Annotated in this window: 53 protein-coding genes and 2 riboswitches; of the genes, 10 read left to right on the plus strand and 43 right to left on the minus strand. The window is 48.6% G+C overall.

Annotation, left to right across the window (positions count from 1 at the left end):
• Positions 1-105: 105 nt before the first annotated feature.
• Both ACTTK6_RS09985 and ACTTK6_RS09990 read right to left on the minus strand, forming a co-directional pair.
• Positions 106-993, minus strand: coding sequence for a diacylglycerol kinase (locus ACTTK6_RS09985; RefSeq protein WP_079474232.1), 888 nt, complete (start codon positions 991-993; stop codon positions 106-108).
• Between the two features lie 117 nt (positions 994-1110).
• Positions 1111-2046: a helix-turn-helix domain-containing protein gene (locus ACTTK6_RS09990; RefSeq protein ID WP_462833330.1), complete on the minus strand. Its 936-nt coding sequence runs from the start codon at positions 2044-2046 to the stop codon at positions 1111-1113.
• Between the two features lie 439 nt (positions 2047-2485).
• Between ACTTK6_RS09990 and ACTTK6_RS09995 the strand changes: the two genes are divergently transcribed.
• Together ACTTK6_RS09995 and ACTTK6_RS10000 are read left to right on the plus strand one after the other, a co-directional pair.
• Complete coding sequence (locus tag ACTTK6_RS09995) at positions 2486-2797, plus strand: hypothetical protein (RefSeq protein WP_079474230.1); 312 nt, start codon at positions 2486-2488, stop codon at positions 2795-2797.
• A 73-nt stretch (positions 2798-2870) separates the two neighbouring features.
• The gene (locus ACTTK6_RS10000) at positions 2871-3461 is read left to right on the plus strand and encodes a GNAT family N-acetyltransferase (RefSeq protein ID WP_462833331.1); all 591 of its coding nucleotides are present in this window, start codon (positions 2871-2873) and stop codon (positions 3459-3461) included.
• Positions 3462-3479: 18 nt separating this feature from the next.
• Here the strand turns inward: ACTTK6_RS10000 and gatB are convergent, their stop codons facing one another.
• The 27 genes from gatB to ACTTK6_RS10135 form a co-directional block, all read right to left on the minus strand.
• Entirely contained in the window at positions 3480-4916 is a 1437-nt protein-coding gene (gatB, locus tag ACTTK6_RS10005; RefSeq protein ID WP_079474228.1) for an Asp-tRNA(Asn)/Glu-tRNA(Gln) amidotransferase subunit GatB, read from the minus strand.
• 16 nt (positions 4917-4932) lie between these two features.
• Positions 4933-6390, minus strand: a complete 1458-nt coding sequence (gatA, locus tag ACTTK6_RS10010; RefSeq protein ID WP_462833332.1) for an Asp-tRNA(Asn)/Glu-tRNA(Gln) amidotransferase subunit GatA — start codon at positions 6388-6390, stop codon at positions 4933-4935.
• A gap of 17 nt (positions 6391-6407) precedes the next feature.
• Positions 6408-6698, minus strand: a complete 291-nt coding sequence (gatC, locus tag ACTTK6_RS10015) for an Asp-tRNA(Asn)/Glu-tRNA(Gln) amidotransferase subunit GatC (RefSeq protein WP_462833333.1) — start codon at positions 6696-6698, stop codon at positions 6408-6410.
• Positions 6699-6808: 110 nt separating this feature from the next.
• Positions 6809-8014 (minus strand): CamS family sex pheromone protein, encoded by a 1206-nt coding sequence (locus ACTTK6_RS10020; protein ID WP_143745376.1) that lies wholly within the window; start codon positions 8012-8014, stop codon positions 6809-6811.
• 138 nt (positions 8015-8152) lie between these two features.
• A complete protein-coding gene (gene ligA, locus ACTTK6_RS10025; protein ID WP_462833334.1) occupies positions 8153-10156 on the minus strand; it encodes an NAD-dependent DNA ligase LigA in 2004 nt (667 codons plus the stop codon).
• Between the two features lie 14 nt (positions 10157-10170).
• The gene (gene pcrA, locus ACTTK6_RS10030; RefSeq protein ID WP_462833335.1) at positions 10171-12393 is read right to left on the minus strand and encodes a DNA helicase PcrA; all 2223 of its coding nucleotides are present in this window, start codon (positions 12391-12393) and stop codon (positions 10171-10173) included.
• 72 nt (positions 12394-12465) lie between these two features.
• Complete coding sequence (gene pcrB, locus ACTTK6_RS10035; RefSeq protein WP_462833336.1) at positions 12466-13152, minus strand: heptaprenylglyceryl phosphate synthase; 687 nt, start codon at positions 13150-13152, stop codon at positions 12466-12468.
• A gap of 220 nt (positions 13153-13372) precedes the next feature.
• Positions 13373-13684, minus strand: a complete 312-nt coding sequence (locus ACTTK6_RS10040) for a YerC/YecD family TrpR-related protein (RefSeq protein ID WP_079474221.1) — start codon at positions 13682-13684, stop codon at positions 13373-13375.
• Between the two features lie 115 nt (positions 13685-13799).
• On the minus strand, positions 13800-15542 hold the full coding sequence (locus ACTTK6_RS10045; RefSeq protein WP_462833337.1) for an adenine deaminase C-terminal domain-containing protein: 1743 nt from the start codon (positions 15540-15542) through the stop codon (positions 13800-13802).
• Between the two features lie 370 nt (positions 15543-15912).
• A complete protein-coding gene (gene purD / locus ACTTK6_RS10050) occupies positions 15913-17160 on the minus strand; it encodes a phosphoribosylamine--glycine ligase (protein WP_462833338.1) in 1248 nt (415 codons plus the stop codon).
• A gap of 92 nt (positions 17161-17252) precedes the next feature.
• Positions 17253-18785 (minus strand): bifunctional phosphoribosylaminoimidazolecarboxamide formyltransferase/IMP cyclohydrolase, encoded by a 1533-nt coding sequence (purH, locus tag ACTTK6_RS10055; protein ID WP_094908539.1) that lies wholly within the window; start codon positions 18783-18785, stop codon positions 17253-17255.
• Entirely contained in the window at positions 18782-19393 is a 612-nt protein-coding gene (purN, locus tag ACTTK6_RS10060) for a phosphoribosylglycinamide formyltransferase (protein WP_462833393.1), read from the minus strand. The genes purH and purN overlap by 4 nt, the downstream gene beginning before the upstream one ends.
• The gene (gene purM / locus ACTTK6_RS10065; RefSeq protein ID WP_462833339.1) at positions 19390-20427 is read right to left on the minus strand and encodes a phosphoribosylformylglycinamidine cyclo-ligase; all 1038 of its coding nucleotides are present in this window, start codon (positions 20425-20427) and stop codon (positions 19390-19392) included. The genes purN and purM overlap by 4 nt, the downstream gene beginning before the upstream one ends.
• A 17-nt stretch (positions 20428-20444) precedes the next feature.
• Positions 20445-21866, minus strand: coding sequence for an amidophosphoribosyltransferase (purF, locus tag ACTTK6_RS10070; RefSeq protein WP_079474216.1), 1422 nt, complete (start codon positions 21864-21866; stop codon positions 20445-20447).
• Entirely contained in the window at positions 21842-24070 is a 2229-nt protein-coding gene (purL, locus tag ACTTK6_RS10075) for a phosphoribosylformylglycinamidine synthase subunit PurL (RefSeq protein ID WP_462833340.1), read from the minus strand. The genes purF and purL overlap by 25 nt, the downstream gene beginning before the upstream one ends.
• Complete coding sequence (gene purQ / locus ACTTK6_RS10080) at positions 24054-24737, minus strand: phosphoribosylformylglycinamidine synthase subunit PurQ (RefSeq protein WP_079474214.1); 684 nt, start codon at positions 24735-24737, stop codon at positions 24054-24056. Before purQ ends, purL begins: the two co-directional genes overlap by 17 nt.
• Positions 24737-24985 (minus strand): phosphoribosylformylglycinamidine synthase subunit PurS, encoded by a 249-nt coding sequence (purS, locus tag ACTTK6_RS10085; RefSeq protein WP_094908544.1) that lies wholly within the window; start codon positions 24983-24985, stop codon positions 24737-24739. The genes purQ and purS overlap by 1 nt, the downstream gene beginning before the upstream one ends.
• Positions 24978-25697 (minus strand): phosphoribosylaminoimidazolesuccinocarboxamide synthase, encoded by a 720-nt coding sequence (purC, locus tag ACTTK6_RS10090; protein ID WP_462833341.1) that lies wholly within the window; start codon positions 25695-25697, stop codon positions 24978-24980. The genes purS and purC overlap by 8 nt, the downstream gene beginning before the upstream one ends.
• Positions 25698-25726: 29 nt before the next feature.
• Positions 25727-27022 (minus strand): adenylosuccinate lyase, encoded by a 1296-nt coding sequence (gene purB, locus ACTTK6_RS10095; RefSeq protein WP_079474211.1) that lies wholly within the window; start codon positions 27020-27022, stop codon positions 25727-25729.
• A 31-nt stretch (positions 27023-27053) separates the two neighbouring features.
• Positions 27054-28193, minus strand: a complete 1140-nt coding sequence (gene purK, locus ACTTK6_RS10100; RefSeq protein WP_462833342.1) for a 5-(carboxyamino)imidazole ribonucleotide synthase — start codon at positions 28191-28193, stop codon at positions 27054-27056.
• A complete protein-coding gene (gene purE / locus ACTTK6_RS10105; RefSeq protein ID WP_462833343.1) occupies positions 28181-28675 on the minus strand; it encodes a 5-(carboxyamino)imidazole ribonucleotide mutase in 495 nt (164 codons plus the stop codon). The genes purK and purE overlap by 13 nt, the downstream gene beginning before the upstream one ends.
• A gap of 174 nt (positions 28676-28849) precedes the next feature.
• Positions 28850-28951: riboswitch (purine riboswitch) on the minus strand.
• Between the two features lie 91 nt (positions 28952-29042).
• Positions 29043-29237: an NETI motif-containing protein gene (locus ACTTK6_RS10110; protein ID WP_462833344.1), complete on the minus strand. Its 195-nt coding sequence runs from the start codon at positions 29235-29237 to the stop codon at positions 29043-29045.
• Between the two features lie 112 nt (positions 29238-29349).
• The gene (locus tag ACTTK6_RS10115) at positions 29350-30651 is read right to left on the minus strand and encodes a Zn-dependent hydrolase (RefSeq protein WP_233133366.1); all 1302 of its coding nucleotides are present in this window, start codon (positions 30649-30651) and stop codon (positions 29350-29352) included.
• A gap of 49 nt (positions 30652-30700) precedes the next feature.
• Positions 30701-33517, minus strand: coding sequence for an ATP-binding protein (locus ACTTK6_RS10120; RefSeq protein WP_462833345.1), 2817 nt, complete (start codon positions 33515-33517; stop codon positions 30701-30703).
• Complete coding sequence (locus ACTTK6_RS10125) at positions 33510-33878, minus strand: response regulator (RefSeq protein ID WP_079474207.1); 369 nt, start codon at positions 33876-33878, stop codon at positions 33510-33512. The genes ACTTK6_RS10120 and ACTTK6_RS10125 overlap by 8 nt, the downstream gene beginning before the upstream one ends.
• A gap of 19 nt (positions 33879-33897) precedes the next feature.
• Positions 33898-35487 (minus strand): diguanylate cyclase, encoded by a 1590-nt coding sequence (locus ACTTK6_RS10130; protein ID WP_462833346.1) that lies wholly within the window; start codon positions 35485-35487, stop codon positions 33898-33900.
• A gap of 203 nt (positions 35488-35690) precedes the next feature.
• The gene (locus tag ACTTK6_RS10135) at positions 35691-36578 is read right to left on the minus strand and encodes a nuclease-related domain-containing protein (protein ID WP_079474205.1); all 888 of its coding nucleotides are present in this window, start codon (positions 36576-36578) and stop codon (positions 35691-35693) included.
• A gap of 163 nt (positions 36579-36741) precedes the next feature.
• Between ACTTK6_RS10135 and ACTTK6_RS10140 the strand changes: the two genes are divergently transcribed.
• Positions 36742-37338: a DNA-3-methyladenine glycosylase gene (locus tag ACTTK6_RS10140; protein ID WP_462833347.1), complete on the plus strand. Its 597-nt coding sequence runs from the start codon at positions 36742-36744 to the stop codon at positions 37336-37338.
• A 6-nt stretch (positions 37339-37344) separates the two neighbouring features.
• On the opposite strand, the gene ACTTK6_RS10145 is transcribed toward ACTTK6_RS10140, so the two are convergent.
• The 7 genes from ACTTK6_RS10145 to ACTTK6_RS10175 all read right to left on the minus strand — a co-directional run bounded on the left by ACTTK6_RS10145 (position 37345) and on the right by ACTTK6_RS10175 (position 46592).
• Positions 37345-38340 (minus strand): acrylyl-CoA reductase family protein, encoded by a 996-nt coding sequence (locus ACTTK6_RS10145; protein ID WP_462833348.1) that lies wholly within the window; start codon positions 38338-38340, stop codon positions 37345-37347.
• A gap of 113 nt (positions 38341-38453) precedes the next feature.
• A complete protein-coding gene (locus ACTTK6_RS10150) occupies positions 38454-39767 on the minus strand; it encodes an NCS2 family permease (protein WP_462833349.1) in 1314 nt (437 codons plus the stop codon).
• An 88-nt stretch (positions 39768-39855) separates the two neighbouring features.
• Positions 39856-41400 (minus strand): glutamine-hydrolyzing GMP synthase, encoded by a 1545-nt coding sequence (guaA, locus tag ACTTK6_RS10155; protein WP_462833350.1) that lies wholly within the window; start codon positions 41398-41400, stop codon positions 39856-39858.
• Positions 41401-41611: 211 nt separating this feature from the next.
• Positions 41612-41712: riboswitch (purine riboswitch) on the minus strand.
• Positions 41713-41743: 31 nt separating this feature from the next.
• The gene (locus ACTTK6_RS10160) at positions 41744-43894 is read right to left on the minus strand and encodes a transglutaminase TgpA family protein (RefSeq protein ID WP_462833351.1); all 2151 of its coding nucleotides are present in this window, start codon (positions 43892-43894) and stop codon (positions 41744-41746) included.
• A gap of 15 nt (positions 43895-43909) precedes the next feature.
• A complete protein-coding gene (locus ACTTK6_RS10165; RefSeq protein ID WP_462833352.1) occupies positions 43910-45094 on the minus strand; it encodes a DUF58 domain-containing protein in 1185 nt (394 codons plus the stop codon).
• On the minus strand, positions 45091-46050 hold the full coding sequence (locus ACTTK6_RS10170; RefSeq protein ID WP_079474360.1) for an AAA family ATPase: 960 nt from the start codon (positions 46048-46050) through the stop codon (positions 45091-45093). The genes ACTTK6_RS10165 and ACTTK6_RS10170 overlap by 4 nt, the downstream gene beginning before the upstream one ends.
• Positions 46051-46142: 92 nt before the next feature.
• Positions 46143-46592: an Lrp/AsnC family transcriptional regulator gene (locus ACTTK6_RS10175; protein WP_094908555.1), complete on the minus strand. Its 450-nt coding sequence runs from the start codon at positions 46590-46592 to the stop codon at positions 46143-46145.
• Between the two features lie 153 nt (positions 46593-46745).
• Between ACTTK6_RS10175 and ACTTK6_RS10180 the strand changes: the two genes are divergently transcribed.
• Positions 46746-47381 carry a YitT family protein gene (locus ACTTK6_RS10180; RefSeq protein WP_462833353.1) on the plus strand — a complete coding sequence of 212 codons (636 nt, stop codon included), beginning with the start codon at positions 46746-46748 and terminating at the stop codon, positions 47379-47381.
• Positions 47382-47414: 33 nt separating this feature from the next.
• On the opposite strand, the gene ACTTK6_RS10185 is transcribed toward ACTTK6_RS10180, so the two are convergent.
• Both ACTTK6_RS10185 and ACTTK6_RS10190 read right to left on the minus strand, forming a co-directional pair.
• Positions 47415-47987, minus strand: coding sequence for a Fic/DOC family protein (locus ACTTK6_RS10185; RefSeq protein ID WP_462833354.1), 573 nt, complete (start codon positions 47985-47987; stop codon positions 47415-47417).
• 1 nt (position 47988) lies between these two features.
• The gene (locus ACTTK6_RS10190) at positions 47989-48195 is read right to left on the minus strand and encodes a hypothetical protein (RefSeq protein ID WP_079474196.1); all 207 of its coding nucleotides are present in this window, start codon (positions 48193-48195) and stop codon (positions 47989-47991) included.
• A gap of 239 nt (positions 48196-48434) precedes the next feature.
• Here ACTTK6_RS10190 and ACTTK6_RS10195 point away from each other — a divergent pair, with 239 nt between their 5' ends.
• From ACTTK6_RS10195 to ACTTK6_RS10210, 4 genes are all read left to right on the plus strand, one after another.
• The gene (locus tag ACTTK6_RS10195; RefSeq protein WP_079474195.1) at positions 48435-49343 is read left to right on the plus strand and encodes a VOC family protein; all 909 of its coding nucleotides are present in this window, start codon (positions 48435-48437) and stop codon (positions 49341-49343) included.
• Between the two features lie 223 nt (positions 49344-49566).
• Positions 49567-50607, plus strand: coding sequence for a FecCD family ABC transporter permease (locus tag ACTTK6_RS10200; RefSeq protein ID WP_079474194.1), 1041 nt, complete (start codon positions 49567-49569; stop codon positions 50605-50607).
• Positions 50608-51642 (plus strand): FecCD family ABC transporter permease, encoded by a 1035-nt coding sequence (locus tag ACTTK6_RS10205; RefSeq protein WP_079474193.1) that lies wholly within the window; start codon positions 50608-50610, stop codon positions 51640-51642.
• Positions 51643-51671: 29 nt separating this feature from the next.
• Entirely contained in the window at positions 51672-52481 is an 810-nt protein-coding gene (locus ACTTK6_RS10210; RefSeq protein ID WP_022793739.1) for an ABC transporter ATP-binding protein, read from the plus strand.
• 33 nt (positions 52482-52514) lie between these two features.
• On the opposite strand, the gene ACTTK6_RS10215 is transcribed toward ACTTK6_RS10210, so the two are convergent.
• From ACTTK6_RS10215 to ACTTK6_RS10230, 4 genes are all read right to left on the minus strand, one after another.
• The gene (locus ACTTK6_RS10215) at positions 52515-52988 is read right to left on the minus strand and encodes a GNAT family N-acetyltransferase (protein ID WP_079474192.1); all 474 of its coding nucleotides are present in this window, start codon (positions 52986-52988) and stop codon (positions 52515-52517) included.
• Positions 52985-53833 (minus strand): phosphotransferase family protein, encoded by an 849-nt coding sequence (locus ACTTK6_RS10220; RefSeq protein ID WP_094908560.1) that lies wholly within the window; start codon positions 53831-53833, stop codon positions 52985-52987. The genes ACTTK6_RS10215 and ACTTK6_RS10220 overlap by 4 nt, the downstream gene beginning before the upstream one ends.
• 125 nt (positions 53834-53958) lie before the next feature.
• The gene (locus tag ACTTK6_RS10225; RefSeq protein ID WP_079474190.1) at positions 53959-54267 is read right to left on the minus strand and encodes a hypothetical protein; all 309 of its coding nucleotides are present in this window, start codon (positions 54265-54267) and stop codon (positions 53959-53961) included.
• A gap of 187 nt (positions 54268-54454) precedes the next feature.
• Complete coding sequence (locus ACTTK6_RS10230) at positions 54455-54763, minus strand: hypothetical protein (RefSeq protein ID WP_079474189.1); 309 nt, start codon at positions 54761-54763, stop codon at positions 54455-54457.
• A 209-nt stretch (positions 54764-54972) separates the two neighbouring features.
• Between ACTTK6_RS10230 and ACTTK6_RS10235 the strand changes: the two genes are divergently transcribed.
• Together ACTTK6_RS10235 and ACTTK6_RS10240 are read left to right on the plus strand one after the other, a co-directional pair.
• On the plus strand, positions 54973-55977 hold the full coding sequence (locus tag ACTTK6_RS10235; protein WP_094908562.1) for an acyltransferase family protein: 1005 nt from the start codon (positions 54973-54975) through the stop codon (positions 55975-55977).
• 101 nt (positions 55978-56078) lie between these two features.
• Positions 56079-57071: an alpha/beta hydrolase fold domain-containing protein gene (locus ACTTK6_RS10240; protein WP_094908563.1), complete on the plus strand. Its 993-nt coding sequence runs from the start codon at positions 56079-56081 to the stop codon at positions 57069-57071.
• A gap of 77 nt (positions 57072-57148) precedes the next feature.
• Here ACTTK6_RS10240 and ACTTK6_RS10245 read toward each other — a convergent pair whose 3' ends face one another.
• On the minus strand, positions 57149-57286 hold the full coding sequence (locus ACTTK6_RS10245; RefSeq protein WP_379919686.1) for a hypothetical protein: 138 nt from the start codon (positions 57284-57286) through the stop codon (positions 57149-57151).
• Between the last annotated feature and the right edge of the window lie 385 nt (positions 57287-57671).

Here is a 57671-nt window from a genome sequence, read left to right on the forward strand (position 1 = left end):
CCAGGCTATTTCTTTTTATCATAGCATAAAAAAACTGCCGACACGCTCTAAAATGAGAGCCATTGTCGACAGTCTGAAACAGCCGGCGATGCGGCTGTTTTTTATTTATGGGCAGAACAGTTCGATATGCTGATGTAAATTTTCAAACGATGTCGGCAGGTGACCGCCGTATTCCCCATCAAGATTCAGCTGCATATCCCCCCGTGCTTCAATGTGAAGCTGTTTTGCTTTAAAGTATTTAATCTTTGGATTTTCCAGATGCTTCCCGCGCACGGCCTGGCGCAACAGCTGGCTGAATTCAAACATGGTCATTTTCTGTACGATCAATACGTCAAAATAGCCGTCATTGTACTCTGCCTGCGGCAGCAGCTTTTCAAACCCGCCGACGGAATTAGTGTTGGATACGAGAAACATTGTGATTTCTTCTTCAAGGACTTTTCCGTCATATTTAACGGTTGTCATTTGCGGTTGCAGCGACCAAAACTTTTCAAACCCTTTAATAAAATACGCGGCCTGCCCAAGGGCTGTTTTCAGCCCCTTTGGTGTATCATAGGTAAGTTCTGTTAGTTTTCCGCCTGCGGCAATATTAATAAAATACGACCCGTTCGCTTTTCCTACATCGATTCCCTGAGTACGCCCGCGCGCGACCACATCACAAACAGTCTTCATTTCTTTTCCCTGCAGACCCAGTGCCCGCGCAAAATCATTTGTCGTGCCGGCGGGAATGAGCCCTACTTTAGGCCGCCACTCCTGTTCGGCGATCCCGTTAATGACTTCAAAAATAGTGCCGTCCCCGCCCGCTGCAATTACTGCTTCGAATCTGTCCTCTGAAGCACGCCGCGCCTCAGCCCGGGCATCCCCTTCCCCCCGGGTCATGAAGGCCGAGGTCTCGTAACCGGCCTGCTCCATTCGGTCTAAAATATAAGGCACCTGCCGTTCCATCTGTTCTCTGCCGGACGTTGGGTTGTAGATCACCCTCGCTCGTTTTCGCATATTATAACCCCTATTACATCGAAGATTTCATTTCAATTTGGATCATATATAAAAGCACTATCTTTGGCCGTTATTGTTACATACGTCACTAATTAATTGTATACTATTGTTGATTCATTAAACAGTTGCGGCTGTAGGATCGATGCTGCCAGGCTGAAAATATGGTCGCTGGGCCAAAGCAGCACGCTGAAAACGCAGGTAATTTTGAAGAATAAAATCATAAAAAATCGTTTGACCTTTTTCTTCTAAATAAAACAAGGATTTTTCCATACAACGCAACGCTTCTTTTATATTACCTAAATAGTATAAACATATTCCTTTTTGGTAATATAATTCTCCTAATAGATATAAGGATTCTTGTTCATATACATTCTTTATTCCTTCTTCAACCACCTTTAACCCTTTTTCAAATTTATTGGAGTTAGCATAGACTACACATGTATTAAAATATATCTTTGTTTGCATTGGACCCCATTGGTCTACTGGCAGTTTTTTGTACAAACTTCTTGCTTCTTCAAAATATCTAACGGCTTTATTGAATTCTTGAGTATCCATAAAAATAGTACCAAAATTTATAATAATACCTATGTCTTCTTCTGTTATACTCAACGTCTCCGTTTTAAGATCTCTAGCTAACTGTAAAAGATCCAAAGCTTCTTCTTTTTCCTTTGTTAACTTAAAATGTAAAATTGCTCTTTTCCACAACAAAAATTTTCTATGCACCGGTTTTCTAAAAAGTGGATTTTTTAACTCTTCTCTTATTATATTCATTGCTTCAGTAAATTCATAATCGCGTATTAATTTATCAATTTTGTCCTTAGTATCCCGAATATAATTAAATCTTGGAGCTTTATGATCATCAAAGAAATAATTTATTTTGACTCCTAACTTTATAGCAATTAAGTTTAACATTTCCGCAGTAGGTTGCATTTCATCTCTTTCAATTTTGGAAATGGCTTTTTGCGAACATACACTTTTGGCTAATTCCCTTTGGCTAACTGCATAGTATTGCCTTAAGTCTTTAAGCTTCGTGCCTAAAGTTAATGTTTCCATATTTACCTCCGTTTTAAGTACTATAGTTCTCAACATTTTTATTGTAGCATGAATACTGAACCTTAGAACAGTTAATCAACTCTAAAGGCTGAATTCCCGAAATACATTTTTCTATTAATTGTGTAATAATATGGACAGAGCTTGATTAAATAGTCTTTAGGAGGAATGCAGTAATGTCCAAAGCTTATTTATTAAAAGTGGCATCGTTTGCTATAATGGCATCGTTTGCAGCTGCTGCTGGAGATTTCCAAACTCTAGTCAACCTGCCTGGAGTAGCTTAATATCTAAGTTCTAAGTAAAACCGTCACCCTCGACACGTTTCACACCATTAACCAAGCTTACCCCTGTTATATTTTTTGTATCCCTTGCAGTTTAGCTGGCAGGGGATTCTTTTTTATTACTTAATCACTGATCATTCATCGACATAGGAGGAGCAGCCATGCATCGGGATCAACAGATTGCTTACTTTGTAGATCAATTCTTGTACCAGTTGGATCGCGCGGATGAACCAGCCGAGCTTTCCCATCTCCGCGACCGTGTATTTACCCAGGGCGCCCGCATCGATACCCGCCTTCCTTATATTGAAATGATGGGAACACTCTGGCACAAGCATCCCCCAATTTTTCAGGAGGCACTTGAGGAAGACCCTGTCTGCTACGGGCTTTTAGTTGATATGTTTCAGCATATTTCCCCAAACCAGTTCGTTTATATGCGCTGGCGGCTGCGAGAATGGGCCAGGCTTTCCGCATGATTAGAAAATGGGTTACATTTGGTAGAATATCGGGAAAATAACCTCCACCTATAGTTTTCGGAGGGGATAACAAATGGCTGAGTTCACCGTGGATTCTCAAGTATACCTTCGTCCGTTTAAGGAACAGGATGCTCCCGATTACCTGCAGCTCGTCGAGGACAATCGTTCTTACTTACGGCACTGGCTCCCCTGGGTCGATAAGACACGAGAACTGCGCGACGTGCTCCGCTTTTTCGAATACCGTGCTAAGCTCGCCCGCCGCGGCTCTTCCTATACGTTTGGCATCTGGTATGAAGGCAGCCTTGCCGGCGCGATCAGCTTCAATCACGTGTACCGGCTCACCCGGCGCACCGTCATCGGCTACTGGCTGGCCGCTTCGTTTCAGGGCAGAGGCATTATGACCCGTGCCGTACAGACATTAACCGATTACGCGTTCCGGGACATTCATCTCCGGCGGGTAGATATCTGCGTAGCTCCGGATAACCAGCCCAGCCGTTCGATTCCCGAGCGTCTCGGTTTCGAAAAATACAAATATGTACGTAATGCTGAATGGCTGTATGATCATTACGTGGACCACGTTGTTTATACCATGCGTTCACGCTTTTGGTTCCCCGCTATCCTCGATGCCGGGATGGAGCCTACAACAAAAACCCCGCAGTTTTAGCTGCGGGGTTTTTCCTCGTTAGCGCTGTTCCATGCCTTCAAGAATTAAAGAGTTCACCATCTGCGGGTTGGCTTTTCCTTTCGTTTCTTTCATCACCTGGCCGACTAAGAAGCCGAGCGCTTTATCTTTTCCGTTTTTATAGTCTTCAATCGACTGCGGGTTATTATCTAGTATGCCGTCGACTACCTGCTTGAGCTCTCCTTCATCGGAGATCTGCATGAGCCCTTTGTCTTTTACGATCTGTTCCGGATCGCCACCCTGTTCCATCACATCAGCAAAAACCTGCTTGGCGATTTTGCTTGAAATGGTACCTTTTTCAATGAGCTCAATCAGCTTGGCGAGCGACTGCGGCGTAAGCGCCGTTTCTTCGATATCCATATCGTTATTGTTTAAATACCCGCTCACCTCGCCCATCAGCCAGTTGGCTGTAAGCTTGCTATCCGCTCCGGCATTAACGGTTTCCTGGAAAAAGTCCGCGATTGCTTTGGACTGAACCAGCACCGATGCGTCATATTCGGAAAGACCGAAGTCCTCAATGTAACGCTTCTTCCGCGCGTCCGGCAGCTCGGGAATTAGTGAACGGATTCGTGATTTCCAGTCTTCATTGATATAGTAAGTGACCAGGTCCGGCTCCGGGAAGTAACGGTAATCATCCGATCCTTCTTTGATACGCATCAGAATCGTTTCTTTTTTCGCGTCATCCCACCGGCGCGTTTCCTGCAGTACTTCCCCGCCAGCAAGCAGTTCTTTTTCCTGGCGTTCTTCTTCAAACGCCAGCCCTTTTTGCACGTTTGTAAACGAGTTCAAGTTTTTCAATTCGGTTTTCGTACCGAATTCCTGCTGCCCTGCCGGACGGATAGAAATATTTGCATCACACCGGAGAGAACCTTCTTCCATTTTGCAGTCAGAGACGTCCGTGTATTGCAGGATCGCTTTTAGTTTTTCCAAATAAGCGTATCCTTCCTCCGGGGTCGTAATATCCGGCTCGGATACAATTTCGATTAGCGGCGTGCCGACACGGTTAAAGTCGACGAGAGAATGCCCACCGTCTTCGTCGTGCGTCAGCTTCCCTGCGTCTTCTTCCATATGAATGCGGGTGATACCGATACGTTTTGGCCCGTTTTCTTCTGTTTCAATATCAATCCATCCGTTCTCTCCGATTGGCTGGTCAAATTGGGAGATTTGGTAGGCTTTTGGATTGTCGGGATAAAAATAGTTTTTCCGGTCGAATTTCGTTTCTCCGGCAATATCGCAGTTCATTGCGAGCGCTGCTTTCATGGCGAAGTTCACTGCCTGCTCATTCAAAACCGGCAGCACTCCCGGGTGGCCCAGACAGACCGGGCAAGTATGCGTGTTCGGAGGAGCACCAAATTCAGTTGAGCAGTTACAGAAAATTTTTGTGTTTGTTTTTAACTCTGCATGGACTTCGAGTCCAATGATTGTTTCAAAGTTCATGATCCTGGTTCCTCCCCTATAATTCCGGTCTGGCTTTATGGTGTTCAGTTGCCTGCTCAAATGCATGGGCAACTGTATAAATTGTTTCTTCGGCAAACGGCTTGGCTATAATCTGCAGGCCGACCGGCATGTTATCCGAGAAGCCGCACGGAACAGAGATGGCCGGGATACCAGCCAGGTTTACCGGAATAGTCAGAATGTCGTTGGCGTACATGGTGAGCGGGTCATCGAGCTGTTCTCCGAGCTTAAACGCGGTCGTTGGCGCTGTCGGACCAACGATAACGTCATAATCAGCAAATACTTTTTCGAAGTCCCGGCGGATCAGCGTCCGCACCTGTTGAGCTTTCTTATAGTACGCGTCGTAATAACCTGCGCTCAGCGCGAATGTGCCGAGCATAATCCGGCGCTTCACTTCCTCACCGAATCCTTTGCTGCGGGTTTCTTTATACATTTCCACCAGGTCTTTTGCATTTTCATCGCGGACACCGTAACGGACGCCGTCAAAGCGGGCCAGGTTGGCTGAGGCCTCTGAAGAAGCGATTAAATAGTAGGCAGCAACCGCGTATTTCGAATGCGGAAGAGAAACTTCTTCCCATACAGCGCCCTGCTCCTCCAGAACTTTCAGCGCTTCAAGCACCCGCTGTTTGACGCCTTCATCCACGCCTTCTCCGATGTATTCGGACGGCACCCCAATTTTCAGGCCTTTGACATCCTTGCTAAGTGCTTCTAAATAATCCGGCACCTGCACATCTGCAGAGGTTGAGTCGTTTTCCGAATGGCCGGCAATCTGCTGCAATACATAAGCATTATCTTCCACCGAACGGGTAATCGGCCCAATCTGGTCCAGAGAAGAAGCAAAAGCAACGAGACCGTAACGGGATACGCGCCCGTAGGTTGGCTTTAACCCGACAACTCCGCAGTAGGAGGCAGGCTCACGGATGGATCCGCCTGTATCAGACCCTAACGAAAACAGCACTTCGCCGGCTGCCACAGAGGCTGCCGAACCACCGCTCGAACCGCCTGGAACGTAATCGGTATTCCACGGATTTCTCGTTTCCTGCATGCCGGAGTTTTCCGTCGAGGACCCCATGGCGAATTCGTCCATGTTCAGCTTCCCGATGGTTACCGTCTCTGCCTCTCCAAGCTTATCCATCACGGTCGCATTATGAACCGGTTCGAAGTTTGCAAGCAGCTGGCTTGCACACGTAGTACGCAGATCCTCAGTAATAATATTGTCTTTAATTCCTGCCGGCAGGCCGAATAAAAACGGTACCTCGCCGCCGTTTTGTATCTGCTTGTCGAGCTTTTCTGCCTGGTCGAGTGCCCGGTCTTCATTCAGTGTCAAAAACGCTTTTACGTCTGCATCCACTTCACGGATACGGGCAAATGAAGCTTTTACCAATTCGGCGACTGTTACTTCCTGATTTTTTATCTTTGTATGTAACGACGCTACACTTTCTTCCAAAATGGACATACGTTATCTCCCTTCTTTTACTCCAGCACGGATGGTACTTTGACCTGGCCGTCTTTTTGTTCCGGAGCATTTTTTAATGCTTCCTCCCGGTCAAGCGATGGTTGAATGGTGTCTTCACGCAGGACATTGTGAATATCCAGTACGTGGGATGTCGGCTCCACGTCACTCGTATCAAGTTCATCGAGCTGTTCAGCAAATCCAATGATCGCATCAAGCTCTTCAGTCAGCTTTTCCACATCCTCATCCGAAACAGAAAGTCGTGCCAGATGGGCCACATGCTCCACGTCTTCTTTTGAAATATGAGCCATTAATTTCTCCTCCTTTAAATGCTTCTGTCGTTCTTCTGTCGTGACAATACTCTGATCATATCAAAGAAAAAGGAAAGCGGGCAACTGTGCCCACTTCCCGCGTTCACAAATTATTCATTGTATACGTGAACGTACATATCTTCTCCCGGCTCTTTAGTAATTAACGCTTCCTGGCCGGCTGAGGAATTAATATTCACTTCTACTTCCAGGCTGCTTGGGAAAATGTCTTCCACTTTATCCGCTACGTGCTGGGTAAAGGCGATGATTTCTGTTTTGCTGTAAAATTGAATCGGGATATCGACCCTCATGCTGTCGAGTTCGCCATTGACGTAATGCCCCTCGCCGACAACCCCGACCGTCTCAGCAAAAAAGGTGTTCACTTCGTTCGAAAATTCATTAAACATTTCCGAATCAGAACGGTTGTTTTCCTCTGCCTCCGAGGAAGGGAACAGGTAGTTTGATTCATTCAGCTCGTTCCAGTTTCCAGGCTCCTGCCCCGGCTCTGCCATCCCGGTGGCAATAAATGTACCCGGGACGCTTGAATCCCTTGGCGCCTCCTGGAAGACAGTAAACATAATCGGAACTTCTTCGATCCGATCTGCATTTTCGCGATCATTGTTCCGCAGACGTTCGGTAATTTCCCCCGCAATACGCTTGGCATCCTCGAGGGCATTTTCCTCACTGATGGATTCCTCAAGCCACGGACCGTATGTACCGTCTTCATATTCTTCGCGGAAGTAATATGTTTCGTTCATAGACAGCCCAATAACAATGCCGCCGAGCTCAAGGCTGCCGTTGCTTCCCTCTTCCATATAGTTATGCTCAAGCAGGTTGGACATGGTTCTCGGCTGGCCGCGTTCGCGCTCCTCAAACCCATCACCCTCACTTCCGGCAAGCGGCGGGTTCAGTCCGCTCGGCCTTGTCGTTGACTGTCCGTCTTCTTTTTCTCCCTCCCGGAGCAGCCAGTTGTTTAATTCATCACGTTTAATGATCTGGCCTTCCCGGAAGTAATAGTTGTCCTGGCTGAATTCTTCCGAGGCAAGCTCCTGCATGCCAATTTCCATCCGCTCAAGGTCAAAGCGGTTATAAACAACGGCACTACTGAGCCCGCGTGATTCACCGGTAACGTATTCCCCGTCATCGGTGAGTACAGCCCGGTAGTACTCATCCAAACTGGGAATACCGGCGCTTAGTGATAAATCTTCTTCTGATTCCGGCTGGGAGTCCTCTGTTTCCGACTCCCCCCCGCCAAACAACCCGCATCCTGACAATGCAAACACGGAAGCAGCTATAACAAGGCCGGCTCTTTTCCGCATGATATCATTTCCTCCATTCCCGGCGTTTCCTTGCAGAAGTTTTTCCCTCTTTTCTGCATCCAGAGGTTTACATTTTTTCTTTTCACTTTCTATCTTAGAAGGTATGGCCGAGTGAAACAAGCTACTTTTATCTTCTTTTTATTCTCTTGTCTGTTCAATCAGCTGCTGCTCGTTCCAGACTGTGACATCCAGCTCTCTCGCTTTTTCCAATTTAGAGCCGGCTTCTTCTCCTGCCACTACGATATCAGTGTTACTGCTCACGCTGCCGGTGACTTTACCACCTAACGCTTCAATGCGTGCTTTAGCATCCTTTCGGGCCAGCTCCTGGAGTTTTCCGGTAAGGACCACTGTTTTCCCACTAAATACTGTATCTGTCGCCTGTTCTGATTTCCGCGGGCCTTTGTATTCCATATTCAGTCCGAGCCGGCGCAGCTCTTCAAGCAGTTCCGAAACATTGTCCTGTTCAAAATAACTGACGATGGAATCAGCTACCTTCTCGCCGATGTCATAAATAGCGAGCAGTTGTTCTTTATCCACCTGTTCAAGCGCCTCCATCGTACCGAACTCCTCGGCCAGGGTCCGGGCTGCTTTGGAGCCAACAAACCGGATCCCAAGGCCGAATAGTAAACGCTCCAGCGAATTTTCCTTGGACGCTTCAATGGCGTTCAGCAGATTATCAACGGATTTTTGCCCCATCCGCTCAAGCTCGAGCAGTTCGTCCCGGTCAAGCTTATAGATGTCTTCAATACCAGACACTAATTGGTGCGAAAACAACTGTTGGATTACTTTCTCCCCGAGGCCATCAATATTCATCGCTCCCCGGGAAACAAAATGAATCAGCGCTTCCTGCAGTTGGGCCGGGCAATTAGGATTGATGCAGCGAAGAGCCACCTCCTCCTCGAGGCGCACGAGTTCTGTCCCGCAGGAAGGGCATTCCGTCGGCATTTCAAACTCCTGTTCATTGCCCTCCCGGAGTTCTGTCAGCACCCGTACAACCTCCGGGATAATATCTCCGGCTTTTTTGACGACGATCTGATCGCCAAGCTTGATTCCTTTTTCCCGGATCAGGTCTTCGTTATGGAGTGACGCCCGCTGCACCGTCGTCCCCGCCACTTGAACCGGTGTCAGTTTCGCCGTCGGAGTTACAACGCCGGTACGTCCAACGCTCAAAATAATATCCTCAAGTGTGGTCACTTTTTCTTCCGCCGGGAATTTATATGCTGTTGCCCAGCGCGGGCTTTTGGCCGTAAAGCCAAGATCCTCCCGTTGTCCCAGGTCGTCCACCTTAATTACAACACCGTCAATTTCATAGGAAAGCCCGTTGCGATTTTCCGTCCAGTAGTCCACGAACTCCAGCACTTCTTCAATGGTCCGGCATTTTTTGGTTTCCGGATTTACTTTGAACCCGAGCTGATCCATATAATCAAGCGACTCGGCGTGCGTATTCACATCCAGTTCATCATCATTGCCAGCGCCGTAAAGAAAAATATCCAGGTTCCGCTTAGCCGCAATTTTCGGATCAAGCTGCCGGAGCGACCCCGCAGCTGCGTTGCGTGGATTCGCAAACGGTTCTTCACCATTTTTTTCTTTGTCTTCATTCAAGCTGAGAAACGAGCGTTCAGGCATAAACACTTCCCCGCGCACTTCAATATCCACTGCCTCGTCAAGACGCAGAGGAATCGCCCGGACGGTTTTCAGATTATGGGTGATATCTTCCCCGGTAGTGCCGTCACCCCGGGTAGCCCCAAGAACGAATTGGCCGTCTTCATAGGAAAGCGACACTGCCAGGCCGTCGATTTTCAATTCACACACATACTCTACATTATCGCCGGTCACCTGGCGCACCCGCCGGTCAAAGTCCCGGACATCCTGTTCATTAAACACGTTACCGAGGCTCAACATCGGAATCCGGTGCTGCACCTTGCGAAACCCCTCCAGAGGGGCCCCGCCAACCCGAACCGTTGGAGAGTCGGGAGCCTGCAGATCCGGAAAATCATTTTCAAGCTGGATCAGCTCCTGCAGGCGTTCATCGTATTCCGCATCCGGCACGATCGGATCGTCTTTCACATAGTAATAATAGCCGTATTTATCCAATAGCTGGCGGAGTTTTTCCACGCGTTCTTCTGCTTGTTTTCTCTCCATCGGCTTCTTCCTTTCTACGCTTTTTCAATCGGAGCGAATGTAGCCATCAGCCTTTTGACGCCTTCGCTCGGAAAGGCAATATCAAGTTCCATGTCATTGCCTTCACCACGTACGCTGACCACCGTGCCAGTACCCCATTTTTTGTGCTTGGCTTTATCACCGATACTCCAGGCCAGGTCGCTTCCTCCGCTTGGCGTCGGTGCTTTGCTTTCCCGGGGGGCCACTGTTGCGGCCTGGCGCTTACGCTCAAATGGGGAAGCCGTTTTCCCGGCGGCAGGCGCCTGCCGTTTTTCTTCGCGTCCGGATAGAAGCTCCTGCGGAAGCTCCTGGATAAACCGAGACATCGGATTCGCCTGCGTTCGTCCGTACTGCATCCGCATAGAAGCGTGGGTCAGATGAAGCTCCTGCTCGGCCCGGGTCATCCCGACGTAGGCAAGCCGGCGCTCCTCCTCCATCTCTTCAGGCTCGAACAGCGACCGATTGTGAGGAAAAATTCCTTCTTCCATCCCGATAAGAAATACTGTCGGAAACTCGAGCCCTTTCGCAGAGTGCAGTGTCATCATCGCTACCTTATCCCGCACATCCGTTTCATCGTTTTCATTTAAGTCAGCAACAAGTGCCAGGTCTGTTAAAAAAGAAATTAATGATTTGTCCTCACTCCGCTTTTCAAACTCCTGGGCTACCGTCATAAATTCCTCCAGGTTTTCGAGGCGGCTCTGCGACTCAAGCGAGCGTTCATTTTTCAGCGCTTCCCGGTATCCGGTTTTTTCCAGCAGCTCTTCGACCAGTTCGGTAACCGACAGATAATCCTGCATCTGCATCCAGTGGTTCATCTGTTCGGCAAAGGACTGCAGTTTCTTTGTGGGTCCGGCGCCGAGGCCAATCTGGTCGGCCTCCTGCAGCGCATGGATAAGCGAAATATCCTGACTGGCAGCGTATTTTGTGACTTTTTCCATTGTCGAAGCCCCGATCCCCCGTTTCGGTACGTTCACAATCCGTCCAAGGCTGATATCATCGTCCGGATTCGCGACCGTCCGCAGATAGCCAAGCAGATCCTTAATTTCCTTACGGTCATAGAACTTGGTGCCGCCGATCATATTGTATTCCACGCCCGACTTTACGAACATTTCCTCAATTACACGGGACTGGGCATTTGTCCGGTACAAAACGGCAATATCACCGTGGCGGATGTCTTTCTTTCTCGTAATTTCTTTAATCTTATCCACCACATAATACGCTTCATCACGTTCATTGGAAGCCTGGAAATAATAGATGTTTTCCCCGTCCGGATTCGACGTCCAGAGCGTCTTTTCTTTCCGCCCGGCATTGTTTTTAATCACTTCATTTGCCGCGCGCAGGATCGTTTTCGTCGACCGGTAATTCTGTTCGAGGAACACGGTGACCGATTCCGGGTAATCGCGCTCAAAGGAAAGAATATTTTGTATATCCGCCCCGCGCCATTTGTAAATGGACTGGTCTGAATCCCCTACGACACAGAGATTGTGGCGCTTTTCTGCAAGCATGTTAACAAGCATATACTGCGCCCGGTTGGTATCCTGGTATTCGTCTACGTGAATGTACTGAAACTTCCGCTGATAAAACTGCAGTACCTCCGGGACGTCTTCAAACAGCTGAATTGTTTTCATAATCAGATCGTCAAAATCAAGAGCATGATTGTTCCGAAGCCTGCGCTGGTACTCTTTGTACACATCCGCTGCGATTTCTTCAAAAGGCCCTTCCGCTCTTTCTGCGAACTGCTTTGGGGTTTCCAGCACGTTTTTACTGGATGAAATCATACCGAGAATCGCCCGTGGCTCAAATTTTTTCGAGTCAATATTCTGGTCTTTTAAAATCTGCTTGATCACAGACAGCTGGTCGCTTGCATCCAAAATTGAAAAGTTCCGGTTATAGCCAATCCGGTCGATGTCCCGGCGCAGAATGCGGACGCACATTGAGTGGAACGTCGACATCCATATGTCTTCAGCAACCGGGCCAACGAGTTTGCCGACACGTTCTTTCATTTCCTTCGCTGCTTTATTTGTAAAAGTAATGGCAAGAATCGCGTAGGGAGGAATCATTTTTTCTCTGATTAAGTAAGCAATCCGGTGGGTTAATACCCGGGTTTTTCCGCTTCCAGCACCGGCCATAACCAAAAGTGGACCTTCTGTATGCTGCACCGCCCGTTTCTGTGGCTCGTTCATTCCGGATAACATGCGCTCAATGATTTGTCGCTGCATGGTGCCACCGCCTTTCGTAAGTATTAAAGAACATACGTTCCTATCCAGTATAGCGAATATTTGCGATTCATGCTACGGCCTGACCGCCTTGACGGTCTGCACTGCTTTTTTGATGTTCTCATACACGATGTCCCCGACTACAATAGTGTCGGCATAAGCAGCCATCTCCGCCGCCTGTTCTTTCGAACGAATGCCGCCGCCGTAAAAAAGCCTTGCTTCGCTTAACGTTCTGCGTGCTTCCTGGACCATTCGTACGTCTCCATACGTCCCGCTGTACTCTATATAAAAAATCGGAAGGTGAAATAACCGGTCCGCCATCGCGGCGTACGCTTCAATATCTTCTTCCGTCTGGTCAGTCTCCGCGTCTGTCAAAACTGCAGCTTTAGCTTCAGGATTTAAAATGCAGTAGCCCTCTGCGAGCACTTCCTCCTGCTCCAGGGCCGGCCCCATTTTCTTCAGAGCCTTCTGATGCAGCCCGGTGATCCATTGGGCATCTCCGGCATTTAGAACCGTTGGTACGAGATAGCAGTCAAAGCCGGGAGTCACCGCCTCTATATTTGAAATTTCAAGTGCGCATGCGACCGGGAACCTCCGCACCCGGGCCAAAAGGTTTAATGTATTATCAAGAGTGACTCCATCGCTTCCTCCTACAATCACCGCATCTGTTCCAGATTCACATATTTGTTCTAAATCTTCGTCGCTGATCGACTTCGCCGGATCCAGCTTGAAGGCATGTTCCCATTCTGAATATGATAGCATCCTCTTGTACTCCCTTTATGAAAATAGATAAGACCGGATTGAAAGCGTCTGATGCTTGAAACATCCAAATATTCCGGGCCTTTCTGCTTTTCGTTCTTCAGTCTTTCATTATACCAAATCCGCTGCTGTTACTAAATAAACTTATTTGGCTGTTGCCGCAAAAAAACTCCCAACCGGCAGTCCGTTGGGAGTTTTATACGCGTCTGTCTGTTACGCTCTATTATGAGTCCTGCTCCTGTTTTTCATTGTGCACGCGGTCGAGAGTCATTTGGTAACTGTCGTTTCCATAATTCAGGCACCGTTTCACACGTGATATGGTTGCGGTGCTCGCACCGGTTTCCAATTCAATTTTATGATACGTATATCCGTGCTGAAGCATTCTCGCTACTTCAAGCCGCTGGGCAAGTGATTGAATTTCATTAATCGTGCATAGATCGTCAAAAAATTCATAGCACTCATCAATATTTTTTAACGAAAGGATCGCCTGAAAGAGCTGGTCGAGCTCTTTTCCCCTTAATTTGTCAATCTGCAACACACTACACTCCTTTTTGGCTACGTGACAGACGAAGGCATTTATTCATATAACGACGCGCGAAACAGTTCCATGCAAGCTGAAACTAGCTGATATCAGTACCTGCTTTTACAGTTTAACGCATAATGGCAGGAAAGAGTACCATTTTTTTATGAACGTCATATATACCTTTTTGTGTAACCCTGATGTACGGGAGATGAGTCGCTGCAAAAAATAAAAGAGAATAAATTGGATCATCGTGTGGATAGCCCCTGTTTTTCAGCGCGGCTACAATTTTTTCATGCTCAAAAATAACCTCTTCCATCGGCTTCGAGGACATCAGGCCGAAAATATCCAGGGAGATATGCTCCACCACTTCCCCGTCTTCAACCAGAAAAATCCCGCCTTTATTTTTTATTAGTTCCCCGGCAGCCTTTTCCATATCTTCCTTGTGCTTACCGATCATAATAATATCGCCGTTGTTATTAAAAGAAGAAGCAAATCCGTCCACCTTAGTCGCAAACCCTTTTAAGATTGTATTAACACGCCAGTTCCCGTAACGGTCAATGACCATGAAAAAGGATTCATCATGTGTTTTCCAAAGCTCGTTATTATTTGCTTCAATACCGATATGATACGGCTTTAAAATAACGGAATTCACCAGTTCAATTCCCATCGGCATGGAAAAGTGAAAATCGCTCTCCTTTAATTTCCAATCAATTTCAAGCGGCGTCACTCCGTACTTTTCCCATTCAAACGGCTTCTTCGGATACAGGTTCGTTTCGTCCTTGTACACCCACTGCCCTTTGGCAAGCACGGCCTCCGGTCTCGGGTCGCGCTTATCCGATAAAATATTCAGATGGGCGAGCCTTCCCGGCGCAATCATACCGATTAAATTGTCGAGTCCCAGGTGAACCGCCGCATTATACGAGCCCATTTCATACGCATCGATTTCCGGCACGCCTTTATCCAGGCAGATTTGAATCGTTCGATCGATTACTCCATTTTTATAAAAAGCTGGAGTAGACCCGTCAGTATTCAGCGTAAAGCGCCGGAAATCTGTAATTCCAGCCTCCAGCAGGCCTTCAATCATTTCCGGAAGATCCGGGCGGATCGAAGAATAACGAAGGGAAGTCACAAGCCCCGCGTCCAGCCGGCGAAGTGCCTCCTCCGCTGTCATTGCTTCATGCTCGCCGTCCACGCCCAGCAGCGCCATCTGTGTAATCGTTGATACTGAAGAGCCCGGCAGGTGCCCTTCAATTGGTTTATTTAGTTCCTTCGTATATTGCATCCAGTGTAAAATCGTATCGTTGCCGGTCAGTACCTTAGGCCAGGAAGTCAGTTCCCCGCCCTGAACAACCAGCGGATGTTCCAGCCAGTCCTTCATGTTGGACGGCGAAAACCATCTGTCTTCTTCTTCCAGTTCAGTCTGCGAATCATAGCGGGCCCACCAGAACATGGATGTAGGCAGCTCCCCGAGATCTTCAATAGCAGCCAATGCCTGGTATTTTTCCATATTTAAAAACAGAAACAAATTATCATTTACAAGCGTGGTGGTGCCGCGTACAGAAGCATATTCCGCCAGCGTCTGCGGGCTGTAGAGTTGAAACGGATGAGCGTGCGGCTCAATGTAGCCCGGTACCACCCACTTCTCGCCGCAGTCGACTATTTCTGAACCCTCTGTTTTCTCAGGCCATTCCGGCCCGGCGTACATAATGCGGTCGTCATATATCCAGATATGTCCGCGACTCCAGCTTTTGCGGGCACTGTTTAAGTACGTTGCATCTTTTAAAATAATAGAGGGAGCCGTCTCGCCCCTCATCACGGAAAGATGCTCTCTCAATGTTGATTTGCTCCAATGATACAGCTTATTTGCCATTCAAACATCTCTCCTCTTGCACACAGTTCGTTACTCGACTTCATTTTCCCTATCATATCACAAATGTAAACGCTTTTTTATATTTTCAGGTGACAATTTTGAAACGTTTTCCTTTTTTTACAACTGTTTTTATAATTTCATAAAAATAATGACACAGTTTAATTTAATTGTCAGAATTCACTCAAAACATTAGGAATAATTATAATGAAAGCGATAAAACTGTACTAATGTTTTTATCCTGCTTATTGTAACAGACTCTTGCTTACGGGAGAAAGAAAATGGCAAGAAATATAACATAAAATTCATATTCGCTTTGCAATGTTCATAAAAAAACTGCTTCTGCTGACAGCAGAAACAGTTCTTCCCCGCTTTACCGCAGTGCCCGAAAACCAATATCGGTGCGGTAAAACAAATTACCCGTATCAAGTTCGTTCAATTTTTCATATACCTTTTCCTGCGCTTCAGCCAGGGTAGCTGCCTTTTCGGACAGCAGCAGCACCCGGCCGCCGCTGTTTACATATATGCCATTTTTCTTTTCTACGCCTGCAAAAAAGAGAAGGGGGCTCTCCGGCACCTGCTGAATAGGATGGTTTTTTTCATAACTCCCCGGGTAGCCCTTAGAGGCAGCTACTACTCCCAGTACTGCTTCTTCCGACCATACAGGTTCAGGTTTTTCTCCTTCAAGAAGGGTTATTAGAAGCTGGGCCAAATCAGATTCGAGCCGGGGGAGCACCACCTGCGCTTCCGGATCGCCAAACCTCGCATTAAATTCAATTACCTTCGGTCCCGCAGAGGTCATCATTAACCCGGCATACAAAACGCCGGTGAACGGCGACCCTTCCTGCCTCAGGCCGGAGGCTGCCGGCTGAAGCACTTTTTCCACCGCTTCATCAATGTCTTTTTGGGTAAACTGGGGTACGGGGCTGTAAGCGCCCATCCCTCCAGTATTAGGCCCTTCATCGTTATTATAGGCGCGCTTATGATCCTGGGCCGCTACCATGGGGACGACCGTTTCGCCATGCACAAAAGCCATTAAAGACAGCTCTTCGCCTTCTAAAAATTCTTCAATGACTACTTCAGCCCCCGCCTCGCCGAATTTATGATTTTTCAGCACTTCCTCGAGTGCCTTTAACGCTTCTTCTTCAGTCATCGCCACAGTGACTCCTTTTCCGGCGGCCAGGCCGTCAGCCTTAATGACGATTGGTGTGCCCTGTCTGCGCACATATGCTTCGGCTTCGTTGTATTTTGAAAATGACGCATAAATACCGGTGGGGATATGGTAGCGTTCCATGACTTCTTTGGCATATGTCTTACTTCCTTCAATCATAGCGGCCTTCTTTTTCGGACCGAAGACACGCAGGCCCTCTTGTTCGAAGCGATCAGCAAGTCCCGCTAACAGCGGCGCTTCCGGCCCAATCACCGTCAGCTCCACCAATCTGTCTTTGGCAAAAGCCACCAGGCTATCCTCATCGGTTTCAGCAATATCAACGCACTCTGCATGGTTTTCCATTCCCGCATTCCCGGGCGCTGCGTACACGCGGGTTACACTTGCGCTTTTTGCAAAGGCATAAGCAAGGGCATGTTCCCGGCCGCCTGCTCCTACAATTAAAACATTCATCGCGATCCTCCTGTTCAAAAACCGTTCTCTTCGTCCCTCTGCCATTTTAAAAAACAGCCCGGGAAACAGAATTCCGGGCTGTTCTGCCGATTTTAATGCTTAAAATGGCGCATGCCGGTAAATACCATAGTAATTCCCAACTCATTCGCCCGGTCGATGGACTCCTGGTCCCGGATTGATCCGCCTGGCTGGATAATCGCCGAAATGCCGGCTTCCCCAGCTGTTTCCACCGTGTCCTGCATTGGGAAAAAAGCATCGGAGCCGAGAGCACTGTTCGCCGCTTCCTCTCCTGCCTGGTTAATAGCGATTTCAGCCGATCCGACCCGATTCATCTGGCCAGCGCCAATTCCTATCGTTTGAACGTTTTTCGTCAATACGATCGCGTTGGATTTCACATGCTTAACTACTTTCCAGGCAAGCTTTAAATCTTCCCATTCCGCTTCTGTCGGCTCCCGTTCGGTTACCACCCGCACGTCTGCGTCCAGAAAACCCTTAGTATCCTCGTCCTGTACCAGCAGGCCGCCGTGGATGGAAGTCAGCTGAGATCGGGTCTCTGCCAATCCCTCAAGCGTTACAGTCAGCAGACGGATATTTTTCTTCTGGGTCAGCAAATCAAGAGCTTCCTGCGAAAAGCTCGGAGCAATGACAATTTCAAGGAAGATTTCCTTCAGCTTCTCTGCAATAGCCTCTGTCACTTCACCGTTAAAAGCGACAATGCCGCCAAATATCGAGACCGGATCTGCGGCATACGTTTTGTCGTAGGCTTCCTCAAGCGTTTCCCCGATCGCGACCCCGCACGGATTCATGTGCTTAACAGCTACAGAAGCCGGATGTGTGAATTCGCGGATCATACTGAGCGCTGCTTCGGCATCATTAATATTATTATAGGAGAGCTCTTTGCCGTGCAGCTGGAAGGCATTTGCAATCGAGCTTAACGGCCCAATTGGCTCCCGGTAAAAAGCAGCCTCCTGATGAGGATTTTCCCCGTAGCGCAGATCCTGCTTTTTCTCATACGTCACGGTGTACATCTCCGGATGCTTTTCTCCCGCTTCTTTAGTTAAATAGTCTGCAATTAACGCATCATAGGAGGCAGTGTGACGGAAAACCTTGGCCGCCAGCTTTTTGTTTGTTTCTGCTGATACCGTGCCGCCATCTTTTAACTCTGTCAGTACAAGCTCATAATCATCCGGGTCGACAACTACAGTGACATCTTCAAAGTTTTTCGCCGCCGCCCTGAGCATTGCCGGGCCGCCGATATCGATATTTTCAATCGCATCTTCAAACGATTTATCGGGATTCTCAATCGTTTTTTTAAACGGATACAGGTTTACTATTACCAGGTCAATCGGTTCGATGCTGTGCTCCCGCAGCTGGGATGTATGGTCATCGTTGCTGCGGCGTGCAAGCAGTCCGCTATGTATGTTTGGGTGCAGGGTCTTCACCCGGCCGTCAAGTATCTCGGGAAAACCGGTAACGTCTGAAATACCCGTGATCTGCACGCCGCTTTCCTCAAGCACGCGGCTCGTTCCCCCCGTGGAAATAATTTCGATGCCCTGCTTTTCGAGGCTTTTGGCAAGGGGGACAATGCCCTCTTTATCTGACACACTAATTAACGCTCGTTTCATGAATGGTTGGCTCCCTCCGTATTGGTTTGTACTTTTTTCAAGGGACGGGTAATCCACCGCTGGACGATTTCCGGATAGAGCCGGTGTTCGACAGCCTGAATGCCAGCAGTAAGTGTCTCAAGTGAATCCGTGTCTTTCACCCCGACTGGCTCCTGGGCAATGATGCTCCCTGTGTCCATGCCTTCATCAACGTAGTGAATGGTGACGCCGGTCACTTTTACTCCGGCCTCCCACGCCTGTCTGATGGCGTCTTTTCCAGGAAAAGACGGAAGCAGTGACGGATGGACATTAATCATCCGTCCGCCGTATTCCGTAAGCAGCGTATCCCCAATGAGCCGCATATAACCTGCAAGCACGATGCGCTCCGCCCCTTTATCATGTAATTCCTTTACGATTTCAGTTTCAAACGCCGCCTTGTTCTCGTACTTCTTAGGCGAAAAAGCGAACACCGGAATGCCCTCCTCTTCGGCAAAGGCAACGACCGGGGCCTGCGGCTTATCACAGACAACCAGCACAAACTCTGCTTCGAGTCTCTGCTCCCGGGCTGCACGGACCAATGAACGGGCGTTCGAGCCGGTACCGGAGGCAAATAAAGCCAGCTTCATCAGCACGTAGCCCCCTTCACCTGGACACCGCCGCCATCTGTCACTTCTCCTATATCCCAGGCCTCTTCTCCGGCCTCTTTTAAGGCCTGAAGCATGTTCTCTTTTTCTTCGGCTGCTACGACGACCATCAAACCAATCCCCATGTTAAAGGTGCCAAACATATCATCTGGGGATAAATGGCCTTCATTTTGAATGAAAGAAAAAATCTCCGGCTGCTGCCAGTTGTCGACGTCAAACATCGCACCGCAGCCGTCCGGGAGCATTCTCGGAACGTTTTCAAAAAAACCGCCGCCGGTAATATGAGCCATCCCTCTGGCTGTGCCCAGCTGTTTAATTGTTTTCGCCGCATTTACATAAATTTTTGTCGGCTCGAGCAGCTCCTCCCCGAGCGGACGCTGAAACGGAGGCACCGTGTCATTCATTGTAAACAGACCGTCTTCAAACAGTACTTTGCGCACAAGAGAAAATCCGTTACTGTGAATACCCGAAGAGGCTACCCCGATAATCGCATCTTTGTCCCTGGCTTTTGGCTCGTCCAGAATATCCGCCTTCTCGGCTGCACCGACGGCAAATCCTGCCAGATCGTACTCTTCTTCGCTGTACATGCCCGGCATTTCAGCAGTCTCTCCGCCGATAACAGCGCACCCTGCCTGCTCACAGCCGTCTGCCACACCTTTGATAATCTGCTCAATTTTTTCAGGATCTGCTTTTCCCAGGGCCAGATAATCCAGGAAATAGAGGGGATCAGCCCCCTGAACGGCGATATCGTTCACACACATCGCCACTACGTCCTGGCCGATTGTATCGTGCTTGTCCATTTGAAAAGCAAGCATCAATTTCGTTCCGACGCCGTCTGTCCCTGAAATAAGGACCGGTTCTTTGTAAGGAAGCGAGGAAATATCAAACATGCCGCCAAAACCGCCGAGGGCCCCCATCACTTCGGGGCGCCCGGTTCGGGCAATGTGTTTTTTCATCCGCTCTACCGCCTGGTATCCTGCTTCCACATCGACCCCGGCCCGCTTGTAAGCTTCAGACATCCGTAGCCCCTCCTTTATCAACCATTCATAATTTTGTCGTGCGGATGAAGCGTATCGTCGTAAATCTCTGTTGGATATTTGCCGGTAAAGCACGCAAGACACTGGCCGCAGTTCGGCTCGCTCTTATCCCGGCCGATCCCGTTTTGCAGGCCTTCGATGCTGATGAATGAAAGCGAATCCGCTCCCATTAAATCGCGCATTTCATCAACAGTGTAATTCGAGGCGATCAATTCTGCTTTTGTTGACGTATCTATTCCGTAAAAGCACGGATGCGTAATCGGCGGTGAAGTAATGCGTACATGCACTTCCGTCGCTCCTGCTTCTTTCAGCATCCGGACAATCCGTTTACTGGTCGTCCCCCGGACAATCGAATCGTCCACCATAACGACCCGTTTGCCTTCAACGACTCCGCGTACAGCGGACAGCTTCATTTTCACTCCCTGCTCACGCAGCGCCTGCGACGGCTGGATAAAGGTCCGGCCCACGTACCGATTTTTAATCAAGCCGAGCTCATACGGCGTGCCGGTAGCTTCGGCGTAGCCAATAGCCGCAGAAATCGAAGAATCCGGCACGCCGGTCACGACATCTGCTTCCACCGGCGCTTCTTTGGCCATTTCTTTGCCGAGGTTTTTTCTCGCCGTATGCACGTTAATATTGTCCACGTTGGAGTCCGGGCGGGCAAAATAAACATACTCCAGGCTGCAGATCGCCCGGGAAGTAGCGGTGGAAAACAATTCCGAATGCATGCCTGAGTCATCGATGCTTATAATTTCTCCCGGCTGCATATCCCTCAGGTATTCAGCTCCAATTACATCGAACGCGCATGTTTCCGAGGCTACCACGTACGTATCGCCGATTGTCCCTATCGCAAGCGGGCGCAGGCCGTTTGGATCCATAGCACACAGCAGCTTGTCCTCGGTCATTACCGCAAAGGCATACGCACCCTCAATATAGGACAAGGCATCCTTCAACTGATCTTCAAAGCGGGTTTCATCGCTTCGCTTAATCAAGTGGGCGAGCACTTCAGTGTCAGAGGTGGACTGGAAAATACTCCCTTTCCTTTCAAGCTCCTCTTTCACATGGTTGGCATTCACGAGATTTCCATTATGCGCAACTGCAAGTCCTGTCGTCTGCGACTGGAAAAGCAGCGGCTGACAGTTCACAAGGCCACCTCCGCCTGCCGTCGCGTAGCGTACGTGGCCAATGGCCGAGCTTCCCTGCAGCTGTTCGAGATCTCCTTCTTTAAAGGCTTCCGTAATCAGACCGAGTCCTTTGTGGCTCGACAGTTTATCGCCGTCACTGACGACAATGCCTGCCCCTTCCTGACCGCGGTGCTGCAAACTGTGCAGCCCGTAGTAAGCAAGCTGTGCTGCCTCCTCGTGGCCCCAGACAGCAAACACGCCGCATTCTTCATTTAAGCCTTTGATTTCACCAAGCATGGAATAGCTCCTTTCCAGGCATTCTCCAACTCCTTGGCAGAAGCTTGAAGAATCGTCTCTCCCGATTCTTTGGATAAATGCAATGTCGCTTCTTCTGTCACGCTGCCGGCACACCTGGCGTCTGTTACTATTTGTTCGAAGGCTTCCTGATTCTCTCTCGCTACGGAAATTACATAGCGGGACTGCGTCTCTGCAAACAATTCCTCCATAACGTTTCCGTTGATTACTATCTCGGCACCAAGGCCGGTGCCAAACGTGCTCTCCGCCACCGCCACAGCAAGTCCGCCTTCGGATACGTCATGTGCTGACTGAACCAGACCCTTTTGAATAGCTTCCAGCACGCTGCGCTGCCTGTGGAGTTCCGTATCAAGGTCAAGCTCCGGGGCCCGTCCGTCAATCGATCCGGTCTGCATTTCCTGGATCTCACTGCCGCCGAAGTCTTCTCCTGCTTCGCCGATAATGTATACGGCATCTCCCGCCTGCTTAAATTCCTGGGTCGTGATGTGGGCAAGCTCTTTAATCAAGCCGACCATGCCAACGACCGGCGTTGGGTAAATTGCGCCGTTCTGCGTTTCATTATAAAGCGAAACGTTTCCGCCAATGACCGGAGTTTCAAGAGTTTTACACGCCTCAGTTATACCATCAATCGACTTTTCAAACTGCCAGTAGATCTCTGGTTTTTCCGGATTCCCATAGTTCAGGCAGTCCGTCAGGCCGAGTGGCAGGCCGCCTGAGCAGATAATGTTCCGTGAAGCTTCTGCGATGACAATTTTGCCGCCCTGTTCCGGGTCAAGCCCGAGGTAGCGCGCGTTGCAGTCGGTCGTCATGGCGAGCGCTTTGTCTTTGCCGCGCACCCGGAGCACCGCCGCATCAGAGCCAGGCTGAACAGCTGTGTTGGTACGGACCATGTAATCGTACTGGTCATACACCCATTCCTTGCTCGCTACAGTCGGCTGCTTTAACAGAGCCGTAAGCGTTTCTTTCGCATCACTCACATCCGGCCGCCACGCCTTCTGCTCCTGCCGTTTGCGGAACGCTTCCGGCTCCCTGGACTCAGGATGGTACACCGGTGCGTCTTCCGCGAGCGCATCTACGGGCACGTCCGCTACTTTCTCCCCGCCGTGCCAGAGTACAAGCCGCTGTTCATCGATTACACGCCCAACCTCCGCCGAATGAAGCCCCCAATGACTGCAGATGTCGTGAATTTCCTTTTCTTCTCCCTGCTTAACGACCAGAAGCATCCGCTCCTGGGACTCGGAAAGCATCATTTCATACGGACTCATGTTAAGTTCCCGCTGCGGCACCGTATCGAGGTTCATCTCGATGCCCGATCCTGCTTTACTGGCCATTTCTGCTGAAGAAGAAGTCAGCCCTGCAGCTCCCATGTCCTGAATCCCCACGAGCGAGTCACACTTCACGAGTTCAAGGCATGCTTCAAGCAGCAGCTTTTCCATAAACGGGTCCCCCACCTGTACGGATGGACGCTTGCTTTCCGATTCGTCGCTGATTTCTTCCGAAGCAAAAGTAGCCCCGTGGATACCGTCTTTACCGGTGCTTGCCCCAACGTAAATCACTGTGTTTCCAGCTCCGCTGGCAATACCTTTTTGGATATCCTTGTGATCAATAAGCCCGACGCACATAGCGTTAACGAGCGGGTTACCCTCGTAGCTCGGATCAAACTGCACTTCGCCTCCGACCGTCGGCACGCCGATGCAGTTACCGTATCCGGCAATCCCGGCAACAACCTCTTCAAATAAATACTTCACCCGCGGCTTGACCAGCTCCCCGAAACGAAGTGAATTCATAATAGCGACCGGACGGGCCCCCATCGAGAACACGTCCCGGAGAATGCCGCCGACGCCGGTAGCTGCGCCCTGGTAAGGCTCAATCGCTGACGGATGGTTGTGGCTTTCCATTTTGAAGACCACCGCCTGCTCGTCGCCGATATCGATAATGCCGGCCCCTTCGCCGGGGCCCTGCAGCACATGCTCTCCCTCTGTCGGAAACTTTTTCAATTGGGCTTTTGAATGCTTATAGCTGCAGTGCTCCGACCACATGACCGAAAACAGGCCGATTTCTGTATAGTTTGGCAGGCGCCCGAGAATTTTTTTAATCATTTCGAATTCTTCGTCTTTAACGCCCATTTCCTGATAAACTTTTCCCTGTTCAATCTGTTCTGCAGAAGGCTCAAGTAGTAAGGACATGGGATTTCCTCCATTGCTTCAATATTGACTGAAAGATTTTCAATCCGTCGTCACTGCCAAGAATCTGATCGGTTGCGCGTTCCGGGTGCGGCATCATGCCCATCACGTTGCCCTGCTTGTTTACAATGCCGGCAATCGCTTCTTTGGAGCCGTTAAAATTGTCCTCGTAGGTGAACACAATCTGGCTGTTGGTCTGCAGATCCCTCAGGGTCTCATCGTCACAGTAGTAGTTTCCTTCACCGTGGGCTACCGGGATCGTAATTCGCTCCTCCCCTTCATATTCGGAGGTGAAGCCGGTCTCATGATTTGCCACCACCAGACGGGCCGGACGGCAGATAAACTTCAGCGATCGGTTCCGCTGCATCGCTCCCGGAAGCAGGCCGGCTTCAAGCAGCACCTGGAAGCCATTGCACACGCCAAGAACCGGTTTTCCTTTTTCCGCCTGCTCCACGACGCTAGCCATGACCGGGGCAAAACGGGCAATTGCACCAGAACGCAGATAGTCTCCGTAGGAAAACCCGCCGGGAAGAAGAATACCGTCATAGTCCGCAACGCTTTCTTCGGTGTACCAGACTTTATCTACCGGCTCCCCGAGACCTTCCTGGATTGCGTAGTACATATCATCGTCACAGTTGGAGCCTGGAAACACGATAACCGCGAACTTCATCAGGACACGCCCTTTCCAATCGTATACGTATAATCTTCAATCACAGGGTTGGACAGAAGCTTTTCACACATTTCTTCGATTCGGGCTTCAAGGTCGTTTCCTTCCTCTATTTCAAGTTCAATATATTTGCCGGTCTGCACAGATGCCACTTCATGGTACCCCATCGTCTGCAGAGCGTTTTCAATCGTACTTCCCTGCGGATCAAGCACTCCCTCTTTTAATGTCACATACACTTGAACATTAACCATGTGCAGCTCCTCCTAATCGCTGTAATATTTCGGTGTAGCCTTCCTGCAGAGAACCAATGCCGTAACGAAATAGATCTTTGTCAAATTTCTGCCGGGTTTCTTTATCCCACAGCCGGCACGTGTCCGGGGAAATTTCATCAGACAGCAGCAGCTTCCCGTCTTCTGTCGTGCCAAATTCAATTTTGAAGTCCACCAAAAGCAGACCGTGGTCGGAAAAATGCTTTTTGAGCGTTTCATTCACATGCTCGGCCACCTGCTTCATGTCCTTCACCTGCACCGGAGAAGCAGCCTGCAGCAGCCGGATGTGATCATCATTGATTAAAGGGTCCCCAAGCTCGTCATCTTTATAATAGAATTCCACTACTGGCTGGTCCACTTCCGTGCCTTCCTCAATGCCGGTGCGACGGTGGAGGCTGCCGGCGACAATATTTCGCACTACAACTTCGAGCGGAACGATCGTTGTTTTTTTTACCGCCTGCTCCGTTTCGGAGAGCCGGTCTACGAAGTGATTGTTTATGCCTTCTTCATGCAGCTTTTGAAACAACAGGGAGGATATTTCGTTGTTTAACTTGCCTTTGCCGACCAGCACTTCTTTTTTCTCTCCATTAAACGCTGTCGCATCATCTTTGTACTCTACCCAGAGCGTATTTTCTACGTCTGTTTCATACAGTTTTTTGGCCTTTCCTTCATACAATAGAGCGCGTTTTTCCATTGCAGGCTCCTCCTTTGGACTCTCCCTTGTTATTCGATACCGGCACGGGCGAAGATCGTATTGACTTCCTTCATGTGATGGCGGTGGTCAAAGCATTCCTCAATTTCTTCACTGCTTAGCACATTCGTAATGGCCGGTTCATTTTCTACAAGCTCCCGGAATGGAATACCTTTTTCCCATGCTTCCATCGCTTTAGGCTGTACGGTGTCGTACGCTTCCTCGCGCACCATGCCTTTGTTGATCAGCGTAAGCAGCACGCGCTGGGAGAAGACAAGGCCGAGCGTTTTGTCCATATTTGCTTTCATGTTGTCTTCAAACACTGTCAGGTTCTTCACGATATTGCCAAAACGGTTCAGCATGTAGTTAAGTGCCGTAGTCGCGTCTGGAATAATAATCCGTTCGGCCGAAGAGTGGGAAATATCACGTTCATGCCAGAGCGGCACATTTTCATAAGCGGTCAGCATATGGCCGCGGATCACCCGGGCCAGTCCAGTCATATTCTCTGATCCGATTGGGTTGCGCTTATGCGGCATCGCCGAGGAGCCCTTCTGTCCTTTGGCAAAAAATTCTTCCACTTCCCGGGTTTCACTTTTTTGAAGGCTGCGGATTTCGACGGCCATTTTTTCGATCGAAGTAGCAATTAACGCGAGCGTACTCATGTAATCTGCGTGACGATCCCGCTGCAGCGTCTGCGTCGATACCGGCGCCGCCTGAAGGCCAAGCTTCCGGCAAACCGATTCCTCGATAGCCGGCGGAATGTTGGCAAATGTGCCCACTGCTCCCGAGAGCTTCCCAACGCGGATGCCCTCGGCCGCTGCGTCAAAGCGCTCGATATTGCGCTTCATTTCCTGATACCAGAGAGCGAGTTTGATGCCGAAGGTGGTTGGCTCTGCGTGCACTCCGTGGGTGCGCCCCATCATGATCGTATGCTTATGCTCTTTTGCCTTATTTTTTAAAATTTCGAGAAAGCGTTCCAAATCGGCCCGCAAAATATCATTGGCCTGCTTAATTAAATAAGAAAGAGCTGTATCCACCACATCAGTCGAGGTCAGGCCGTAATGAACCCATTTGCGCTCATCGCCGAGCGTCTCTGACACCGCCCGTGTAAACGCCACAACGTCATGGCGTGTTTCCTCTTCAATCTCCTGGATCCGTTCGATATTAAACGAAGCGTTGTCCCGTATTTTTTCCACATCTTCCTTTGGAATATCCCCAAGCTCCGACCAGGCTTCGCAGGCACAGATTTCGACCTCCAGCCAGGCGTTGAAGCGGTTCTCCTCAGTCCAGACGGCTCCCATTTCCGGGCGTGTGTAACGATCGATCATAGTCAGGTTCCTCCACTCTTCTCTTTAATAATTATTTCTCTATGTACTGCTTCCATACGCCTGTGGACCGGTCGAGCGCATCCTGAAGATTTTCCCTCAGCACTGTCCAGTGCCCCATCTTCCGGCCAGGCTTGGCTTCATCCTTGCCGTACAGATGCACATGGTCCTTGCTCCACTCTTCCATATGCGTGGTCACTGCTTCGACATGTTCACCGAGAATGTTGGTCATCACCACCGGCTGCTTCAGTCCGGCAGGGCCAAGTGGAAGACCGCAGATGGCACGGATGTGCTGTTCAAACTGGGAGGTTTCACAGGCTTCAATCGTATAATGGCCTGAATTGTGCGGCCGCGGCGCCACTTCGTTTACATACACCGTTTCATCATCTGTAACAAACATTTCCACCGCAAGGGTGCCAACAAGATCCACATGCTCGGCAAGCCGATGGGCGATACGGATCGCCTCTTCGTTCACGAACCGCGAGATTCGTGCCGGTACAATGGTCTGGTGCAGCACGTTATTAACATGGATGTTTTCTCCGACTGGAAACACGCCGGTCTCGCCGTGTACGCTCCGGGTGACAATGCAGGAAATTTCTTTTTGAAACGGGATCCATGCCTCGAGTACGAGCTCTTTGCCATCGGTTCCGCCAAGAGTTTCAAACGCCGCTTCTGCTTCCTCTGCTGCTTTTAACACTACCTGGCCTTTACCATCATAGCCGCCGCGGCATGTTTTTAATACGCTGGGCACGCCGATCTGCTCTACCGCTGCCGCAAGCTCCTCGCGGGAGGTAACCTGGTGATACGGGGCTACTTTAATATTCGCTGCTTCAATGGCATGTTTTTCGCGCAGGCGGTGCTGCGCCGTATGAAGGAGATAGCTTCCCTGCGGAAGATAAAGGGTGTTTTCCAGATGTCTGGCTGTTTCTGCGTCAATATTTTCAAATTCATAAGTTAATACGTCACACGCTTCTGCCATTCTGTCCGCTCCTGCACGATTGTCGTAAGAAGCTTCAATTTCAACATCTGCCACCTGACCGGCAGGGGAGCCTGTTTTTGGTTCAAGCACGGCAACCCGGTAGCCCATCGGCTTAGCCGCAAACGCCATCATCCGTCCGAGCTGTCCGCCTCCAAGTATTCCGATTGTCTGTCCTGGCTTCATTATTCGTTCCATAGTTCATCTCCTGACTGCATGACCTGCTTACGCATTTGTTCTCTACGCTGACCGAGTTTATCTGCCAGCTTTTCGTCAAAGGCTGCAATCATCTGGGCGGCAAGCAGCCCCGCATTTGTTGCCCCGGACGTTCCAATTGCTACGGTCGCTACCGGCACGCCGCCGGGCATCTGGACGATGGATAAAAGCGAGTCCCATCCGCTCAAAGCTTTGGACTGGACTGGCACCCCAATGACTGGAAGAGTCGTTTTTGCCGCCAGCATCCCTGGCAGATGAGCTGCTCCGCCGGCCCCTGCGATGATCGCTTTTAAGCCACGCCCTCTTGCTGCTGCCGCGTATTCAAACATATAGTCCGGCGTCCGGTGAGCAGATACGATTTTTTTTTCATACGGTACTCCGAGCTCGTCGAGCACCCCGCATGCCTTCTGCATTGTTTCCCAGTCGGACGTACTGCCCATAACTACTCCTACCTGAGGTTCCACTTGCGCCACTCCTTTACTTTTCCTCACGTACTTTTTGACATAAAGAAGCCCCGGTGCCGGATCCACCCTTAAAAAGGATAGTCCTCCACACGCCGGGGAAGGTCTCGTGAACGTATAAGCTCTACTATAGAAGAAAAATTCAAGCCGAAGCTTCTACTATTTCAGACAAAGGCTTCGTTTGATCATTCTCCTCATAGTCCAGCAATTTACGGTTGCCGGGTAGAGACGCTCGAGCCTTATTCCCGAAAGTATATGAGGATTGTCATCGTTCTGCTTTTCTAGCTTACGTGTTTTAGCTTAACAAGTTGTTATATTATCTGTCAATCAAAAATCGAACAATCAGAAACAACAAAGCATAATCGTTCGTTTATTTCCTTTTTGCTTCAAAGCTGATTTCCTGCCTTACCGGCACATACTGCACCTCTCCATTAATGGTACGTTCTTCAAATACGGGCTTTTCCATCCGGCGTACCGGCATAAAGCCTTCGGCAGTAATCCGGGCGAGGCATGCTTCTACGGTTTCTTCTTCCTCTACATAAAAAGTTTGTTTATTTTTTGCCATTCAGTTCGCTACTCCTTATTACTTTACTTCAACATTTTAATTATAACAGGTTTTTTCTAAAAAAAACGAATGAAGCAGAATACCGTTTTCCGCTTCATTCGTCTATTTATCGTTATTTCCCTGTGCCTATCTTTCGTATGGTCTCTTTTAAAACAGCCACCCCGTTTACACAATCCTTTAATTCGGTAAATTCTTCCGGCGTGTGACTTTTACCTTCAAAGCTCGGCACAAACAGAAGGCCAAACGGCACGTAAGCACCAAACATCATAGCATCGTGGCTGGCTCCCGATACGAGCGATTCGGTAGCAAGACCAATATTTTGGGAAGCATCCTCAATTGAACGCCGGATCCACTCAGGCACCGGTACTGGTTTTACTCTGAAAGCCACTTCATGAGAGACAGTAATCCCGCGGCGTTTTGCTATTCTTTCAGCTTCGCTTCGTGCCTGGGTGATCATCTGATCCCGAACGCCCTCATCAAGATCCCGGATGTCGGCTGTCAGCCGGGCTTCGCCGGCGATCACGTTTGAACCATTCGGTTCCAAAGAGAGCCTCCCTACTGTTGCTACAGCCGTGTCGCTGTGCATGGCCGGAAGCTGCTCTAAATAAAGAATAAATTCTGCAGCCGCGGCTGCTGCGTCTTTCCGGATGTTCATCGGAGTATTGCCGGCATGATCTGTTTCCCCGAAAAAATGAACCTCAAGCCAGGAGGGTCCCGCAATTCCTTCAACCACTCCGATGCTGGCTTCCTGTTGTTCGAGCTGTTTCCCCTGTTCAACATGCAGTTCCAAATACGCCCGCAGACGTTCGCGCGGGTAAATATTATTTTCGAGCTTGTTCGGCGAATAATCCATCAGCTTCATTGCTTCCGCTGCTGTAATTCCTTCATCATCACGCATTTGAAAAAAGGCATCCTTCGATATATCGCCAACGGCTGCCCGGCTTCCGAGCAGGCCGCTTCCAAAGCGTGCGCCCTCTTCATCTACAAAGACGGCAATCTCTACGGAACAATCCAGCTCAGCGCCTTCTTTTTTCAACGCTTCTACAGCCATCAGGCTCGATACGCACCCGAGGGCTCCATCAAAAGCACCTCCGTTTTTCACAGTGTCTAAATGGGAACCGGTAAGGATAATTGGAGCTCCGGCCCGGGCTGACTCCCACAGGCCGTAGATGTTACCCACGCCGTCTTCTCTTATACTCAGCCCGGCTTCTTCCATCCAGGAACGGAAAAGATTTTTGGCTTTCTGTTCATCCTCTGTATAAACATAACGCGTAATACCGCCTTCTTCCGTCCAGCCGACCGCTGCCATTTCTGCCAGGCGGGCGGCCAGAACTTCGGGATCGATTGAGGGAAAGCCCCTGCTTTCCTCAACTGTCTGAAGCAGACGCTGCCTGCTGAATCCCTCGTTACCCAAAGCATCATCACTCCTTCTTTTCTCTCAGCCTAACACAACGGAAAAAACGTTACACTTCATTAAAATCAGGAACGTATACTTCGCCATGGTTATCAGTCTGCTCAATGATGCGGCACACCTGCTGGGACAAACTATTGGGCGGATACGGCTTGGTCAGGTAATGCCGCACATCCATACGGGCCATTCGTTCTTTATCCTCGTGAAGGGCCGAGGAAACAATAATCGGCACATCTTCAGTATGTCGGAACGATTTCAACCGTTCAATAAATTCCCATCCGTCCATCTCTTCTCCAAGCATCAGGTCCACCACAAAAACTTCCGGCCTCAGCCCCCGTTTTAGCGCCTCCAGCGCTTTGTAAGGATTAAAGTAGTGCACCACTTCATACCTGGCATGACGAAGCTCTTCTGAAAGAAGCATCCCAAGGCTTCGGTCGTCTTCGAGTATCAGCACCGAGTGCAGCTCACTTCCTTCCGGCAGTTCTTCCATATCAAATCCCACTCCTGCCAGGGGGAAGAATAAGCAAAAGCTGCTGCCTTCCCCTTCCGTCGAAGCAACCTCTATCCGCCCCTTGTGGTCTTCTACAATTTGTTTTGTTACTGCAAGGCCCAGGCCGGTACCCCGTATTTTCCGCCGATCTTCATCATTTATACGATGAAACTTACTAAAAAGATGCGGAAGTTCTTTTTCCGGTATGCCAAGGCCTTCGTCGGAAATTTTCACACGAACCATATTTTGCTCATTGGCAAGCTCAATTTTCACTTCCCCGCCCTCTGGAGAAAACTTTACCGCGTTGCCAATAATATTAGTAACGCCCTGCACGATTTTACCTTTGTCTGCATGGATACGTCCATACTGCAGCCGGTCTTTTACTACAAACGTGTGCTCCGGTTGGTTGGGTTCAAATGTATCCACCACTTCAAGCATCAGGCTGCTGAGATCAACTTCTTCCATCTCATATTCCTGTCGTCCCGCTTCCATCCGCTGCAGGTCCAGGAAATCATTTATTAATGAAGTCAGCCTTCCCCCTTCCCGGTGAATGGTTTCTATATACTTTTTTTGGCGGACCGGCTTCAAATCTTTAACGAGCAGCAGCTCGGCGAAGCCTAAAATGCTCGAAAGCGGAGTCCTAAGTTCGTGGCTCACCGTGCTGACAAGATCTGATTTCATCTGGTCAAGCTCGAATTCTTTCGTCCGGTTGCGGTGCACAAAGATTGTTCCCTTTTCTTCAGATTCCATTTGTACATGACGTCCATACAGCTCGTACACATGCACGGAGCTGTCTGTTGTAATTTTATACTCGATGCTGAAATCCGGTCCTGTTTCATTATCGATAAACGCCTGGAAATAATTCTCTACTTTTTCCCGGCAGTCTTCATCGATCTGCTTCAGCCATTCAGAGGTCCATTCCCCAAACGGCAGCGCCTGAGCCTCATTCTGCGCCCCGGCTCCGATCATGCTCCACGTCCAATGGTTCGCATGCTCCAGCGTTCCGTTTTCATCGATATACTGAATACCTTCATCGACGCTGTCGATAATACGCTGATACAAAAAGCGCTCCTTTTCTGTTTTCTCAAACAACAGAATACGACCGAAGGAAATAGAGGCCTGGCGGAGAATTCCTTGCATGGTCTCACGCTCCCGTCCAGAAAAATTCTTTCCGGTTCTAGTAAATACCGCCGCTCCGATCATTTCCTGCTTGCTGCTGAACACTGGCAGATACATTTCATATACTGTCGTTTCTTTGGTACTCAGCCCTTCTTCTCCGCCGTATGATTTCCGCTCAATTACATGGGCCTTTTTCGTGTTTTCGATTAAAGCAAACGGACTATCGGCGGAATGGGTCTCGAAATGCTGTTTTTCCTCTTCACTCATTCCGTACCAGGCAGCCTGCCAGGAAGGTTCCAAAGCTGCAACCATTCCTTTGTCAAAATGAAAAAGATCGTACATTTTTGCAAGCAGCTGCTCCATCAGCACCTGCTTGCCCATCGAACCGCTGAACGTTTCGTTCAGTTCGTTTAATGTCCGCAGGTATTCCTGCTGCTCCTGAAGCTCGTTCTGCTGAACGACCAGCTCTTCGTTTCGATCCATAATCGCGTTCTGGTTTTGCTGAATACTCGATGCCATCGCATTAAAGGAACGGCTCAATTCTCCTATCTCATCACTGCGGTGATTGTCGGAAATTGCTATCTCTTCACCACTCCCCACTTTGGCAGCGGCATTTTTCATCTCCCATAGCGGACCGGTAGTTTTTCGCAGAAGCAGCCATACAATAACGCCAAGCGCAATCAACATGCCAATCAAATACAGAAGGTAGGCAAGATGCGAATTTTCGTTTATTTCAAAATACTGGTCATTTACGTTCATTCGTGCAGCCTCAGCCTGATCGTGGCCGCTCGATAAGCTGTTAATGAGGGCTCCGACCTGAGAGCTTATCTGCTCGCGATTCTCAATGGTAGTGCTTCCGGCTTCCACTGCTTCAGTCAACTGAGGCAGCCATTCGTTTTCATAATCGTTTAAAAATTCTTCTATCTGAGCCATCAGATCGGTATCCGCTTTAGTCAAACTCCGGTATTCCTCAAGCTGAGCCCGTGCAGCACTAAGATTCCGTTCAATGTCATCCAGTTCACTTTCGTCTCCGAAAGCAAGGTAGCCGCGGCCTGCGATAATAATCTGCTGGGTATAAAACTCCAGATCTGCCAGAACGTTCTGTGTTTCCCGCCACTGCCTCGATTCATTCTGGAGTCCCTGCTGATTCGCACTCATATAGATATGCTGCCCAATGCCTCCAGCAGCGGCAAGCACGAGCACGAGTAGAAAGATGATACTGAATCTTCGGTGAAGCCGGCTTTTTATGTAGTTACGCATCGAGCATTTCCTCCACGATCGTAATTAGCAGGGCCGGGCTAAACGGCTTGGATACAAATTCCATCACACCTGCTTTTCTTGCTTCCTCTTTATCTTTGTCCTGGGTTTTCGCTGTAATCATCAGCGTTTTCATATTTTCAAGCCTACCGTCTTCCCGAAGCATGGAGACTACTTCCACTCCGTTATACTCCGGCATCATATTATCGATAATTAAAAGATCATAGGAAGCAGCACTCGCTTTTTCATATGCGTCCCTTCCATCTGCCGCTTCGTCGATCATGTATTCTTCTTCGTCCTCTAAAGTATCTACGATGAGCATGCGAAGTACTTCCGCATCGTCGGCTACTAGTATTTTATACATTTCCCCCGCCTTTCCCAGTTCACAGCACCCGCTGTATCAATCGTTTCGCGCGTGCGACCAGTTCTTCTTTTCGAAATGGCTTCATTAAATAATCATCCGCTCCAAGTTCCAGCGCATGAACGATATCCTCTTCATTCCGATTGCCTGTGAGCATTAATACAATCATGTTACTCGACGGATATTTTCCCCGAAGCTTCTCAAGCACTGCAAATCCATCCATCCCAGGCATAGTAACGTCCAGCACAACAAAATAGCGCTGCCCGCGTTCGTAATTTTCTTTTTCAAAAAATGCTTCACCAGAGGAAAAATATGTTGTCCGTACCCGGTACCTCGCAACATTTAACTGATGAAACTGATCGGCGACAAAGGAAGCCATTGCTTCGTCATCATCGATAATAAATACGTTTATGTAAGGAAGATCCATGGTCGTTTCTCCCGAATAGGAAACGACTGCATTCCGGCCGGAGCCTTTTGCTTCGAGCATCGCTGCATCTGCTTCATTGATCAGCTCCTGCAAGGAAGCGTGCACAGTAGTCGCTGTAGACATACCAGCTGTAAATCCGAGCCGGTACGGCAGGCGCCGGGCTGATACAAATTCCGTAAAGGATTGCTGAAGCCGCTTCATTATCTTTTCTGTTTCTTCCGCAAACGTCTGCTGAAAAATAAACAAAAACTCGTCCCCGCCCAGGCGGATCAAATGATCACTCGGGCGCTTCCGGGAAAGCATATGTCTGACAAACCATTTGAGCACCTGATCGCCTTCCTCGTGGCCGTAGCTGTCATTGATCTGCTTGAAATGGTCAAGGTCCGTTAATGCTATAGAGAAAGGTTTACCGCTCCGTTTAAACTCCGCCCACAGACGACCTTCCTCCATTTCGAGCATTTTCCGGTTATAGGCCCCCGTGAGCTCATCTACCGTTAACGCTTCTTTCATCGGCGCCTGCCACTCCAGATGGCGGTGAATAACCTGCACCATTTCCATCGTGGAATAAGGGGGCTTGATCACAAAAGCAGCCCCGTCTTTATAAAACTGATCTGCTCTCTCAGTGTCTATTCCGCCGTTACAAAATACGACGACAGGCAGCAGCTCATCTCTCGCTGCATCTTTGATGCGCTTAATAATGGTCCGGCGTCCCCGCATGGCTAAAGCCTCAGAGAGAAGAATCATTTCGGGATGGTACTCTTCGATTTTCTCCACCAGCTTCCTGCGGTCAGAGGCAAGCAGCACATGATGCCCAAGCGCTTCAAGCTGCTCTTTCACCTCATACAAAACGTGCAGAGACGTATGGCCGAGAAGCACAAAGGAAGATTCTTCCTCTAAAGCATAATAAGAAATGGTGAATTTATCTGCACGCTCTCCCTCTTCCAGCATGTTCATAATCTTTTCTGCATAGGCACTCCGGGTTTCTGCCGGAGTGCCAGCATTGAGCCTCCACATCGCTTCCTCTGCTGTTTCAGCCACCTGGCCCAGGCCCAGCGTGGCTCCGGTGCCTTTAATTGTATGAAGCCATCTGTACATTTCTTTAAAATCTTCATATTGTTTTTGCTCTAAGTATTCGTGCTGTTTTTTAATATTTGCAATAAAGGTTTCCTGATATTGATTCGCCATAATAATATCCCTCTAACCATTATTATCTATTTTCCATTATATACTATTTAAGCATGTCAAAAGTAGCTTAACATAAGAAAATTTTACTGTTTTCAAAAGCGGAAAATCTTTAAATTTCCTTTAGGAATGGAGAGGTGCAGCCGTATTTTGGCACAAAAAAATGCCGCAGCGATTGGCTGCGGCGTTTCTTGCCTGAAAGCATTTTAGGAGACGTAATTCGTTGTAATGATAGAGCGTTCCATCTGATACAACTGCTCCTGGGAATACAGGGGCTCGTTCTGGGAAAACTGTTCATGAAAGAAGGCCCGCAGTGCTGCCTCTGTCGTGAACCGGTGGGTGAAAGCGTCCACCGAAACGTCCTGGACAAACCGGTCATCCTGCGTGTTCGAGTGGCCGAAAAAAATAATCGGCGTGACTTCGCCCGGATTGTGCTTTTCCCTGCGCAGAAAGTTTTCCGTAATCGAAGCTGTCGCTTTCGCATGCTCTATTGGACTGTCGTGCACCTCGAACGTTCCTGAACGAACGTGCCCCCGGCTCGTATTTTGAAAAACCATCGTCGTTTCCACATCTTCTTCGAGATCGGGGTACAGCGTATCAAGCACAAAATCAAGCGTTCCGGCATTGTGCTTACTGACCCCGTGAATAATATGGCCTTTCCATTTCTGCGTCTCAAGCACATACAGCCCCCGGGTCGTCAAAACAACGTGGTCCACCTGGCGGGTGGAAAGCTCTGACCGTTCATCGAGCGGCACGTATACGTGTCCGGAAATCAACATTTCATCTACGGCGATTTTATTTGCTTCGACAAGATCATTTTTAATGCTTCGAAGCAGTTCATGTGTTTTCATCTCTTCCGGTTCCCGGGAAATTTTCTCCAGGTGATAGATGTAATCTGTCAGTTTCCCTTTTTCTTCTTCGTATTTACCGCGTATCGCCTGAATATCCTCGCGATACTGCGAGCTTTTTCCTTCGATTTCTTCTTCCATCTTTCTATCATACTGCCGGACTTTCTTTAAATACTGATCGCGCTGAATTAAAATGACTGCTCCAATAATAATTAAAGCTATAATAACCGTGACCGCTATACCCATATGAGCACCTCTTCCATTTCCTGCCTTAATATTTTTACTATGACCCGGGATTTGGTACACTAAAAAACGCTTGCTGATTGCTATGTAAAAGCATATACATTATATTTCTATCATAATCAATATATTCCTTTTCGTATACACCAAAAGAAAGGATTCTTTCCCAATGACACTTTATTCTGTTGTTCCAAAAAGCTTTTATGAAAAACCGACCCTCGAGCTTTCCAGAGCGCTGGTCGGCTGCGTGCTTGTACATGAAACGCCGGAGGGCCCTGCATCTGGCAGAATCGTTGAAACGGAAGCCTATATAGGACCAGTAGACCGTGCAGCGCACAGCTATAATTACCGCAGAACCAAACGGACAAATGTCATGTTTTTTTCGCCGGGCCACGTCTATATGTATACGATGCACACCCACGCGCTTTTAAACATCGTCAGCGGAGTGGAAGATTCCCCCGAAGCCGTGCTTATCCGTGCCATCGAGCCCGTAACAGGTCTTGAACTCATTCAAAAACGCCGGCACCGCGTCCGCGGCATTCAGCAGACAAACGGCCCCGGCAAACTAACGAAAGCGCTTGGTATTGATATGAGCTATTACGGCCATGAACTTGACCAGCCACCACTCTATTTGTCTCCAAAGGAATCTGAACCTGCAGTGGAAAGTGGCCCACGAGTTGGCATTTCCGGGAGCGGTGAAGCCCGTCATTATCCGTGGCGCTTTTTTGAAACAGGTAATCCTTACGTTTCCAGGTGGAGGGCATGAGGGCTGTTATTTCAGAGCCACGATGCGACGGCCCTGAATGCGGCTTTCCAATATAGCGTCAAGATCTTCTGCCAAGTGATCCAATGTAGTCTCGCTGGCGATTGCGTCAAGAAGCGATTGAACTTTCAGGTCGCTGGCGAGGCGATTCCATACATATTGTCTTTTTTCTGACGGACAGTAAACAGAATCAATTCCGGCCAGATTTATTCCGCGGAGAATGAACGGATGAACTGTCGTGGGAACATCTGTCCCTCCGGTAAGGCCGCTGACAGCTGCAGTACCGTGATACTTCATTGTACTCAGCAGGTACGCAAGCGTTTCTCCCCCAACGGGATCTACAGCTCCGGCCCACGTTGCTTTCCCGAGCGGCTTCCGTTTATCGGGATTCACATCTTCGCGGGAGAGAATGCGCGAAGCACCGATATCCCGGAGGTAATCATGGGCTTCGGCGTTTCCCGTGACAGCTGCCACCTCATATCCGAGCGAATGCAGCATAGCTACTGCCATACTACCGACACCACCGGTAGCGCCAGTCACGACGATTTCGCCCTGGTCCGGGGTAACTCCCTCTTCCTCGAGGCGAACGACTGATAAACCCGCTGTAAATCCGGCAGTGCCAAAAATCATTGCTTCTCTCGGCGTCATTCCTTCCGGAAGCCGGACTACCCAATCAGCAGGCACTCTTGCTTTTTCCGCATAGCCGCCGTGGTGGGCGACTCCTAATTCATAGCCTGTGACGAGTACCTCATCTCCCTGCTGATACCTTGAATCACTGGATGAAGCCACAGTACCGGCGAGGTCGATGCCCGGCACAAGCGGGTGCCCCTGCGCAATCTGGCTTCCAGGTGCTGCCGCCATGCCGTCTTTATAATTGATGCTTGAATAGTGTACATCGATGGTGACGTCGCCTTCAGGCAGATCCCCTTCCTCCAGCGTGCGTACTTCCTTTGTAACTTCTCCCTGCTCGTTTTTATCCACGACCAATGCCTTAAATGTGCTCATATTTCCACCTCCATAATTTAATCCTTTCCCCTATTCCCATTAAAGCTTCATTCCATGCAGAAGATAAAAAAAACAAAAAGCACGCGCCTCCTTCAGGAAGCACGTGCTGCTTGCTATGGTGTTAAAAATAGGAAAAAGATAATAAATACAAAAAACAAAACGTACATAATCGGGTTCAGCTGCTTTCCTCTCCCAGTCAGAACCATCGTGATCGGGTAGAAGATAAAGCCCATGGCAATACCGGTCGCAATGCTGTAGGTAAGCGGCATGGATACCACGGTTAAAAAAGCCGGCACGGCAATTTCGAGACGATGCCACTCAATTAAACGAAGCGACGATACCATCAGCGCCCCAACAATAATAAGAGCCGGAGCCGTTACAGCACTTGTTACTACGCCAAGCAGCGGTGAGAAAAACAAAGCGGTAAGGAAAAGCAGCGCTGTAATAATGGAAGCAAAGCCAGTGCGGCCACCGACAGCTACACCAGCTGAAGATTCAATATATGCTGTCGTCGTCGATGTTCCCAGAATCGAACCGATGACGGTTGCCGATGAGTCGGCCACCAGTGCGCGGCCGGCACGCGGAAGTTTGTTGTCTTTTACAAATCCAGCCTGATTGGCTACCGCGAACAACGTCCCTGCTGTATCAAAAAAATCTACAAACAAAAACGTGAGGACAACGATGATGAATCCAATAATAAAGCTTGAGTCCCACGAAAAGTCAGCAAGAGAGGTGAAAGCCGCTCCGAAGGTCGGGGCAATACTTGGCACCCCGAAGACAATCTGGCCCGGCGGCTGAATCTGGCCCACGAGAATTCCAGCCAGCGCTGTCACCACCATTCCGTAAAAAATCCCACCGCGGACGCCAAGCGTCATCAGTATGACAGTGACAAGAAGCCCGAATGCCGCAAGAGCAGCCGGTCCGGAAGTAAGTGTACCGAGCGTGACGAGAGTAGACTCGTCCGCTACCACAATCTGTGCCCCCTGCAGGCCGACAAAGGCGATAAACAGCCCAATACCGGCAGAGACGGCATACTTCAGCTCCTCTGGAATCGCATTGATAATTTTCTCTCTAATGCCAAATGTTGTTAAACCGATAAAAATCATTCCGGAGCAGAACACCCCGAATAAAGCAAGCTCCCAGGGAATCCCCATTGTCAGCACCACGGAATATGTGAAAAAGGCATTAAGCCCCATCCCCGGGGCCAGAGCTATCGGATACCTGGCAAGCAGCCCCATAATTAGTGTCCCAATGGCCGCTGCTAATGCTGTTGCCACAAAAACGGCGGATTCGTTCATTCCGGCTTCGGCTAAAATACTGGGGTTGACGAATAAAATATACGCCATCGCAAGGAAAGTCGTTAAACCGGCTAACGATTCTTTCTTGTAGTTCGTCTCATTCTTCGCAAATTCAAAAAAACGATCCATACTCTTATCTCTTCCTCTCTTTCCTCTCCCCAGGCAAAACTCTCTCTTGTTCTATTATATATTAATCTTGGAGGTTAAGCTGTAAACCTTACTCCCACTCAATCGTCGAAGGCGGCTTAGACGTGACATCATACACTACACGGTTAACGTGCTGGACTTCGTTGACAATTCTTGTGGAAATCTTTTCGAGAACGTCATATGGAATACGGGCCCAATCTGAAGTCATACCGTCAATCGATGTAACCGCCCGAATACCGACAGTGTAGTCATACGTACGGCTGTCGCCCATCACGCCAACACTTCTCATATCCGGGAGCGCCGTGAAGTACTGCCAGATTTCACGGTCAAGGCCGGCATTTTTGATTTCTTCCCGCAGTATATAATCTGATTCACGCACAATTTCAAGCTTCTCCTCCGTGATCTCTCCGAGCACACGAATCCCCAGCCCCGGCCCTGGGAACGGCTGCCGCCAAACAATTTCATCCGGCACTCCAAGTTCCGTGCCGAGCTTGCGGACTTCATCTTTAAACAGCGTATTTAAAGGTTCAATCAGATCAAATTTCATGTCCTCCGGCAGGCCGCCAACATTGTGGTGGGACTTGATCGTCTGTGCTGTATCCGTTCCGCTTTCAATAACGTCTGTATACAGCGTACCCTGAACAAGAAAATCCACATTTTCAAGCTTTCCTGCCTCTTCTTCAAACACGTATATGAATTCATTACCGATGATTTTCCGTTTTTGTTCTGGATCACTCACGCCGTTGAGCTGATCGAGAAAACGTTTTGCCGCGTCTATTTTCACGATATTCATTTGAAAACCACGTCCAAGAGACTCCATAACGCCTGTAGCTTCCTCTTTGCGCAGCAGGCCGTGATCGATAAACATGCATGTAAGCTGGTCCCCGATTGCCCTATGAACAAGTGCTGCGGCTACCGAGCTGTCCACACCGCCACTCAATGCACAAAGAACATTACGGCTGCCCACCTGCTCACGAATAACGTCCACCTGCTCATCAATGAAATTTGCCATTGTCCATTCGCTTGAGCATCCGCAAATACGGTAAGCAAAGTTTTTCAGCATGTCATCGCCAAACTGAGTGTGGCGTACTTCCGGATGGAATTGAACGCCATACATTTTCTTTTCCGGAGCGCTCATGGAAGCTACCGGACATGATGGGTTGGTTGCATCCACCGTAAAACCTTCCGGCGGCTCGACAATTAAGTCCCCATGACTCATCCACGCGTTCTGGGTTTTCGGCAGGCCTTCAAATAGCACCGGGTTCGCCTGCACATGGATATCTGCCTTGCCGTACTCCCTATGCTGGGCTTTTTCCACTTTTCCTCCGTAATGCAGCGTCATCAGCTGCATACCGTAGCAAATTCCCAAAATAGGAATATCCAGGTCAAAAATAGCTGGATCACAGGTAAGCGCGCCTTCGGCATACGCGCTGTTCGGGCCGCCGGAAAAGATAATCCCCGCTGGATTTAATTCTTTAATTTTTTCCGCGCTGATCGTATTCGGATGCAGCTCACTAAAAACGCCGAGATCCCTGATTCTGCGTGTAATCAATTGATTATACTGGCCGCCAAAGTCCAGGACAATAATCGTTTCACTGATATTTCCTACGCTCATTGTTTTTACCCCTAACTGTTTTTCAAATATGTACGTGCAAGGTTTACTTTAAAGGAATGACCGCTTCCCGGCAACTGTCTGATTTCGATTGCAGCTCCCCAGGCCTCGGATGTTTCAGTAATAATTTTTCCTTCGCAGACCAAAAAAGCTGCTTTCGTAATATACGAAAGCAGCTTCAACTTGGAGGCATACAGCTAGGCTTCTGCTGCCAACTGCCTCTCACTGCCCTCGTAGTCCAGCCATTTTCCGGCGGCCGGGTAGAGACATTTGGGCCTGATCCCAAACTATACGAGGTATTCACCTGTAAACATGAAATAAATTTTAACAGCCGGCGTCAGGCCGGTCAAGAACGGATTTTCTTTACCATTCGTTTCCATATTGCCACTGTTTCCGGCTCGGCTCCGTCACCTGTTTTGCGTCCGTAATACAGTCGCTCATATTTTTCCGTCAGACGCTCCATATCGCTTGTGTCATAGACTTCGTCCACCCGTCCAGCAAATTCCCGCAGCGTTTCGCCAGCATTTCGTTTCACGCGCGCTGACTGCAGAAGCCGTATCAGGGCCTGATAGGCGTTCATAAATTCTTTATCAGACTTCATGTGACGGTATTTGAAAAGAAGATAGGCACTCAGCAGCTTTCTCCGGAAGAGCCATCCCGCTCCAACGAGGAGAACTGCTGTTGTAAGCAGCGCCCATAGCAGAAGCTTCCAGTCGAAGCTTTCTTCTCCAGATGCATCCTCCTGTTCATCGCCTACATTCCCTGCCTCAGGTGCTGCCTCTTCTTCTTCAGGAGCGGCTTCCTCTTCCTGCGGCTCCTCTTCTTCAATTTCTGGAGCTTCTTCTGCAGCTTCATTGTTTTCATACGTGTAGTTAAAATCTGAGGAAAAACCTTTCGTCGGTTCAAACGGCACCCATCCGACCTCAGGAAAATACACCTCCACCCAGGAATGCGCATTTTCATTTGTGACCTCTACCTCATTTTCATTTCCCGGCGCCTGGTCACCTTCTGTGAAACCTTTGACCCAGCGTGTGGGTATATCAAGCGTCCGAAGCAGCACAGCCATCGAAGTCGAATAGTTATCACAATAACCGGCGCGTGATTCAAACAAGAACTGGCTTACGTAATCCCCGCCTTCCGATGGAGCTGGAATATTTGTCGTTTGGTAGGAAAAATCGGGGCCCCGTAAATATCTTTCCACCGTTCTCGCTTTCGCATAGCGGTTGTCATCATCAGCTGTAAGGTCTTCAGCAAGCTCCTGAATTTCTCCAGGCAGATCCTCCGGTAACTGTGTAAAATATTCGGTGATTTCTTCCGGGTCCTCTGTATTATCAGTAACGGCGCTCATCTCTTCCACTGGAAAATCTGCCGTTTCATACGCTACAGTATAATTATTTAATGATGCCGCTTCCCCTTCGGCCCCAAATGATACCTGGGTCGTCCAAGCATTCGCTGACGTTTCCACGTCTTCTTCAATAGACAAAAAAGAGCCCGGATAAAAGGCAAAATCAAACTCCTGGGTTTCCGCCATTTCAATATTTACTTCCTGTTCTTCTGTTTCGATACTTTCATCGTATAAACCAGCTTCTAAAGACGTTTCGCCAGGGGTATCTATTTCCCAACCAAGGCCGGTATATACGTTTTTTGCTTCCCCCCGCCAATATCCGTTAATATCCCCGGAGGCTGTAAACACGGGCATATCACTCATTTGAAAGCCGCCGCCAAGCCGTTCATCGGTGCCGTCATATCCAATCTTCTGCACGCCCTGGGAGCTTCCGGTGCTGCTCTCCCCCCATGTTAAAAACGGAACGGGGTCAGGCCACCGGGGTTCGCTTTTAGGGGCAAGCACCCCTACACCTCCGGCAGTAATTAAAAAGGCAGCCATAATCAGCGTCCACCGTACAAAAATTGTTCTCTGGGCCTTCCTGTCTGTTGCGCGTAACACAATACGCTCCCACTGAAGCAGCCCCAAAAGCAGAAACCCTATAACGAAGGTACGTATAATCGCAAACATTCCATCGTACTCAAAGAATGTATCCATTACCCCAATATAAATAATTGTGAATGTCAGAAACAGTAAAATCCTGCGAGACTGCACCACCCAAAAATAAATCAAGTAGCTCATGATAGCGAGCAGAAGCATAAACAGTACACTCCGGAACATATCTGTCAGTGCATACCATTGGCCGCTGATGATATAAACAACATTTGTCTGCACTTCCGCCACCATAGAAACCAGCCAGTTCAGCTGCAGCGGCGATCCCTCATAAAAAACGCTGTTTACCCCTGCCATTATAATCAGCAGTATACTGCCAACTACTGCCCACCAGGGCGGACGCAGATAAATTACAATAAAAAAAGCTGCAGAAACCACCATAAACACGGTCACTGACCCTGTTCCGGTTGCTTCCGGCAAAGGGAGCAGCCATTCTGCCAATAGAAAATAACCAAGAATATAAACAATCAACTTTTTCCAGGTATGCTCCGGTTTAACCAAATAATTATGCCTCCTCTATAGCACCTCAAAGCCAGCATCCCCCGGCTGAACATAGTAAATATGAATATTGGCATGCCGCAGCGCTTCCACACTTTCACGGCGGGAGGACCCGCTTTCGTCAGGAAGCAGTGCTACAATAATTGAACGCTTTTGCCCGGCCCACTGCTTTAACTCTTTGATTCTAGTATTAGTTAGTACCGGGGTCACGTAAATTAACGCTTCAAGCCCCGGGGCTTTTCGTAAAAACGGCGAGGCTTCCGTTTCTGGAATCAACTCCACATACGCCAGGCCTTGATAAATACGCTGGAAATGCTCCTTCGAGGTATCTGGCTGCTGCAGGGGCTGTTCGGAAGCCGTGACCCCGTAACCAACGGGCATCCTCGTTTGGTAGGCGTATTCGGTTAACGAAGCAGCAAATTCCACCGCTGCTTCAAATGGCTCAGCAGACATATCAGCTGCATTTTCAAGCAGCAGAAAATAACCCTCTCCTTTTTCAGCTTCAAATTCTTTTGTAACAAGTTTTCCAGCTCGGGCTGTCACTTTCCAGTCAATATTGGCCATCCGGTCCCCGGGTGTATAATCTCTGACCCCTGCCACGTTGACAGATTCGTTTTTTATCCGCTGCGAAAGCGATACTGATTCTGAAGAATTGTCTGCCGCCGTATTCCAGTTTGCCAGCTTTCTCATTCTTGGAAGTACTACTACCGTCGAAGACACCGAAATGTCATAGTCTTTTTCTACAAAGCCAAACAAGTCGCCGGAACGGACTTGGAGATAGTCGATGCTGTGCTTTCCCCGTCTTCTTCCCCTCAGGCTGTACGAATAGGATACCCGCTTTTGAAAAAAAGGAAAAACAAGAGTTTCAGCTGACGCTTCCCAATCCCGGACTCCATATGGCTGATGATCCCGAATCTTTACATACATCAGCGGAAGCGGAATTCTTTTCTCTAACGTCACTACAGCCTCTGTGTGCCCGTTAAATGAAAGCATGTCAGCACCGAGCCTGCGCTCAGCCTTTAAGGAACGGAGGGGATAAACTAATAATAATAATTGCATCACCGCAAGGGTCGTTACACTGTAGAACAAAAACCAGCTGACAAACCCCCCTTGAAACATGGCGTAAATAAATAATACAGCTAATGCAGCCACAACAGCTGCCAGCTGCATTACTTTTCTGCCAATTCGCAAAAACCGTTTCATGGCCGTACCGCCGAATCACTGTCCGAGGAAGGCACGCGAAGACTTGATAAGATATCTCTCACCACGCTCTCCCCGTCTTTGTCCGCCATCTGCTGATCTGTCTGCAGAATGAGACGGTGCCCCATTACAAAGGGAGCAAGATACTTTACATCATCGGGTGTCACGTAGTCTCTTCCCCTCACAAAAGCATACGCCTGTGATACCTTCATCAGCGCAATGGAACCCCTCGGACTTACACCAAGATAAATATCGCGGTGGTTTCTGCTTTCCCGCACGATAGAGACAATGTACTGTTTCACCGAATGATCCACATGTACATCTTTCACGAGTTCCTGAGCCTTCAAGACATCTTCAAGGCTCATAACAGAGGAGAGCTCGTCAATCGGATGTGTAAATTCCACCCGTTCGAGCACTTTGATTTCTTGTTCTTCTGTCGGGTAACCGAGGCGCAGCTTAAAGAGAAAGCGGTCGAGCTGCGCTTCCGGAAGAGGATACGTCCCCCCGTATTCCACAGGATTCTGTGTCGCCATCACGAAAAATAAACGCTCAAGGTTTCGCGTCTCCCCGTCCACCGTCACGCTTTTTTCCTCCAGAGCCTCCAGCAGAGCCGACTGTGTTTTTGGAGAGGTACGGTTAATTTCGTCTGCCAGCAGAACGTTTCCCATTAAAGGGCCGGGGCGGAATTCAAACTCCATCGTCCGCTGATTGTATATAGAAACGCCTGTAACGTCTGACGGGAGAAGATCCGGAGTGAATTGTATTCGTTTAAAACTAGCGCCAATGGACCTGGCAATTGCCCGTACCATCATCGTCTTTCCCACGCCGGGGACATCTTCAAGCAGAATATGCCCGCCGGCCAGGAGTGCAGTCAGGCTCAATTCAATCTCAGCTTTTTTTCCGACTACAACCTGCTGCACGTTTTCGATGACACGCTGCAACGCTTCACGTTCGTTCACCAATATCTTTCTCCCCCTATTATTGTATATACTCTCGCTCTATAATTCATATTAATCTTATCACAATTACTCTGTCCGCGGAAGAAAACCGGCTACTCCTCCTCCCGGTGTTCAGGCAGTATTTTTCTGCGTTCAACCGGTGATTTCAGTACGATCGATGTATTAATGTTTCCATAGGAAATCAGGGTATCGACCAGCTCCCTTAAGCTTTCCATCCCCTCTACTGCCGCTTTAATAAAATAGCTGACCTCGCCGGTCACACGGTGACACTCAAGCACGCGGGTATCCTCTGCGATCATTTTTTCAAAATGCTGAATGGTGTCCTTCAGTTCGCTTACCTGAATCATGAGCAACGTGTCCCGACCTACAGCAGCCGGCGGAACCACGGCACTAAACTGATCAATAATTCCTTTTTCCTGCAGCCTTATCATTCGTTCTGACACGCTTGGACGGCTTAAATTTAATTTTTTGGATAAATCACTTACGGATATTCTCCCATCCTCCTGGAGGATCTCAAGCATGCTTACATCAATTCGATCCATCTAAACGCACTTCACCTTTCTTATTGAATGTAAATAACCAAATATGTATTCATTTTTATTAATATACGGATGATTCTCCTTCATATAATCATTCACTCGCTCCTTATTATTCCTTATAATTAAAGTAACCTATTGTTGAAGGAGAGACGACCGTTGATAAACATAACCAATCTACTACAAGTCCTCGCCGGATGTTTGTTAGCTGCCTTCGGCATTATTCTGCTTCAGCACGCTGATTTAGTCACAGGAGGCACCGCAGGCCTGGCGCTTGGATTAACGTATTTACTCCCGCTATCTTTTTCGGCCGTGTTCTTTTTGATTAACCTGCCTTTTTACGTGTTTTCTATCGTGCATATGGGGTGGAAGTTCACGTTGAATACGATCGCCGCCGTGTCTCTGCTTTCCGCTCTTACAAGCCTTGATTATTTTCTTCCTGCTTTCAGTATACACCCTGCTGCCGGAGCCATTTTCGGCGGGATCAGCATAGGAGCAGGCATTTCGATTTTATTTATGAATAACACCTCGCTTGGAGGCGCGAACATACTCGCTTTATTCCTTCAGCGGCGGCTCCAGTGGAACCCCGGTAAAGTCAATTTATCTTTTGATGTAATTGCTGTAGCTGTAGGACTCGCTTCTGTCGGCTTAATCGCAGGCGCTTACTCCACGCTTTCCATTATAGCCACCGCTTTTGTCCTCAGTACAGCTAAAGGAAAAATTGCCGCTTCGCGGCCCCTTGCAAGCCCGAAGCCACGTTCTTCACGACAGGGCGGTTTAATTGAAAAGCAATAAGCCAAAAGCAGCTTCCCATGGGAGGCTGCTTTTTCAGCTTTCGATCAACCCTTCCACCAGTGCTCCAGCGGCTTTATTTTCATCGTCATCCACGGAGGCTTCAAACAGTTTTTTCTGTTGAACAGGGGTATAGTTCATATCGTAGCCGTGGTGCCAGGCAAGCTGGCGAATAAACTCCCGCTGCATTCTACCGTTCCCCTCCCGAAATGGATGAATGTGATTAAGGTCATTGTAGATTGGGGCAAAGGCTTCGGCAAAAGCTTCCCTTTCTGCATACGTTTTTTGATTTTTTTCCTGGACAGACGCCTTGAGGTGGCGCAGGCCCCGGTCAATAAACGCTGCGGGGAGAAAGGATGTTCTTCCTTTAGCAAGATCCACCGTACGGAACTCTCCTGCCCAGGCGTATACATCGGAAAACAGCCGACGGTGAATACGCCGTATATGCTCTTCATCGAAGGATCCCAGCACTTTTTTTGCCGTCATCATCTGCTGCAGACGGTACGTAGTAATAATCTGTTCGATTTTCTCTGCTTTGGCTTTTTCCCGAAAATTCATCTTGTTCACAAGCACGCCGCTGTCCCCATACGTATAATAGGATTCACCCATATTATAAACGCCCTTCCGCTACAAAAGCTGTCACTTCTTTAATAGTCATTTCCCCGTCGCGGAGCTTACGCACGGCTTCGATGTCTTTTTCTGAAAAAATAAACCCTTCAATTTCTGCAGAAACAATCGCGTTCTTAAGCTCCCTTTCTTCGGGCGTACCAGAAAAATTGTACCTGTCGACTGCTGATAAACTGCTTTTCTCGTTCATCCCTCTGCCCCCTTGCCTGTAATAAAAGTGTTTTTGTTTTCTTCTCGTTCCCCCCCACTCTCTCCTGCCCGGGATAAAAGAAACCCTTTATTATACCTTTTGCAGAAATGGTGCTCATTAGTATCATTTGGGGTACTATACCACTTTAAAGTGGGCACTTCCATTCCCACCCTTCTTCCCAGTATGATGAAACTGAGACCTGCTTTCGTTCTATTCTAAAAATTAAAGGAGAATGCAGCATGACTAATGTAATTGATACCGATTTTTCTCTCGGGCCCGTGCAGCTTAGAGTACAGAATATCGACCGGGCAGCTGCCTATTATGAGCATGTAATCGGCCTAAGGTTACTCGGGCGTTCATCTTCCGCTGCCGTGCTCGGCGTGCCATCGGACGGGCTCCCGCTCGTGATGCTGCGGAAAGTGGAAGGTTCCATTACCCCTCCGCGCACTTATGCCGGCCTGTATCACTTTGCTGTACTGCTTCCGGACCGCGCCTCCCTGGGAGCTTTCATACACCATCTCCACGATGTGGGCGAGCATTTCGGAGCTGCCGACCACAGTGTCAGTGAGGCCCTTTATCTGACTGATCCGGACGGCAACGGCATCGAGGTTTATCGTGACCGGGCACGGGAGGAATGGAAATATGATGCTGACGGGTTCGTGCACATGACGGTGGACCCCCTGCACGAACATCAGCTGCTCCAGGAGGGAGAAGGGATAAAGTGGCACGGAGTTCCGTCCGGCACGAAAATGGGCCACGTTCATTTGCATGTCCACGACATGGAAGAGGCTTATCATTTTTATGTTAATGGGCTTGGATTTGAATTAACTGCTGATCCGAAGAAATTTCCTGCTTTTTTTATAGCCGCCGGCGGCTATCACCATCACGTTGGGCTCAACCCATGGGCCGGAAGACAGGCCCCTAAAGCTTCCATACAAAACACGGGACTTGACATGTACACGATTATGCTTTCCTCTGCCCCCGCTCTCGAACCCGTCGCCGAACGGCTGGAAGCAGCCGGCTATTCATTTCACCGCGAAGAAAATGCTTTTTATGTCAACGATCCCTCAGGTATTGTCATCTGCGTAACGGCAAATTCTCCGGATACTGTCCTGCCTGCTGAACAGATGAGCCGGCTGGCTGAATAAAAGTTTAATTCACATAATTATTTAGATTTTAAATAAGATAATTGGAAGAAATAAAACTCATACAAATCCGGACTCTATTCGATTGGAAAGAGTCCGGATTTTTGTATTGCCGCTGCTTATACAGGAAAACATGGACAGAAAGAAATACAGCTGATATGATAAGTATTGATTGATAATGATTATCACTACAGAATGATTTTTTAGTGCTGAAAGAGGATATAACATGCGTCAACAAACAGAACCGTCCACCTATAAAGACGATATTACTTCACGTCCTATAACAGCTGTTCTAATGTTTATTATCGGCCTTCCTATACTGGGCTTTATATTTTTACTTTCAATTTCTGTAGGCGCAGCAGATGTGGAGCTTGGGACTGTTTGGAACGCCTTGTTTCATTACGACGCTTCCATAAATGACCATGTTGTTATACGCGAGCTGCGTCTCCCCAGAGCTATTGCAGATGTTATTGTTGGTGCCTGCTTTGCCGTAGCCGGCGCTATTATGCAGGGAATGACAAGAAATCCTCTGGCAGAATCCGGGATTCTCGGCATCAACGCAGGTTCGATTTTCATGGTAGCGATCTGCTTTGCATTTTTGCCGGGGCTTTCTTATAATCTGCTGATTGTCTTTTCGTTTTTGGGAGCGGCAATCAGCATGGGATTGATCTTTGGCATCGCCTCACTTTCGCGCATCGGCTTAACTCCGCTTCGCATGGTGCTTGCCGGGGCCGCAATCAACGCTCTGTTTACTGCGCTAAGCGAAGGTATCGCCATTCACTTTGATCTCAGCCAGGACATTGCCTTTTGGTATGCCGGCGGGCTTTCCGGCGTCCGGTGGGAGCAATTGCTCCCCGCCCTGCCATGGATGGGAGGGGCGCTTTTGTTTGCGGTCACCCTTTCGCGGTCCGTTACTATTTTAAGTCTTGGGGACGACATTGCTTCAGGACTGGGGCAGCGTGTTGGCTTGATTAAATTACTCTGCACGCTTGCCGTTCTGTTTCTCGCCGGTATTGCAGTCTCTATTGCCGGTCCTATCGGATTTGTCGGCCTGGTTATCCCTCACGTCGTCCGTTTTTTTGTAGGGGTCGACTACAGGGCTATCATTCCGTGCTCCATTGTGACAGGCGGCATTTTCATGTCGCTTGCCGATATCGGCGCCCGGATCATTAATCCGCCATATGAAACCCCTCTCGGCTCTCTTTTTGCTCTTATCGGCGTACCATTCTTTTTATACATCGCCCGCCGCGAGAGGAGGGAGCTCTAAATGCATTCTATATTTTCAGGCGAGTGGGAACGCAAGCGCCGCAGACGCCGCATTTTCGTGTTCAGTTCGCTTGCTGTTCTAATATTTACCGTGCTGCTGTTCAGCATGAATTCTGGAGTAACCCCGTTAGGGCCGCTCGAAGTATTAAAGACGCTGTTTGGGTTCGGCAACAGTAACCAAAGTCTCGTGTTATTTCAATTCCGCCTCCCCCGGATTGTTATCGCGCTGCTTGTCGGCGCCGCTCTAGCCGTTTCGGGATGCGTACTGCAGGGAATTTCCCGTAACAGCCTGGCGGACCCGGGCATTCTCGGTATTACTACCGGGGCAGGATTATTCGTTGTTTTGTATATTTCATTTTTCAGTACTGTTAGTGCTGCTTCTCCGTATCTGCTGCCGGTATTCGCACTCATTGGCGGGCTGCTTGCTGCAGCGCTAATTTATATTCTTGCTTACGACCGGCAGCTCGGGCTTGTGCCAATGAGAATGATACTGACCGGCATTGCAGTAGCCGCCGGGCTTAATGCCCTAATGACCGTCCTGATGCTGCGTCTGCAGCCGGAGCAGTTTGACTTTGTGGCTATATGGCTGGCGGGAAGAATCTACGGTTCCACCTGGCCTTATGTATATTCGTTTCTTCCCTGGTTTATTATTTTGTCGGTTTTTATTTATTACCGGTGGCGGGCTCTCGATACGCTTACATTCGGCGAACAGATGGCGAAGGGGCTTGGCCTTCGGGTGGAAAAAGAACGCCTTCTGCTCACCTTCGCCTCTGTAGCGCTTGCAGCCTCGGCAGTTTCTATCAGCGGCGGCATCGGCTTTGTCGGGCTGATTGCTCCACATATAGCACGGAGACTGGTCGGCCCCAACCATGCGCTGGCCCTGCCTGCTTCAGCCCTCCTGGGAGGGCTGCTGCTCCTGTTTGCAGACACGCTCGGCCGGACTATTATTCAACCGTCGGAGATTCACGCGGGAATTGTTGTGGCCGTTATCGGCGCTCCTTATTTTCTATACCTGCTTGCCAGAAGCAATGTCTAACTTTATCACCCTGAAAGGATGTTTATGCGATGATCGAAACAGATCAACTCCATATTGGTTATGATCAGCAGACAATCGTAAACGATTTAAATATTGAGATTCCTTCTGGTAAAATTACCGCGCTTGTCGGCGCGAACGGTTCCGGAAAGTCTACCATCTTAAAAGCTCTGTCACGACTGATGAAGCCTTCAAAAGGCGTCGTTTACTTAAATGGCAGCTCTATTCACAGCCAAAAAACAAAGGAGCTTGCCAAGCAGATGGCCATTCTTCCCCAAAATCCGGAAGCGCCTCAGGGCTTAACTGTTACGGAGCTTGTAACATATGGACGTGCTCCCCATCAGCGTGGCTTTGGCTCGTTAAAAGCCCATGACAAAGAAATGATTGGCTGGGCCATCGAAATTACTGGCATGCGGGAGTTTGCCAATCGCCCGATTGACCATTTATCCGGCGGGCAACGCCAGCGGGCGTGGATTGCCATGGCACTGGCACAGGAAACAGAGACCCTATTTTTGGATGAGCCCACGACTTTTCTTGATATGGCCCATCAGATGGAAGTGCTGAACATCCTTGAAAAACTGAACGTACAGGAGCACCGGACGATCGTAATGGTCGTGCACGACCTGAATCATGCCAGCCGCTATGCCCATCATATTGTTGCCATTAAACATGGCAACGTCGTAAAAACGGGTACTCCCCACGAAGTGATGGAAGCAGGCATTATTGAAAAAGTATTTGGCATTAAAAGCGATATTATTAAAGACCCCCGTTCGGGCATGCCTCTCTGCCTACCGTATAATCTTTGTGAAGAGCAGGCCGCTTCTCCAATATTTGGATCTTAAAAAGAGAGCCGCATCATGCGCGGCTCTCTTTTACTATAACCATTTTCTTAAATGCCATTCATCACGGATGGTTATTCCGTTTACTCCAACGAGCGGAATAGACGGTTTATCCTCTCTTGCTTTTCTGGCAGCATCCACGTGCACGCTCGCCAGCTGAAAGCCCCGGCGCCGGTAAAAACGCAGAGCATATTCATTTTCGTTTGTAATTACAACCCGCAGGTCTTCTACTCCTTTCTTTTTCAAATATTCTTCTGTATGCATAAGCAAGTGACTAGCATACCCTTGTTTTTCAATTATGCTGTCCAAAGATACAATTAAGCCGATGCTGCCTTCGTATGTATAAGTAACCGCCGCAGTAATTACACCATCCTCCTGGATACAAAATCCTTCAAGCTCCGGCAGTACATACGTCTGGTTATTAACATGCATCTCATTTGTGTCCCAGCAGGTGGCAAAGAAATCTTTTTTCTTCTGCCAGCCAATTTCTTTCATTGGTTGAATATTCAAAGCGGTCCCCCCTTTTCCCAGCTACTGTGCAAAGTCCATTCGAGCCTTTTTATCCACCTGCGCTGAATAGCTTTTGGAGAATGTTTTACTCTGCCGAGCGCCCGGTAAATCACCACAAGACTATAAGCTTTAATATTAGCGTCCGTAATTTCCACCGGACGGATGCTTCCATAGGCCTTCAAAAAGATACGGCGGAGTTCATGGTACTTTTTTGGGGCATGAAAAGCTGCGTTCCACAACGCCCAGCTAATGTCTACCATTGGATCATTCCACCCTGCCCATTCCCAATCAATCAGGATTATATTTCCTTTTTTATTCAGAATTACGTTATGCGGGCCGGCGTCACCGTGGATAAATGTCGTTCCCACCGGCGTACGCGCCTCCCAAATATCTACAGCCTTATCGTGCATTTCCTCCGGCACAAAAGTCTCTCTTCCCCGACGAAGAGGCGCTGCATTCCGGTCATATTCCCGAATATTTCCCGGCCGGCTGTGTACTTTCGAAGCAAGCGTGACAGCAAGTTTTTTATAAGCTTCGGACCAGTAGGATGATTGCGAATTCAATTGGGAAACATTTTCTCCCTCATGATAGCTTTGCATAAACGAAAAATAATCACCGAGCTGCAAACGGCCGGCTGGTGCCGGCAAGAAGGAAGAACCACGCAGCTCTTCAAGCACCTCGTACTCCCGGCGCAGATAGCCGCTTCTCCCCTTTTCAATTTTCAATACGCGCTGGCCAGACGGTTGGGTGATTAAAAAAGTGTGATGGCTAAATCCTCCCGTTAATCGCACGCTTGTAAACGGCCCAATGATTTTTTCCCATTCTTTTTTGACATCTATCAGCATCTTCCATCTTCCATTCTGTTTCTATGTGTTCTGCTCTGTTCTTTCCCGTTCGGGCTCTTTCGGAACCTGTTTTTTGGCAGGTTAGGTCAAAAAAGAACCCGGGACCGTCCCCCGGATTCCACTGTTTAGCTGCCTACAAGCTTTAATGCTTCTTCACCCTTAATACTGACACTTACTTTCCCGTCGCTTTTTAACACTCTGGTAATGTTTGCTTTGCCCACCCGTGCACTGTTTCGTTCGGTGTAAAAAATCATGCTGCGCACATCACAGTTTTCGTGCATTTCTTCAAACAGCCCGATATGATGCGGATTCTCGAGTTCTACATACCATACTTCTGCCGGTTCGTAATCATATACCGTTAAAAGTCCTTTATCGAACGTCAATGGTGTGTGCGAATGTTCAAACTTCAGTCTCGTCAAGCGATACTCTTTCACCGGTAACGCCCCCCCTTAATGAGATCTAAAGACTTCCAAGCCGGTTCTGTATTTTATTTTTCCTAATACTTTTCCCTATTTTCACACATTTTAAAAGTAATTTAAAGCGCTTGCATTTTATTTGCTTGCTCTACGGGGGCATTAACCAATCTAGACGCTCATTCAGCTGCTGCAGATTTCCCTAATACTATTTGGCCCCCACCAGACTCAGCTCTCCTTCTCCCTTAAAGCTCGCGCTGACTCCCGAGCTGCTTTCTGTTATTCTTGTAATTTTGGCATAACCGATTCTTGCACTGTGGCCATCTGTAAAAAACGTAACTTCCTCTTCCTGGTTACTTTTCTTCCATTCGTGAAATACTTCCACTTCGGATGGCTGTTCGATTTCTGCGTACCATAGGCTCGCTTCATCGTTATAAACGGTCAGAGAGCCGCGCGAAATGCTGATCGTTTTTCCCGGGCTTTCGAGTTTTATTTTAGTCAGGCGATATTCCTGCATGAGGATAGGCCCCTTTCTGTGTTTATTTACAGTATTGTTTTATTTTATCGTATACAATAACAATATACAGGGTATATAAAATAGAGTGCTTTTCTCCTAAAAGCATTTTATTTTTTTACACACGACTGCGATAGTTCTCACTTTTTCTTCATGATATGCTTTATTCTCAGCAGCCTCAGCACTAAAATTAACAGTTGACGCAGGTGATAATGATGAATCAGCACTTTGAATGGGTCAATGTCGCTAAAGGACTCGGCATTATTCTCGTTGTTCTTGGCCACGCTCCCATTGATGATATTTTGCGGCAGTATATTTTTGCCTTCCATATGCCTTTATTTTTTCTTTTATCCGGCGTGACCTTTAAAGGCAGCTATACAGATCTTCGGCCAGTTGATTTCGCCCGGAAAAAAGGCCGTTCACTGCTTATTCCGTATTTCTCTTTCTCCATTATTACATATGCCTTCTGGTTTTTCCTGGAGCGCCCTCTCCTGGGTAAAGATGACATCGACGCTGCTATCCCCGCTCTTGGCATTTTTTATTCTGCCGGAGACAACTATCTGCTTACCTATAACCCGGCTATCTGGTTTTTAACCTGCCTGTTTGTGGTAGAAATCAGCTTTTATCTGCTTCTAAAATACGTGCCGTGGCATAGTGTCCGTATTGCAGGTATTGCCGCTATTGCAGTGGCAGGATATTTTTCCACGCGCTGGTTTGACTCCATGCTTCCCTGGAGTATCCAAGTAGCTACCGTTGCCTTATTGTTTTTTGGCCTTGGATTTTTGTTAAAAGCCCGGACAAAAATATTTGAGTATGCCTTCGGCTGGGTGGCAGCTATCGCCTCTCTTGGCTTGATTTACCCGCTCATTCAATTTACGAACCGCATCGACATGCGTTCGGGAGAGTATGAATCTATCCCTATTTTCATATCTACTTCCCTGCTTGGTATCGCGGGCATTTTATTTTTGAGTTTTCGCTTGGAGGGGAAAAGCCGCATCCTCAGTTATTTAGGGCAGAATTCATTGATTATTTTCGCTCTTCATTTTATGATCTTTGCTATCATCCGGATTACGCTTCAGTACGGCTTTGGTATTGAAGGTAACCCTATGGAATTCACTTCCTTATGGGGAATTATGTTTACAGCAGCTACGCTTTTAATCAGCGTGCCATTTGTGTATTTCATCAAAAACAAAGCCCCGTTTCTTATCGGCAAGTAGGTATTCACTAACGTTTGTGCCGATAACTGTAAACAATCTGGCGCCTGTGTTAAGATGAAACGTATTGATTCCCACGAAGAAATATTAAGGAAGGTCGGTGCATGAAAAGACAAACACCAAAGAGAAAACTACACTACTGGATTTTGAGTCTTTTGGGTCTTTTCGCTGCAGGATTTTCTGCGTTTATTCTTTATACAAGCTGGCATGAAGACCGCCCGGTGATATCTGTCGTGAAAAGCTTCGCTGACGGCCCGGAAGAAAACGCCAAAGACGGTCCCTATCCGGACAGGCCGGCGTATCAGCTTCCTGAAGATATTGATGTTCGTTATGATTATGAAAAAATGTCACTAAACGGCATGAACAGCTATGTTTTAAAAAACGAAAGTGCCGCTGAAAGGAAAATCATTTATTTGCATGGCGGCGGCTACGTCAGCCAGCCTAACCCCCGTCATTTTCAGTGGCTCGCGGGGGTCCAGGGGCGTACCGATAGTACGGCAATACTTCCTGTCTATCCTAAAGCTCCTCAGCATCAGTATGAAGAAGCCTTTGATAAACTGGTCCCTCTCTATGAACAGACTCTGAAAACCACAGAAGCTGAAAATATTGTTATTATGGGGGATTCTGCCGGCGGCGGCCTCGCGCTAGCACTCGCGCAGGAGCTAAACCGCCAGAACATTGCCCAGCCTGGAGATATTATCATGCTTTCTCCGTGGCTTGATGTTAGTATGACCAATCCCGGTATCCAGGATTTAACTTCTGTGGATCCTTTTCTTGATTTGGAATGGCTTCTGAATGCCGGTTCTTCTTATGCCGGGGACGCCGATTTGAGAAACCCAATGGTGAGCCCGATATACGGAGATATGACCGGGCTTGGAGATATGACCCTGATTATAGGCACCCACGAATTATTCCTTGCGGACGCCCGGAAGTTTTCTGAAATAACCGATGAAAAGGGAATCCCCATTAACTATTATGAGTACCCGGAAATGCCTCATGTGTTTCAGCTGCAGAATACTGAGGAGGGCCGCCGGGCCACGCAGCAGGTCGTTAACATTATTAACGATGAAGCAGGCGATACCTCTACCACGGATTAAGGTGGAGGTTTTTTTGCTGTAGAGAAATTTTGCCCAGCAAAAAAACGCACTCCGGAAGGTGCGCATGCTTTAAATATTCAGTTCATATTTATATAGAAAAAATCTCCGTTCGCCCCGTCTTCGCCCAGGATCCGTTCCTTCACTGCCTCCGCCATATCCGGGAGGCCAATGTCCAGTGCAATCAACTGCACTTTTAAATTTTCCTCCTGAAGCATTTCGCGGCCTGCTCGCCCGCTTCTTCATTTCTTGCTCCAAGCCACACGTTTAAGATGCTTTGTGCCAACTGCCGGCAGGCTGCCAAACCAATACTACAGACCCTGCCGGTTACTAGTTCGCTTTTCCCGTTCTTTGTTCCCTCCTTTCGGCCTGCTTGCTGTTCTATACCCGGCAGAGAACCTCGCTGATCCAGGAGAGAACGAGGCAAAATAAGCATATTACATGTTTAATAAACAAGAAGTTGGGAAATACTTGTATATACCTTCAAACCATATTTTAGACGTAATATATTCAGAGCTTCTTTCAGAATTTCACACAGGCATCAGACTGAAAGCTGTATGTCGGAATCTGGAATGGGGAAATTCGAAAAACCGTCATTTTTCC

It is taken from the genome of Marinococcus salis (assembly GCF_054971365.1).

Excerpts from the sequence above, each read along its gene's own strand:
- ACTTK6_RS10245 (WP_379919686.1), bottom strand. The coding sequence starts at position 57,286 with ATGCTTCAGGAGGAAAATTTAAAAGTGCAGTTGATTGCACTGGACATT.
- ACTTK6_RS10145 (WP_462833348.1), bottom strand. The coding sequence starts at position 38,340 with ATGAGCACATTTAAGGCATTGGTCGTGGATAAAAACGAGCAGGGAGAA.
- ACTTK6_RS10120 (WP_462833345.1), bottom strand. The coding sequence starts at position 33,517 with ATGCGTAACTACATAAAAAGCCGGCTTCACCGAAGATTCAGTATCATC.
- ACTTK6_RS10150 (WP_462833349.1), bottom strand. The coding sequence starts at position 39,767 with ATGGATCGTTTTTTTGAATTTGCGAAGAATGAGACGAACTACAAGAAA.
- purF (WP_079474216.1), bottom strand. The coding sequence starts at position 21,866 with ATGCTTGGTGAAATCAAAGGCTTAAATGAAGAATGCGGCGTGTTTGCT.
- ACTTK6_RS10045 (WP_462833337.1), bottom strand. The coding sequence starts at position 15,542 with ATGGCAAATAAGCTGTATCATTGGAGCAAATCAACATTGAGAGAGCAT.
- purC (WP_462833341.1), bottom strand. The coding sequence starts at position 25,697 with ATGGAAAAACGCGCTCTATTGTATGAAGGAAAGGCCAAAAAACTGTAT.
- ACTTK6_RS10000 (WP_462833331.1), top strand. The coding sequence starts at position 2,871 with ATGGCTGAGTTCACCGTGGATTCTCAAGTATACCTTCGTCCGTTTAAG.
- ACTTK6_RS10130 (WP_462833346.1), bottom strand. The coding sequence starts at position 35,487 with ATGGCGAATCAATATCAGGAAACCTTTATTGCAAATATTAAAAAACAG.
- purM (WP_462833339.1), bottom strand. The coding sequence starts at position 20,427 with ATGTCTGAAGCTTACAAGCGGGCCGGGGTCGATGTGGAAGCAGGATAC.
- ACTTK6_RS10110 (WP_462833344.1), bottom strand. The coding sequence starts at position 29,237 with ATGGCAAAAAATAAACAAACTTTTTATGTAGAGGAAGAAGAAACCGTA.
- ACTTK6_RS10210 (WP_022793739.1), top strand. The coding sequence starts at position 51,672 with ATGATCGAAACAGATCAACTCCATATTGGTTATGATCAGCAGACAATC.
- ACTTK6_RS10190 (WP_079474196.1), bottom strand. The coding sequence starts at position 48,195 with ATGAACGAGAAAAGCAGTTTATCAGCAGTCGACAGGTACAATTTTTCT.
- pcrB (WP_462833336.1), bottom strand. The coding sequence starts at position 13,152 with ATGCTATCATATTCAGAATGGGAACATGCCTTCAAGCTGGATCCGGCG.
- purH (WP_094908539.1), bottom strand. The coding sequence starts at position 18,785 with ATGAAACGAGCGTTAATTAGTGTGTCAGATAAAGAGGGCATTGTCCCC.
- ACTTK6_RS10200 (WP_079474194.1), top strand. The coding sequence starts at position 49,567 with ATGCGTCAACAAACAGAACCGTCCACCTATAAAGACGATATTACTTCA.
- ACTTK6_RS10135 (WP_079474205.1), bottom strand. The coding sequence starts at position 36,578 with ATGGGTATAGCGGTCACGGTTATTATAGCTTTAATTATTATTGGAGCA.
- ACTTK6_RS10205 (WP_079474193.1), top strand. The coding sequence starts at position 50,608 with ATGCATTCTATATTTTCAGGCGAGTGGGAACGCAAGCGCCGCAGACGC.
- purL (WP_462833340.1), bottom strand. The coding sequence starts at position 24,070 with ATGTCCTTACTACTTGAGCCTTCTGCAGAACAGATTGAACAGGGAAAA.
- ACTTK6_RS09985 (WP_079474232.1), bottom strand. The coding sequence starts at position 993 with ATGCGAAAACGAGCGAGGGTGATCTACAACCCAACGTCCGGCAGAGAA.
- ACTTK6_RS10230 (WP_079474189.1), bottom strand. The coding sequence starts at position 54,763 with ATGCAGGAATATCGCCTGACTAAAATAAAACTCGAAAGCCCGGGAAAA.
- gatB (WP_079474228.1), bottom strand. The coding sequence starts at position 4,916 with ATGAACTTTGAAACAATCATTGGACTCGAAGTCCATGCAGAGTTAAAA.
- purS (WP_094908544.1), bottom strand. The coding sequence starts at position 24,985 with ATGGTTAATGTTCAAGTGTATGTGACATTAAAAGAGGGAGTGCTTGAT.
- ACTTK6_RS10220 (WP_094908560.1), bottom strand. The coding sequence starts at position 53,833 with ATGCTGATAGATGTCAAAAAAGAATGGGAAAAAATCATTGGGCCGTTT.
- purK (WP_462833342.1), bottom strand. The coding sequence starts at position 28,193 with ATGGAACGAATAATGAAGCCAGGACAGACAATCGGAATACTTGGAGGC.
- ACTTK6_RS10020 (WP_143745376.1), bottom strand. The coding sequence starts at position 8,014 with ATGCGGAAAAGAGCCGGCCTTGTTATAGCTGCTTCCGTGTTTGCATTG.
- purD (WP_462833338.1), bottom strand. The coding sequence starts at position 17,160 with ATGAATGTTTTAATTGTAGGAGCAGGCGGCCGGGAACATGCCCTTGCT.
- ACTTK6_RS10240 (WP_094908563.1), top strand. The coding sequence starts at position 56,079 with ATGAAAAGACAAACACCAAAGAGAAAACTACACTACTGGATTTTGAGT.
- purB (WP_079474211.1), bottom strand. The coding sequence starts at position 27,022 with ATGATCGATCGTTACACACGCCCGGAAATGGGAGCCGTCTGGACTGAG.
- ACTTK6_RS10165 (WP_462833352.1), bottom strand. The coding sequence starts at position 45,094 with ATGAAACGGTTTTTGCGAATTGGCAGAAAAGTAATGCAGCTGGCAGCT.
- gatC (WP_462833333.1), bottom strand. The coding sequence starts at position 6,698 with ATGGCTCATATTTCAAAAGAAGACGTGGAGCATGTGGCCCATCTGGCA.
- ACTTK6_RS09990 (WP_462833330.1), bottom strand. The coding sequence starts at position 2,046 with ATGGAAACATTAACTTTAGGCACGAAGCTTAAAGACTTAAGGCAATAC.
- ACTTK6_RS10185 (WP_462833354.1), bottom strand. The coding sequence starts at position 47,987 with ATGGGTGAATCCTATTATACGTATGGGGACAGCGGCGTGCTTGTGAAC.
- ACTTK6_RS09995 (WP_079474230.1), top strand. The coding sequence starts at position 2,486 with ATGCATCGGGATCAACAGATTGCTTACTTTGTAGATCAATTCTTGTAC.
- ACTTK6_RS10175 (WP_094908555.1), bottom strand. The coding sequence starts at position 46,592 with ATGGATCGAATTGATGTAAGCATGCTTGAGATCCTCCAGGAGGATGGG.
- ACTTK6_RS10140 (WP_462833347.1), top strand. The coding sequence starts at position 36,742 with ATGACACTTTATTCTGTTGTTCCAAAAAGCTTTTATGAAAAACCGACC.
- ACTTK6_RS10235 (WP_094908562.1), top strand. The coding sequence starts at position 54,973 with ATGATGAATCAGCACTTTGAATGGGTCAATGTCGCTAAAGGACTCGGC.
- purQ (WP_079474214.1), bottom strand. The coding sequence starts at position 24,737 with ATGAAGTTCGCGGTTATCGTGTTTCCAGGCTCCAACTGTGACGATGAT.
- pcrA (WP_462833335.1), bottom strand. The coding sequence starts at position 12,393 with ATGCAGCGACAAATCATTGAGCGCATGTTATCCGGAATGAACGAGCCA.
- ACTTK6_RS10195 (WP_079474195.1), top strand. The coding sequence starts at position 48,435 with ATGACTAATGTAATTGATACCGATTTTTCTCTCGGGCCCGTGCAGCTT.
- ACTTK6_RS10125 (WP_079474207.1), bottom strand. The coding sequence starts at position 33,878 with ATGTATAAAATACTAGTAGCCGACGATGCGGAAGTACTTCGCATGCTC.
- gatA (WP_462833332.1), bottom strand. The coding sequence starts at position 6,390 with ATGTCCATTTTGGAAGAAAGTGTAGCGTCGTTACATACAAAGATAAAA.
- ligA (WP_462833334.1), bottom strand. The coding sequence starts at position 10,156 with ATGGAGAGAAAACAAGCAGAAGAACGCGTGGAAAAACTCCGCCAGCTA.
- guaA (WP_462833350.1), bottom strand. The coding sequence starts at position 41,400 with ATGAGCGTAGGAAATATCAGTGAAACGATTATTGTCCTGGACTTTGGC.